Source organism: Rhodococcus sp. Ni2 (assembly GCF_021352185.1).
GTDB lineage: Bacteria > Actinomycetota > Actinomycetes > Mycobacteriales > Mycobacteriaceae > Rhodococcus_F > Rhodococcus_F qingshengii.
Map to the genome: position 1 here is coordinate 1,142,490 of NZ_WOXZ01000001.1, position 56,587 is coordinate 1,199,076.

Here is a 56,587-nt window from a genome sequence, read left to right on the forward strand (position 1 = left end):
GAGCAGACGAGCGGCTCGATCCAGACCTCGTCGAGGCCGTCTGGTCCGACCTCGACGGGCAGCGCGACATGCTCGCCGAGAGCGGTCTGTTCTCCGCTCCCGTCGATCTTCCTGACGATGCGTCGTTGCAGGACAAGCTGATTGCCCTGACCGGTCGCGATCCTCGTTAGACGTTCAGCGACACACCCGTCGTGCGAGCGACGCCGTCCCAGCCGCCGGCAGGTGCACCGAGGCCGAGCAGAGCCGCAACCGTCGGCGCGACGTCGATCGTGCGAGCCTGCGTGTCGATCTTCCGTCCACCGTCCAGAGCGGGATGTCCGCCGCTGAGGAAGAACGGAATGGGCAGTGTCACGAAGTGGCCGTGGTTGCCGGGAATCGGGTTGGACAGTGGAGTCGGATCACTGAACCGCCAGCCCTGAGCGCAAAACGCAACGACGTCACCGGCATTGGTGCCGAGATCGAATTCGGCGGGGAGGTGGCTGGATTCGACGCCGTCCACACCATCCACGATCTGCTGAATCCGGCTGACGGCTTCCGCCCGTTCGCCATCGGGTCCGACGAAGTAGATCAGGTCTGCGCCACCGTTCTGGGCGATTCGAATCTTGCCTGCCAGCAATGGGTCCGCGTTCAGCGGTCGATCCAAGCCGATGAGCCGCGCGGGCTCCGACCAGTCCATCGAGTGGTCGGCCAACACGATCAGAATGCTCCGATTCCAGCGACCCGTGTCATGAAGGAAGTCGACGAAGCGGCGAACCTGGTTGTCGGTGTTCTGAAGTGCAGCCGTGCGAGCGATCCGGATGGACGGACCGGACAGATCCAGGTGCCCGACCCGATCGACGTCACCGAGGTTGGTGAATGACAGCCGCGGCGAGTTCCCGCCGACGATACGGATCAAGGCGTCGATCGTGAAGTTGTCCGGCGCATGCTCGGTACCGGGAACGAGCGGCTGCGGATCCCACACCAGTGAGGCGCGGTCACCGAACAGCCCGTGAAGGTAGCGCTTCGACAGCACACTCGCAGTGGTCAATCCGAGTTCGGTGCGTACCCGATCCAGAACCGTCGATGCCTGCAGGTCGGAAGGCCGATCGAGGTCCCGCTTCTTGTCGATGGACGGATCGTAGACGGAGTTGGCGGGTACACCCGAACGCGCCGGCAGCACTCCCGTCATCATCGCCGTGTGGTTCGGCAGCGTCTCTGCGATCGTGATGGCACTGGCGTCCGGGTAGTGGATACCGCCGGCCGCAAGCCCGGTCAGCGTCGGGGTGAGCTCCGATCGCAGCTCGTCCGGCCGCATGCCGTCTACGACTATGACATGCACGTCCAGGTCTGGGATTCCGGCGCTGGTGGGAACACTCGCGCGAGCGGGCGTTCCGAGCAATGCCGTTCCGGCGACAACACTTCCACCGATCAGAACGCTACGACGCGAAACTTCGATACTCACTGGTCGACTCCTGGTCGGTACGAGGCCTGATCGAGGGCGGCCGAGGTGGGTGAGACTCTACTGCCCGCGCCTGCCGGCAGACGGTAGCTCACGGCGTAGTGCGCATTGCTCTGCGGATTGGTGAGATCGTCGACGTAGTACCAGTCCATCTGAGTACCTTCGCGGGCAATTTCGAATACGCCGTAGCCGTGCGAATCCAGTTCGACGTACCGCACGTGGCGGTTCACGGCCTTGAATGCTTCTTCTGCCGCAACGGTTACCGTGCGCGGTGGCACTTTCAGCATGTCGTCGATATTGGGCGACGTCACCGACGGGACGACGAACTCGGCGCCGACGGTCGGCCCACCCGGATAGTTGGCGGCGTTGGTCGGTAGGTCGCAGGCCCATGACGTGTGGATGTCACCGGTGATGAAGACGGTGTTGTCCACACCGTTCGAGGTGATCGCGTCGAAAAGCCTGGTGCGGTCGGCGGTGTACCCGTCCCACTGATCCGTGTTGTACGGGACACCGGCCTGCGGCACACCCACCAGTTCGGTCAACGCCGCGGTGGTCGCCGGTTCCAGCGGCGGGAACACGCAGGGCGTGATCATGACCGGATTGCCGACGACCTTCCACTGCGTCGGGGAGGTGACGATTCCGTTGGTCAACCAATCCATCTGTGCGCGTCCGGTAATGGTGCGCGACGGATCGTCGACCTGCTTCATGGTCGGTTGCTCGTCGCGGTAAGTACGCAGATCGAGCATCGAGATCTCGGCCAGATTCCCGAAGCGGAACCGACGATACAGCTGAACGCTCGAACCACTACCCGACGGCCGGACGGGCATCCACTCGAAATATGCCTTGGCCGAGTTGGCCTTTCGATCTGCCCAGTCACCTTCGACACCGGGAGTGTGGTTTTCGGCGCCGTCCCGGTACGCGTTGTCGGCCGATTCGTGATCGTCCCACGTGGTGATGAACGGGAGCTTCAGGTGCAGAGCTGCCAGATCCGGGTCTGTCTTGTACTGCGCGTGCCGAATTCGGTAGTCGGCCAGCGAAATGATCTCGTGGGCCGGCTCGTGAAGGCGAACGGATCCGTTTCTCGCGCCGTACTCCCCCTGCCCGTACTCGTAGATGTAGTCACCGAGGTGGATGATCGCGTCGAGGTCTTCGCGGAATGCGAGGTGACGATAGGCACCGAAATACCCCGCCTCCCAATTGGAGCAGGACGCCACGCCGAAGCGGAGACGATCGAGATCTGCCGAGTTCGACGGAGCCGTACGGGTGCGGCCCACCGGAGAAACAGCCGAACCCGCAGTGAATCGGTACCAGTACGCCGTCGACGAATCGAGTCCGGTGACGTCGACCTTCGCGGTGTGATCGGAATCCGCCGAAGCAGCAACACTTCCGGACGCAACGACGCTCGCGAACCCCTCATCGGTCGCGACCTGCCAGTTGAGAGTCACCGCCGGCCCGACGCCGGAACCGGGCGTCGCGTCTGCCGTCGGGGTGATGCGGGTCCAGATGATCACCGCATCCGGCAACGGGTCACCGGATGCCACGCCGTGCGCGAAGCCCGGGCTGCCACCCGGAACCTCGGCACCGGCGTGGCTCGCCGAAGCGACACCAAGACCTACTGCGCCGGCGAGGGCCGCCGATCCCTGCAGCAGGCCACGTCTGGATATTCGATCGAAGGCATTCGTGTGCACGCTAGGAGTGAACCCGCACCTGAACGGGCGTTCAAGAGAGCTTCGGGATGTTCACCCAGGCTTCGCCTGCGCTTCTCTGGAAGTTTGATCGAGTCGATCCCGATTACAACCGGTAATCGAGGGCCGAGCCTCGAACCACACCGACCTTGACTCCGATGTAACCGCCGAGTGCACCCCCGGCCGCGATCAGGATCCAGAACGCCGGCGGAAGCAGAGCCTCGGACCCGTCGACCTCGGAGAACGCGGAATAACCTGCGATCAACGCGCCGAACAGGATGGGCAGTATCAGCAGAGCGGCAAAGAAAGTCACCCACACCCGATGCGACGAGTCTATTCACGACGGACGGCGTTTGTCGGCAAGTCGAGTCGCTCGTCTGCCGGAAACACACCCCGCTGACGCCTATGCTTGGAAAATGACCGAACCCGACATCAAGCCCAGAAGTCGTGACGTCACCGACGGACTCGAAAAGACCGCAGCGCGCGGCATGTTGCGTGCAGTAGGAATGGGCGACGACGACTGGGTCAAGTCGCAGATCGGCGTCGCCTCGTCCTGGAACGAAATCACGCCATGCAACCTGTCCCTCGATCGCCTGGCCAAGGCCGTCAAGGAGGGCGTACGGGAAGCCGGCGGGTTCCCTCTCGAATTCGGCACTATCTCCGTCTCCGACGGCATTTCGATGGGGCACGAGGGCATGCACTTCTCCCTCGTTTCCCGTGAAGTGATCGCGGACAGCGTCGAGACCGTCATGCAGGCCGAGCGTCTCGACGGATCGGTCCTTCTCGCCGGCTGCGACAAGTCGTTGCCCGGCATGATGATGGCGGCGGCCCGCCTCGACCTCGCCAGCGTGTTCCTCTACGCCGGCTCCACCCTCCCCGGCGTCGCCAAACTTTCCGACGGCAGTGAGCGGGAAGTCACCGTCATCGACGCGTTCGAGGCGGTTGGCGCCTGCTCGCGTGGGCTGATGGGCCGCGCCGACGTCGACACCATCGAACGGGCGATCTGCCCGGGCGAAGGCGCGTGCGGCGGCATGTACACGGCAAACACGATGGCCAGCGCCGCCGAGGCCATGGGAATGTCGCTGCCCGGCAGCGCTTCACCGCCCGCACCGGATCGTCGCCGCGACGGCTTCGCCCGCGAGAGCGGCAAAGCCGTTGTCGAACTCCTGCGTCGAGGTATCACCGCGAGGGACATCCTCACCAAGGAAGCGTTCGAGAACGCCATTGCAGTAGTCATGGCATTCGGCGGATCCACCAATGCGGTGCTCCATCTCCTCGCGATCGCGCACGAAGCGTACGTCCCCCTGACGCTCGACGACTTCGCTCGCGTCGGCGCGAAGGTCCCGCACCTCGCCGACGTCAAGCCTTTCGGAAAGCACGTCATGACGGACGTCGACCGTATCGGCGGCGTCCCCGTGATCATGAAGGCATTGCTCGACGCGGGACTCATGCACGGAGATTGCCTGACCGTCACCGGTAAGACCGTGGCGGAGAATCTCGCGCACATCACCCCGCCCGATCCGGACGGCAAGGTCCTGCGGGCGATGAACAAGCCCATTCACCCCACCGGAGGCATCACGATCTTGAAGGGGTCACTCGCGCCCGGCGGCGCGGTGGTCAAGTCGGCAGGATTCGAGTCTGATGTATTCGTCGGCACTGCACGGGTTTTCGAACGCGAGCGCGCCGCGATGGATGCTCTCGAGGACGGCACCATCACCGGCGGTGACGTTGTCGTCATCCGCTACGAAGGCCCGAAGGGTGGTCCCGGCATGCGCGAGATGCTGGCCATCACGGGCGCGATCAAGGGCGCGGGTCTCGGCAAGGACGTCCTGCTGCTGACGGACGGACGATTCTCTGGTGGCACTACTGGCTTGTGCGTCGGACACGTTGCGCCCGAGGCGGTTGACGGCGGTCCCATCGCGTTCGTTCGCGACGGCGATCAGATCCGACTCGACGTGGGTACCGGACAACTCGAATTGTTGGTCGACGACTCCGAATTGGAAGCCCGCAAGAAGGGCTGGGAGCCGTTGCCGCCTCGCTACACACGTGGTGTGTTGGCCAAGTACTCCAAGCTCGTGGGATCAGCCTCGGGTGGAGCAGTGTGCGGCTGATCCCAGCCCGCCGCTAGATCGGCCGGTACCCGGCGCCGACACCTCCGTGGGCATTGATCGTGTCCACGATGGAGGTCATGTTGGTGCCGAGTTCCGGCCCCAGGCACGGCACCCAGAGGTAGGCGTTGACCATCGCGACCAGCGTCGTCCCGACCGTGACCGGGGCTCCCGAATCACCGTGGTCGACGCAGATCTGAGTCCAGGTGGATGCGTCGGCGCTCAGGTCTCCCCAGACGACGCCGCAGGTCGTGCCCGTCGTACGGCCTTCCTTGCAGGCTGTAGCCGGGAAGCTGGCCGGAGCGCCGATCGAGGTGATGGTTGCCGCGCCCACCGTTCGAACTGGTGTGACCTTGCCCGGATCGAACTGGATGACCCCGTAGTCCAGGTCCGGGTTCGACTCGACGAACGTGCCGACCACGCCTGCGTCCTCGTTGCTTTCCGGGATCACGAACGATCCAGGACCACCGCAGTGACCTGCGGTGATACCCACGAGTCTGCCGCCGTTGTCGTGACCGATAGTGGTCAACGTACAGACCAGCTGATTGTCGATGATGATGCCCGAACCACCACCCATGGGCGTGGGTGCAGCAACAGCGTTGCTGCTGACGATGAACCCGAGTCCGAGTGCCAAGACCAACGCTGCCAGAGCCGAAACAATTCGCTGCAACATCACAATCTCTCCGCCGGTAATCTCCCCGCTGCAAAAAACGCATACCCCGGAAAGTGCGGACCTACGCAGCGTTTCTAGTCGGTAGCTCCGAGCGCTTCGAGCATCTTGCGTGCCTCCTCGAGCTGACGACTCAACTCGTCGACTCGCGCTGCAGCCATGTCCCGTGCAGCGACGATGATGGACTCGACAGCCTCGATTGCGGTGGGCTCACCCAACTCGCGGACAGCTCGCTCGACCGCATCGGGTGCGACCGGAACTGCTTTGCCCGGACGCTTGGCGCCCTGTGTGACCGTCACGCTCCAGTCGTTGTCCGCGCCCGCATGGATCGTGACGCTGATGCCGGCCGGCAGTTTCTTCGCACGCTTGACGGCCGGACGAGGTGTCGCGGCAGGGGCAGCAGTGGTAGTCGGTACCGGAGCGGGTGCAGGCTGCGCACGCGGCTTCGGTCGAACAGGCTCTACGAGTGGCTCCATCAGGGGCTCGGACTCCACAACTGGTTTGGGCCGTGGCGCCGGTTTGGCCGGTGCCGCGGAGACGCGGTTGATGCGCAATTCCTCTGCCTCGAAAGGCAATTCGTCGTTGACGCCTTTGGGGCGGATCATCACGGTGTTGCCGTCCACCGACACGACTTTCGCCGAGGTACCGGCTTCGATCCCCAGGCTGGGAGTCGCCTCGCGCAGATAGACGGTGGCGCGCTTGCCTTCGGCGACAGCCGTGGCGAGCGCTGCCAGATTGTCCGCAGTGAGGTGATCCGGCGTTGATGCGGCAGCGCCGGAACGTCTACGGGGTGGCATGCGCAGGTCCTTTCAGAAGTATCTCGTGCATTTCGGTATCGACAGTGCTTTTCTCGGGGCAACTCTTGCACAAGCCACCGACGTGTTGACTCTCACCGCCCGCCTGAGCCCGAGGATCCGTAGACGGTTCGGCCAATTCAGTACTGTTCTCGGGGCACCGCGTGGAAGATGGTGGACAGAAATTCGTTGCGGCAATAAGGAGCACGGTGAGCAGTTCGGAGTCAGAGTGGATCGACGAGGTCACCGAACCCGCCCCTGCTGAATCTCACGTTGCCGAACCTCACACCGCTGATCCGATCGACGTCGATGCTCATCTGCTCAGCCGGATTCAAGCCGACATCGAGGAGTCCCTCCTCGGCGGACCGCGCTGCTTCACGCAATCGCAGATCGCGGAATTCGCCGGTGTGACACGCGAGCGTGCCGATCGTTTGTGGGTCGCGATGGGCTTTGCCGTCGACGAGGATCCCGACGCCGTCATGTTCACCCAGCAAGACGCCAACGCCCTCAAGACGATCATCGACATGGTCAATCGAGGAGTCATCTCGCAGAGCAGTGAGGTGGCTGCCGCCCGTTCACTGGGGCAGTCGATGTCGAGGTTGGCTGAGTGGCAGGTCTCGCTGATCAGCACACACATCATCGACCAGCTCGCCGACTCGGCAGATCACGAGCCCGAAGCGATCCGGAAGATCGTTCTGCGCCTCGGCGCCGAGATCATTCCCGCTGTCGAATCTCTGCAGACGTACGTGTGGAAGCGCCACGTCGCGTCGTCGACGGGCCGCAACGTCGGAAACCCGGGCGAAGAAGTAGCGAGTCGTGTTCTGGTCGTGGGTTTCGCCGACATCGTCGGGTACACCTCGCTGACCCGCGGCCTCGACTCCGCCGAACTCAACGATCTGCTCGAGCGGTTCGAGTCCGCGTCCACCGAAATCATCGGTCGCAACTACGGCTGGGTGGTCAAGACCGTCGGTGACGAGGTCATGTTTGCCGCCGAGAGTCCTCATCACGCCGCCGAGATCGCTTTGCAGATCCAGCAGGCGGTCCTCGCCGATCACGACGATCCGCAGCTTCGGGTGGGTCTGGCCATGGGGCCGACGTTGGTTCGCTTCGGAGATCTCTACGGTTCGGTGGTCAACAAGGCCGCGCGTCTCACCAGCTCTGCTCGTCCCGGCACTGTGCTGATCGACTCCGAGCTGGCCACCCAGCTCGGCTCGGACGCCAATTTCAAACTGCGACACCTTCGTCCGCGACGAGTGCGCGGCATCGACAGGCTCGAGCAGTACGTGCTACGCCGCAATCTGGAGCCGTGAGCTCTCAGCTCGACACTCCGCGTGCAGCCAGAAAGTCGTCCACGATCTGCTCACACGCAGCCTCCCCGAGAGGCGTCAGCGTGGCCAGCTTGGTGAGCACCAAAGGTCCGACCAACTGAGCAAGTGCGACGTCGTAGTCGTACTCCCCCAACGCGTCGATCGCGTCCGGCGAGCGCAGGATCCGATCGAACGCGTGTCGGTACTGCTCGAAAACCGTCTGGCGCAGCGATCGCAATTCGGGCTTGTCCGTGGACAGGGCATCGACGCTCGAATAACCCTTCAGTTCCGGCCCCAAGCCGAGCCAGCACATCGCCGTCACCTGGATCGGTGCGCTTTCGATGGCCTTGGCCTGACTGGTCAACAACTCGAGCAACTGCGCGCGGAGATCGCCTTCACCGGACATCTCCGGCACCGGCGGCAGTAGACGTGCAAATGCCGCGGCGAGTAACTCCGTGCCGCTGTCGAAATGGCGGTACAGCGTCGCACGCGCGACGTTGGCCAACTTGGTGACGGCATCGATCGTCACGGCGTCGACGCCGCCTTCTGCCAGCAGCGTGGTCGCTGCGTCGAGCAACCTGGACCTGGAACGCTGTTTGCGCGGGTCCTCGTCGTTTCCCTGCTGTTCGATTCCCTGCTTGTCGATTCCCACCGTCACAACTTCAGTTATACCCACTTGGGGGTTGTGGAACTGCTGTTCTTGTAACGATACTGATGGTCTTGTTTCTATCGGGAGGTTTCGTGAGTAGCGATACGACGCTCGAACAGTCCACGTGGACCATCCGACAGATCTGGATGCTGACGGTCGCGTGCTGCGCCGTCGCGCTGGTCGTCGCAGCGATGGCCGCTCTCAACACGGCCCTTCCCGACTTGGCCCGCGATACCGGTGCAACACAGAGCCAGCTCACGTGGATCGTGGACGGGTACACGCTCACGCTGGCTTGTCTCTTGTTGCCGGCGGGCGCACTCGGCGATCGATACGGTCGACGAGAACTGCTCATGTTCGGACTACTCGTTTTTGCTGCTGGCTCGTCGATTCCGGTCTTCGCGGACGAACCGTCGTGGGTCATCGTCTCCCGCGTGATATCCGGCGTCGGCGCCGCATTTGTCATGCCGGCGACGCTGTCTCTACTCACTGCAGGTTTCCCGCCGGCGCAGCGTGCCCGCGCCGTCGGAGTCTGGTCCGGCGTCGCAGGGTCCGGTGCAATCGCCGGACTCGTCGTCTCCGGGCTACTCCTCGAAAAATGGTCCTGGCATTCGATTTTCGTCAGCCTGGCCGTCGTCTCGGTCCTCATCCTCGTGGTGTCGTTCACGATCGTGACGTCGAAGGACACGGAGGCAACTCCACTCGATCTACCTGGTACAGCGCTGATCGCCGGCTCGATCGGACTGTTCGTCCTGGGGATGATCGAGGCGCCGGCCCGTGGTTGGCTCGATCCGGTAGTTCTCGCGTTGCTGGTCGGCGGAATTGCCATGACAGCAATCTTCAGCTGGGTCGAATTACGCACTCGCCAGCCACTTCTGGACGTCAGACTGTTTGCCAATCGTGCATTCGGCAGCGGCGCAGCGTCACTGACCCTGCAATTCCTGGCGACTTTCGGCTTGTTCTTCCTGATCGTGCAGTATCTCCAACTGGTGCTCGACTACTCCCCCCTGCAATCGGCGCTCGCCCTCATGCCGATCGCCGTGCCGGTGATGGCGCTGTCCGTGGTTGCTCCCCTGCTGATTCCGCGTATCGGCCTTCGCGCCCTCACCGCCACCGGGGTTGCCTTCCTCGGAACCGGAATTGCGCTCTTGACGCGCTTGGACGCCAGTTCGACCTATGCCGAAGTCTGTGTTCCCATGGTAGTGGCCGCTATTGGATTGGGTTTGTCGACAACCCCCGCCACTGCTGCCATCGTCTCCAACGCACCGGACTCCAAACAGGGTGTTGCATCAGCAGTCAACGACGCAACCCGTGAGATCGGCTCCGCCATCGGCGTTGCACTGGCGGGAAGTATCCTCGCCGCCGGCTACGGAAATCACGTCCAGCCCGCGGTCGACTTGCTACCCGAACCGGCCAAGGAGCCGGTATCCGGTTCTCTGGCCGCCGCTCTCCACGTCGCCGAAGCAGCCGGGCCGCAGGGTGCCCAGTTGGCCGAATTCGCCCGTGAAGCCTTCATCAAAGGCATGGATCAAGGAGCACTCACGCTCGCTGCGATCATGTGGGTATCCGCGATCGTTCTGGGATTCTGGGCTCCGGGTCGTCAGCGAGACTGACCGCCTCGTCGGTACGCCGGGGCCTTGGTTGTCTGCTCCGACTGCAGAGTCTGCAGGAGGGGCATCGACCGGAGCGGCACCACAACCGAGAGAACCATGACGCTGGTCGACCGGGTGGCTATCCCCGACCGATTCAGTTCGAGCAGCGTCGCTTGCAAATCCTCGTGCGACGCAGCGGCAATCCGGCACAGCACGTCGCCGGAGCCGGTGGTGGCAAAGGCTTCGAGCACACCGGGGATCGCCTCGAGTTCCGCGGTGACGGTGTCGAGCGCCCCCTGGGCGATCTGCAAAGTCACGAATGCCTGTACTCCGAAACCCGCTGCAGCCAAATTGACGTGCGGCGCGTATCCGGCGATGACGCCCGCATCTTCCATCCTTTTCAATCTCGCCTGCACTGTCGCCCGCGCAACCTTGACCTGACGCGAAAGCTCCAACGCACCGGCTCTCGGGTGCTTGTTCATCGCGTCCAACAGAGCCAGATCCACTGCGTCGAGATTCACGTCCGCTCCACTCGTCGTTCAACTATGCAAATTGCCTACAAAACAGTGCCACCATCTTCGCATTCCGGCGCTGTGTCTACTTTCAACTACCTCCGTTGACTACCCAACCTCTGAAGGACTTATCTGTTTGTACCGGCAGTGCCGAACATAACTCGAGCACCGCGCTGTGTACATCGCACTCAGAGGGGACTCACCATGACCGTCGAACAGACTCTCACCGACGACGAACAGTTGGCCGGCCTGGATCTGGAGCAATTACGCCAGCTGGTCGGACTGGTCGAGTACGACAGCGATCACGATCCCTTCCCGGTGAGTGGTTGGGACGGCCTCGAATGGATCGTCGGAAACGCCACGCAGACTTCACATTTCTTCCAGTCCGCATTCGGCATGGAATTGGTGGCCTATTCAGGCCCGTCGACGGGAAACCGCGACCACCACGCGTTTGTACTCAAGAGCGGTGCCGTGCGCTTTGTCGTCAAAGGTGCTGTGGATCCGACAAGCGAGTTGATCGCGCATCACAGCCGTCATGGCGACGGCATCCGCGACATCGCGCTCAGCGTCCCTGACGTGGACAAGTGCATCGCGCACGCCATCACCCAAGGTGCGACGGTGTTGAGCGAACCGCACGACGTCACCGACGAGCACGGCACCGTTCGCCTGGCCAGCATCGCGACGTACGGCGAGACTCGGCACACCCTCGTCGACCGTTCCCGCTACACCGGCCCTTACCTTCCCGGATACGTCGAACGGACGTCGTCGTACCGCAAGCGTGACGGCGCGCCCGAGCGCATCTTCCAGGCCCTCGACCACGTCGTCGGCAACGTCGAACTCGGCAAGATGGACCAGTGGGTCGACTTCTACAACCGGGTCATGGGATTCACCAACATGGCCGAGTTCGTGGGCGGCGACATAGCCACCGACTACTCCGCGCTGATGAGCAAGGTCGTCTCGAGCGGCAATCACCGAGTCAAGTTCCCACTCAACGAACCTGCCATCGCGAAGAAGCGGTCACAGATCGACGAGTACCTCGAGTTCTATCAAGGTCCCGGCGCTCAGCATCTCGCGCTTGCGACCAACGACATCCTCGGAGCAGTCGATGCTCTGGTCGACGAAGGAATCGAGTTTCTCTCTACTCCGGCTTCGTATTACGAGGATCCCGAATTGCGCGCGCGTATCGGAGAGGTTCGAGTTCCGATCGAGGAATTGCAGAAGCGAGGCATCCTCGTCGACCGCGACGAGGACGGCTATCTTCTTCAGATCTTCACCAAGCCGATCGGAGATCGTCCCACCGTGTTCTTCGAGATCATCGAACGCCACGGCTCACTGGGATTCGGACTGGGAAACTTCAAAGCCCTGTTCGAAGCGATCGAGCGTGAGCAGGCCGCGCGGGGCAACTTCTGAGGTAGGTCAGCTGTTTTCGGTCCACGCCCAGACCACCGCGGGTCGCCCGGTGGCACTGACCCGGACTCGTTCGTCCGTACGTTCCAGCCCTGGCAACGCTTTGAGCGTCCGGTTCAAATTGCCCGGGTCCGGACGCACACCGGAAAGCTCCTCCGCCACGGCCAGCGCGTACGACGCCGGAAACGACGGACCCAGTAGTGCCCGCGTGAATGCCTGATCTCGCCACAACAGGGTGTCAGCAAGGATCGGGCGGGTATCGGCGACTATCCGATTGTGGTCGAACGCAAGGTCCCCCGGGTTGTCCCAGCTCACCCATTCGGCCGAACCCGGCACCTCGTCCGACGAGATCACTGCCCACATGGTCACCGAGAGCGTCGGACCGCGGGGGTCTCGATTGGGTTCGTCGAACACGGTCAATTGACCGCTGACGAGGATCTTCTCGTCGGGAATTCCGAGCTTGGTGGTCACGGCTCGCCTGGCGGCGTCCTGCAACCGCTCACCGGCGCCCAGCAGTACACCGGGCAGCGCCAACTGCCCGGTGTACGGCTCCGCTTGCCGCGGAGTGACGGCAAATCGCAACATCCCGGGTTCCGGATTGCCGAACCGGAGCGCGATGACATCGATCGAGACAAGTGACTGGTCCACACCGTCCATCATGCAGGCACTGGGCAGCGCACCTGACGATCGACCCGGTCGGCACCGTTCGCGGTCAGCACTACCGGCGCACCCATTTCCTCGCTCAGATACCGGGCGAAATCCTCCGGGTCGGCCGGAAGTTCCTTCGGCACGACCCCTACGGCTTTCAGGGAATCTGTCAGCGCCTGCTGGTGATCGAGATCCTTCCACTCTCCGACGGGAACGAACGGCAATCCTTCGTACGCGTGCACCCCGTGGATCGGGATGCCTGCAGCCCGCGCGCGATCCATCGCATCGAGATGAGTAAGCGCTAAGCCATCGACGCCACCGCTCACCTCGATTGCGTAGTGCAACAACAACTCGTCGAAGTGGCCCGTCCGGAATCCGCCTTGATACTCACCCGTCCCGTTGTGCAGCTCGGGCAACACCTTCGCCAACTCCGGATCCTCCGTCGGGAAGGGCCCAGCTCCGTGTCGTGTCATGTAGGTGCGGGTGACGCCGAGTACGTAACTGTCCCGGCCCAACTCGTCGATCATTGCTCGCGCGTTGGACGGCTCGACCGTCGACCACGTGGTGTGTGGGTGAAACCCCCGCCACTCGTCGAGAAGGACACCTTGTGCCCCCTCGAATACCAGACGACCACCGGCACCCAACGCGCCCAGCGCATCCGGGTCGGCGATGTCCACGACGGCACCGAATTCCGCGTACATGTCGACCATGTCGTCGATCGGCGGAAAACCGTGGCGACTCTCCGCGATCAACGGTCCGTAGAATGTGACCAACGCCGACAACTTACGACGCAAGGAGTCAGGTCGCCGGCAGTCTCCCACCGTAGGCGCATTCGCAACTTCGAGCGCGTACGCCGCGGTCTCACCGATCCCCTTGCCACACGAGCCGTGTCGGTTACCGCCGCGAGCATCCTCACGGGCCCTGTTGGCGGCCACGTGAATCGGCGTCGTCAACAATGCGCGCGCGTCGATCCGTATCAAATCGAACGGATTTCGAACTCCGAGCGCTTCCAGAGCACGCGCCTCCCGGGCGAGCGCGATGGGCTCGACCAACACGAATCTCGAGAGAAACGTCGGGACGCCGGACAGCGTTCCCGAACCGAACTGCGAAAACGTGTGGTGGCGCTCGCCGACCGTCACGTTGTGCGCTGCCTGTGCCCCACCGTTGAAGCGGACCACTGCGGCCACACCCAAATCGGCTTGGTCGGAGCAAAGCCAATCGACGGTTGCTCCCTTCCCCGCATCTCCGAACCCGAGGTCTACGACGACGATATCGCGGTCTTCGAACGGCTCCATCATGCTCTCCTTCTATGCGAAATCGACATCGTCCGTATCGGTTCCGAGATCGTGGGGCAACCCGGCCACCGTCGCGGTGCTGCGCCCTGGAATTAGAGCGAGAGCCTTGCCGACGGTCTCGGCTTCAGCTCTTGAACCGATGTCGCGGAGATCCGCCAGTCCGTCACGCAGGTCGATGCGGTCCTCGCCGATTCCGACCGTCAGCGCGATCAGTTCGCACACCGCAGCGGGGTCGTCGAGTTTGACGAAGCGTTCACCGAGCAACTTCTTCCAGTGATCCGCGATTTCCGGATCGTTGAAGTACGACGACTGATCTGGCAGAACGAAGTAGACATTCCATCTTTCTTCGAGTTCACGGTAGATCGACGAGACCGATACGTCCTGACGTACCTTGTCCCCGATCACCGAACGGATGTGACGAGCCGAGAGCCGCGGCTTGTTCAGCTCGTCGCCGATGATGAAGAGGTAGCCTTTCCTTCCGCGCTTCTCCCAGGCATCCGTACTGGTGTGGCGCGCCATGAAATATGCTGCCAATTCATAGCTTTCCGACTTCTGTCCGCCACCGTTGCCCTCGAGGAAGATCGTCCGAAGCTGCTCGTCCATCGCGTTACCCGACTCGAACTGACCGACTTGTAGTGGCACCTGATCGGAATCGGCGTCGCCGATACCACCGAACAGAATCTGCGGATCATCCGCGTATCCCTTGCGTTGCAGCAGCCCGTGCAGCTTTCCGAGCTTGTCCTGCATGATTCGCGGAACAGCGCCCATCGAGCCGGTGACATCGAAAAGCACTGCTATCGGGAGAGAATCGGGGTGCCCGGCCGAGTCTCGGCATTCACGCTTGTCGACGCCGAAGGGGTCGAGGGTCGGGTCCGCTTTCCAACTGCTTCGCGGACGCGACCGAAGCGAATCGGTGTAACCGAAATCGTCGACACCGCGTGCGGCACGAAAAGTCTTGCCCGCCAAATAGGTGTTGTCGTCCCAGTATCCGTAGCCCATGACAATCACTGTCCTTTCGTGGATGGAACGGCGAACGGACGAAATGTCCGCTGGCCATAGAGAAGATCGAGGAGTTCGTCGAACTTACCCAGTAGGTCGACCGCGTCGGGACGCAATCTCGGGTTGTCCTGCATGCAGCCGTCGGCAAACACCTTCATCCGTTCGTGGGTCTGCTCGCCCAGCATTCGGAGCATCAAATGATGAGCCATGTAGACGTCCCAGGCCGGAGACGCTCCTTCGCCGAGTTCCGGTGGGTACGAATCACGATCGGAACCGATCGTCGCCACCGGGCGGCTGCCCGTACGGGTGGCAAAGGACCAGCCGACCAGCACCACCCCGTGCCGATCAGGCTCGATCAGCACGTTCTCCGCGGTAATCGCCGTGTGCACCCAACCAGTCGCATGCGCTGCTGCCAGAGCCCGAAGTAGCCGTCGGTGCATCCACGCCCAGTCCCGTGGATCGAGGCCACCTGGATACGCCTCACGGACGTCGGCGAGACTCACAAAACCTTCGGTCAGATCGTCCAACACATCGATCTGACGTCTCGTGCCGCTGCCCACATGGGTGATTTGATCGATCAATCGCGGGAAGTACGAGACTGCCCAACCGGCTTCGCACGAATTCTCGATGTCCGTCAACACATTCCGTTCGGCCTCGATCATCGAGTTCGCCCGAGGGTCTCGCGGAATCTTCAGTACGACACCGGCATCGGACCGGTACAGGTTAGCGACCGAGCCGCGCGCTACCAGTCCACCCAACGTGTACTCGCCCCGCTCGCCGACATAAACGGGCCGAGAATCTGCCGGCTCGAACTCCGCTGGCCAACTGCGGTAAAGCTCGTTCAACCGAGATGTTGCGGCCGAGTATCGCACCCGATCTTCGGGCTTCGCCCGGTCCGGATGAATGGCTGAGGCGAGCCGATGAAAACGACGCTTCGCAGCGCGACGGGTGTCGAGATCGCTGGAGTCCCCCCCGAACACATCGGCCGAAACTCGTGCTGCCTCGACGATTTCAAGTGCCGTGCTGATCGTTTTCATGGTTTTAGTCTAACCGACTAAAACCAAGACGGCAAGAATGCGTATTTCATCCGAGTACATGCGCATCACATCAGGACACGGCAATCACCTGTCGGCACCGAGGGCTGAAACAGCTTTGCGTAGCTCGATCACTGCCGGACTGCTGTCGCCCTCGCGGGTACACAGATCGATCGAACACTGCTCGATATCGGAAATGCGCACGAAACTGATATCCGAGCGGGTGTAGTACTCGGCAATGGTTGCTGCCGTTATCACCACCGCCCGACCGTTGGCGACAACCTCGAGCGCTTCGTCCATCGTGCGGACAGAGGGACCGTACCGGACGGGTACACCACTGGGGCGCGGGTCCACCGACCACCATTTCACCCATTCGGGTGGCGCACCGTCACTCGAAACCTGCACAGTCCCATCTATTTCAGAAATCTCGATGCTCGTACGGCCCGCCAGTTGGTGTCCTCGAGGCAGGGCCACCACCCGCGGTTCGACGCCGATCCGTTCGAGCACCACACCGTCGAGCACCGGCAGTGGAGGGCGCACGAAGGCGGCATCGACGGTCGCGCTCGCCACCGCGGAAACCTGTTGGGACCAGTCCAATTGGACCAGCTCCACCTCCGCATGCAACGAATCGATCACCGCACGTCCCAAACTTCCGGCCGCCCCGTTGATGAATCCGATCCGCAACCGCCTGGCCCGCCGACGCTCGAGTGCGTCGAGCCCGTTCATCGCGCGAACGGCGAACTCGAGAGCGGGCCGCGCATCCGCGACGAACACCTCACCCGCGGCGGTGAGCACCACCGGGTGCGAACTGCGATCAACCAACTCGACACCCACCTGTTCCTCGAGTCGACGAATCTGCTGACTGAGAGCAGGCGCCGTGACGAACAACCGGTCTGCCGCTCGGCCGAAGTGCCCTTCCGCCACGACGACGAGCAACGAGGACACCAACCGCAGATTCAGATCTTCACCTCTTCTCGCCTTTTTCATTACCGTCCATTCGGTTGTCTTAGGCCGCTGTTCGCCAGCAAAGTGATGACCATCACGGTATCTGAACAGCGGAGTTAAGCAAACCGGCAATTGTCGAACGAAGTTCTACATGTACAGCGAATGCCACGTCAGGTCACAGTTGTCGCAGATCCGGACAGCCCGCCGAATCCGCGAAACCAGGAGATGTGATGAGCAAGTACGAGCACGAATTCGTCCACATGATGGATGGCGTCGAAAAGCAATTGGAAACCATCGACAATCCGCGGCACCAGAAGATCCTCCGAAACTACCGGCGCCACGCATTGCTCGAGGTCTCCGGTCGTTACAAGGAAATCCTCTCGCCCGACATGACCGTCGAAGAACCCGTCTACCGGTTGTTCGAAGACGGGCAGTCGATTGTTCTGGACGGCATGGACGCCGTCACCAACTTCTACCAGTCACTCGCCGAGACGGACACCCTTGTCATGTGGACCGGACAGTCCGACTTCGCGGTCTCCGACAGCGGATTCTCGGGTGAGACTCTCTTCAGTCAATTCGTCCCAGGATCGATTCTGGGAGACGGGGTGTTCGGCGCGGTGCACGAATCGGGTGGATCCACCCCCGCAGCCCCCGAACAGTCGTCGGACATCGACCCCGACGGTTGGTATCTCGTGCGTCGGACCTTGGCATTTGTCTGGCCGTACGACGAGCAGGGGCGACTCATCGGTGAGCATGTCTACGAAGATTCTGCTTCGAAAGTCGTGACCAAGGTGGACCCGAGCGAAGTCATCACGGCGGCGCGCGCAGCCGAACTGCTTGCCCCACTGCTCGAAACGCACCTGCCGTGAGCGCGCCCGTAGCCATTGTCACCGGCGCAGCTGCCGGGTTGGGCGCCGCTATTGCCGAGCGCCTTGCGGAGGACTTCGGCACCCTGCTTCTCCTCGACATCGAAGAGGCCGCACTCGCCGACACCGCAGCACGCCTGGAAAGCCTTGGCGTAGCAGTCCACACGGCACGATGCGATGTTCGACGTGAAGGTGACGTCAAGAACGCCTTCGACGTGGCTGCATCGGCCGGAAGCCCGACTGCACTCGTCAACGGCGCCGGAATCGGCGTCTTCACTCCGTTCCTCGAGATCACCGAAGACCAGTGGGACAACACCTTTGCGGTGAACACCAAGGGCAGCTTCCTGATGTGCCGCGAATTCGTGAGCAGAACCGAGGGTCCGGCAGCGATCGTCAACATCGCGTCGATCGGTGCCCGCTTGGGCGGTGACATGCTCGCGCACTACGGACCGTCGAAGGCCGCCGTGATCGAGATGAGTCACAGCGTCGCCCGGATCGGTGCGACTCGAGGACTTCGCTCGAATACGGTCATGCCCGGCCTGATCCTCACCGACATGTGGCTTCGAACCATCAAGGAACTGCGTCGACGCGATCCCTCGCTCACAGATGTTTCCGATGCTGACGTCTTCGATTCTTTTGTCGCACAGATGGTTCCGATGGGTCGAGCTCAGACGCCCGGAGACATCGCCGAGATGGTCGCCTTCTTGCTCAGTGACAAGGCTCGCAACGTCACCGGCCAGACGATTGCCGTCGACGGCGGCGCCGTGATGACCTGATCGGGTCGATGGCGGTCAGCCCCAGCGCGACTGGCCGCCGTCGAGCGGGATCGTGGCACCCGTGAGGTACCCGGCGTCTTCGCTGACGAGGAAGACGACGGCACGACCGATGTCGGTCTCGGGGTCTCCGACGCGTCCCAGCGGAATACCTGCGACAAATGCCGCTGCCTCTTCGGGATTCTTGTCCATCCACCACTGCAACGCGGGAGTCTTGGCGTGCGGGGCAACATTGAGAACGCGAATGTTGTCCTTGCCCCATTCACAGGCCGCAGCGCGGGTCAACGAGCGCATGCCTTCTTTGATGGAACCGTAAGCGCCGTAGTTACTGGCATCCCAGCGCACCGCCGCCGAGGTGACCATGTTGATGATGACGCCACCGCCACGACTGTTCATGTGGGGGTACGACGCCTGCATCATGCGCAGGGTGGCGAGCGGCCCCGTCGCGAAGGAACGCTCGAAGTCTTCGTCGAGCACGCTCGAGAGTGGGCCGGGCTTGCAGTCGTTGGCGTTGTTGACCAGGATGTCGATTCCGCCGAACAGTTCGACGGTACGGTCCACGGCGTCGGTGATGTCGTCCTTCTTGCTGACGTCGCAGACCACCGCCTCACCGCGCGCACCGATGTCAGCCAGTAGTCCGCACGTGGTGTGCAACTTGGATTCGGTGCGGCCGGCAACGGCGATCACGGCGCCCTCTTTGGCCAAGGCCAGGGCAATCCCCTGCCCGATTCCCTGACCCGCACCCGTGATGAGTGCAACTTTGCCTTCGAGCTTGCCCATGTGACTACTCCAATGTCTGTCGACGCAGAGGTCCCTTTGCGGGAGGGACCGGTCGATTCTGGTGACTGCCGCCGTTTGTCGTCTACACTCGACCTACAAAACAACCAAGCACTTGCTTGACCCTACGGTGCGCGACCACGTCGCGTCAATCACATTGGGCGGCAATTCAGCTCGGCACCGCACCAGGAAGGCTCCACCGTGACACTGCCCAACCCCGTCGATTTCAGCGGACGCTCGGTGATCGTCACCGGCGGCACCAAAGGCATCGGCTACGTCATCGCCGAAACCTTCCTCGCCGCGGGTGCGAACGTGCTGGTCTGTGGCCGTAACGAGCCCGAAAACCTACCCACCGCCGACGGCCGTAGCGCAGCCTTTCGCGCCACTGACGTCCGCGATCCCGCCGACGCCGCAGCCCTCGTCCAGGATGCCGTCGAGCGCTTCGGCCGTCTGGACGTCCTGGTCAACAACGCCGGCGGCTCCCCCGATGCCGATGCTGCGACGGTGTCACCCCGCTTCGTCGAGAAGATCGTGGCCCTGAACCTGTTGGCACCCTTCAACGTTGCCCAGGCCGCAAATGCAGTGATGCAGACTCAGGACGACGGCGGTGCCATCATCAACATCGGCAGTGTCTCGGCGATCGACCCGCAGCCCGGAACCGCGGCGTACAGCGCAGCCAAGGCAGGCCTCCTCGTTCTGACCAAGGCATTGGCCCTCGAATGGGCGCCGAAGGTCCGGATCAACCACATCACCACCGGCCTGATCCGTACCGAGGCTGCCGCCGAGGTCTACGGCGCCGACGGCGGCGTTGCGGTCACCAGGACCATTCCGATGGAGCGCATGGCCGTGCCGGCCGATATCGCCAACTCCTGCCTGTTCCTGGCGAGCCCGCTCTCCTCGTACGTGAACGGCGCCGACATCGCCGTTCACGGCGGCGGTGAGTACCCGGCTCGCTACATGGCGACCCACCAGGATTGAAACAAATACGAAGCAGCCCCTGAGCGGATTCGCTCGGGGGCTGCTTCTTCGTGTGAACAACTGCGGGGCGCGACGAGGGGTCAAGCACCCCGCAGTTGAGTCTGGAGGGACTAGCGAGCGGAGAAGCTCACTCGTGCACCGGAAATCGCTACCTGATCACCCTTGGTGACCTGGAAGGCCAGGTCGTCGGGAGTTCCCCACGCAACGATGGACGGCGCCTCACCCGGATGGATCGCCGCAGCGAATCGACCTTCGAGACTGACAAGATCAGCCGGATGCACTCCGGCGACCCGAGCAAGCTCGAGTGTGCTGGCGGCCAACGTGCACAGGCCGTGCATGATCGGACGCGGCTGGTTGATCCGCGCCGCAGCCTGGGGATCGATGTGGATGTGGTGCTTGTCGCCCAGGAGCCGGTACATCGCCGTCTGGTTCTCCGCTGTGGTCAGCACACCGGTCAACGAAGGCTCGCCGGTCGGCTCCGCCGGACGTGAGGGTCCACGTTCTCCGCCGAATCCACCGGCACCGGGGGCAAAAAGTGACCAGGTCGCGACGAAGTATTCGCACTCCACCTTCACTTCGAACACGGCCGCTGCGCCCTTGTCCCACACCTCGCCGACCGAAGCCTTCAAGGTCACGTCACCGCTACGCGGAAGCGGAGCAAGCACTTTCAGCTCTTGCGAGCCGTGCAGTGCCGTCGAGGTGTCGAAGGCGCCCGCCGAACCCAGAGCGTCGGGAGCCCACTGCGCCAGCGTCAGAGCAAAGGTCGGCAGTACCCGAAGCTGATCCTCGAAGACGAGGTCCAGCTCGGTCGCCTTGGCGCCCACGGCAAGTGCGTACAGGATCGCGTCGCGCTCGGTGTACGACACGGTGCGGGTCCCGAGATCGGCTCCACGCCAATCGCCGGCGGTCTTCGCAGCTTCCGAAGTTGTCACTGTCTTTTCCTCTCTCAAACAGCGCCGAGAACGAGACCGCTGGTGGGTACTGCTGTTCCGGCTGTGACCAATACGTTTTCGACGCCCTCGGGCTGGTTGGTCGACGTGCCTCGCACCAGTCGCACACCTTCGGCAATTCCGTTGACACCGTGCAGGTACGCCTCGCCGACCTGACCACCGTGAGTGTTGGACGGCAGGCGTCCACCGATCTCGAGGTTGCCTTCGCGGATGAAGTCCTTTGCTTCGCCTGGCTTGCAGAAGCCCAGTTCTTCGAGCTGGGGAAGCACCAACGGAGTGAAGTGGTCGTACAGGATCGCGGCGTTGATGTCGTCCGGTGTCAGGCCGCTCTGGCCGTACAGCTGACGAGCAACCAGGCCCATCTCCGGGATACCGGAGATGTCGGGCCGGTAGTAGCTGGTCATCATGTGCTGATCCTTGCTACTGCCCTGAGCGGCGCCCTTGATGACGACGGGCTTGTTGGCCAGATCCTTTGCGCGCTCGGCAGAGACGATGACCAATGCCTGGCCGCCGTCGGTTTCCTGGCAGCAGTCGAGCAGGTGCAGCGGCTCGGCGATCCAGCGCGAGTTCTGATGGTCCTCGAGCGTGATCGGACGCTCGTAGAACCAAGCAGCCGGGTTGTTGGCGGCATGCTTGCGCGCCACCACTGCAACTCGTCCGAAGTCCTCACTCGTCGCACCGTACTGGTGCATGTAGCGGCGGGCGAACATGGCGACCCACTGAGCGGGAGTCGACAATCCCTGCGGAGTCATCCACGCATATGCCGCGCGATCCGCGGTGCTGTCCATGGGGCGATCGTGCTGCCCTAGGCCGTAGCGCACACCGGAGCGCTCGTTGAAGGCGCGGTAACAAACCACGACGTCGGCAACACCCGTCGCAACTGCCATGGCCGCCTGCTGCACGGTGGCACACGCGGCGCCGCCACCGTAGTGAATGCGCGAGAAGAACTTCAGCTCGCCGAGACCACAGTTGCGAGCCACGATCGCTTCGCCGTTCGTCTCCGACGTGTAGGTGGACAGACCGTCGACCTCGGACGGATCGATACCGGCGTCAGCGAGTGCCGCGACGATGGCCTCACACGCCAACTGCAGTTCGGTGCGGCCGGAGTTCTTGGAGAACTCGGTGGATCCGATGCCGACGATGGCGGCGGCTCCCGAGAGTGGGCTGATCGCCATCAGGGCCTCTCCTCTTCCTTGAAAGCGACTGCGACGGTGCCGGATGCATGGTTGCCGAGGCTGTTTGCACCCTGCACCTTGACCACGACCACTCCGTCTTCCTTGGACACGACCTCACCGGTCATCGTCATGGTGTCACCCGGGTAGTTGGGCGCCCCGAGACGAATGGCGATGCGGCGCAGGGTCGATGCAGATCCGGCCCAGTCCGTGACGTATCGACCGACAAGACCGTTGCTCGTGAGGATGTTCATGAAGACATCCTTCGAGCCACGCTCCTGCGCCAGGCTCGGATCGTGGTGCACGTCCTGAAAATCGCGAGTGGCGATTGCCGTGGCGACGATCAACGTGCGGGTCAGCGGGATCGCCAACTCGGGCAATGCCTCTCCGACAACGACGTCTGCGTAACTGCGACCGGCAAGTACGGTCATGCGAGCACCTCCACACCGGATGCGAGCTGCGCACCCAGACGCGCCAGATCGGAGCTGGAACCACCGAGGGTGGCAGCAATCTGCTTGCCCCACAACAGGTGACGGTGAACCGGGTAGTCGGTGTCGACGCCCATGCCACCGTGAACATGCGTGGTGCGATGCACGACGCGCTGTCCGCCGTCGGTAGCCCACCACTTGGCGACCAGTACCGAGGTGCCGAGATCCAGTCCCTCGGAGATGCGCCAGGCGGCCTGCCACAGTGTCACGCGCATCGCTTCGAGATCGATGTAGCAGTCAGCGAGTTGATGATTGACGGCCTGGAAGGTCGCCAGCGGACGGCCGAACTGCTTGCGGCCGTTCAGGTACGTGACGGCCTGCGCGACTGCACCCGACCCGACGCCCCATTGGATTGCGGCCAATGCCAGCTGAACGCGGTCGATCAGCCACGGAACCGTGGTGCCGTCAGCCGCACCGATCAGCTGCGCGGGGGCACCGGCAAAGGTGACGTTGGCACAGATCTCCCAACTGGTGGACTGCGTCTGTTCGAGCGTCACTCCCTCGGCACTCAGGTCGACCAGCAGCAGTGCCGTACCAGTGGAAGCGGTTGCCGAAACGAGAGCAAGGTTCGCGACGTGAGTCATCGGCACTACTGCCTTCTCACCCGTCAGAGTCCAGTTGCCGTCGGCGTCCTGCTCAGCCGTGGTCAGTGGGTCGCCGCCAGTGTACGGACCGAACTCTTCGAGACCGACGGTCAGGAATCGACTGCCGTCGGCAACTCCCGGAAGGAGTTCGGCGCGAAGGGAATCAGAGCCGAATTCGTTGACAGCCAATGCTGCAAGGGTCGTTTCCCAGATCGGCACGGCCGCAACGTGACGTCCCTGCTGTTCGAGCAGTGCGTACAGCTCGGACAAGCCGAGGCCACCGCCGCCGAACTCCTCCGGCAGGGCGATACCGAGCAGGCCGGTGCTCGCGAGTTCGCGCCACAGTTCACGGTCGACGCGCTCAGCGGAGAGTTCGATCTCCTTGGTGCGCTCGATCGTTGCCTTGCTGGTGAAGACCTCGTCGGCCAGTGCGCGAATTGCTTCCTGCTCTTCGCTGAAATTGAAGTCCATCAGTGCTCCTCGCGTACGGCCGGCCGGAACGCGGGAAGCGTCAGATCCGGGTCGGCGTCGATCCAGTCAAGTTCCACGGGCATGTCGACCACGACATCTTCGGGCGCGATACCCACCATGTTGGCGATCAATCGGGTTCCCTCTTCGAGTTCGATTACCGCAACGATGAGCGGGTAGTCGAACGCGTCGATCTTGGGGTGGTGATTGACCACGAAGCTGTACACCGTGCCACGACCCGACGCGTTGATCGTGTCCCACTCGAGTGACCGGCACTCCCCGCACATCGGGCCGGTGGGATGACGCAGCGTCTTGCAGGACGTGCAGCGCTGGATCACCAGACGGTGCTCCTTGGCTGCTTCGAACCAGAAAGCGTTGTCCGCGTTGAGAGCCGGACGCGGACGCAGTGCACGAGGAGCTTCGGGCGCAGCAGATTCCTGAGGTTTGAACCGCAGCGTCCGCCACCGCTGGGTGCCGACAACCTGATCGTCACCGTTGCGGTAGGTCTTGAGCGTCGTGACGAAGTGTCCGACACCGAGGCCGGTCTTCTTCTCCGGCGAAATCGACTCGATGACCTCGGTGTAGTTAACGCGATCGCCTGGGCGCAGTTCGGCGAAGAACTCCTGATCGGAATCGGTGGCCACGACAGAGCTGTAGCCGGCTGCGTCGAGGGTGGCGATCAGATCGGTCCACACCTGCGACGGGTCGTTGCCCGCCATCTTGTCGGTAAAGGTCCGCATGATCCAGACCTGGAGCATCTGAGCGGGAGCGACGACGCCGTCGCGTCCGGTGGCGCGGGCGGCGTCGTCGTCGAGGTAGACGGGGTTGGTATCGCCCATGGTCTCGGCCCAATGCCGGATCATGGGGATGTTGACCTCGTCGGGTCCCCAGGTGGTGGGAACAAGCGTCTGGCCGACAAAAGCGTCGAGTTGCGCCGAAATGTCGCTCACTTGACCCTCTTTTCGCGAACGAGTCCCAAGCCGATGGTGCCGACCATGTCCCGCAGAACTTCGTTGACGCCGCCGCCGAAGGTGTTCACGACACCCTGACGCGAGATCTGCTCGATCTGACCGGCAAGCAGAGCGCCCGGAGACTCGGGGCGGATGCGACCGGCGGAGCCGAGAATTCCGAGCAGGGTGCGGTAGACGTCGACGTGAGTCTCGGTCCCGTACGTCTTGGTGGCACCGGCGTCGGCTCCGGAGAGCGTGTCCTGTGCGACGGCTGCCGTCATCTTCCAATTCAGCAGTCGCATGGCCTCGAGCTTGGCGTGTGTGCGAGCGAAGTCCTGTTGCACCCACGGGATGTCGATGGCGCCGTTTTCCTTGGCCCAGTCCAGGACCAGGTTCCACAGACCGTACGTGCGACCACCGATGGCCGCCAGGCCGATTCGCTCGTGGTTGAGCTGAGCCGTGATGAGCTGCCAGCCGCCGTTGACCTCGCCCACAACGTCCTTCGACGGAACTCGAATGCCGGAGTAGTACGTGGACGTCACCATCAAACCGCCGACGGTGTTGATCGGTGACCACTCGAAGCCTGCATCCTCGGTGGGGACGATCAGGATCGAGATTCCCTTGTGCTTGGGGGCATCCGCGTCGGTGCGGCAGGCCAGCCACACGTAGTCGGCAGTGTTGGCGCCACTGGTGAAGATCTTGTTGCCGTCGACGATCCACTCGTCACCGTCGAGAACCGCACGAGTCTTGAGTGACGCAAGGTCGGTGCCGGCCTCGGGCTCGGTGTACCCGATTGCGAAGACGATGTCGCCGGCCAGGATGCCGGGCAGGAAACGTTCCTTCTGTTCTTCGGTGCCGTACTTCATCAACGTCGGTCCGACGGTATTGACCGTCACGAAGGGAAACGGCAGACCTGCGCGCTGAACCTCGTCGAAGAACACGAACTGCTCTTCGATGGAGCGTCCCTGTCCACCGAATTCCTTGGGCCAGCCGATACCGAGCCAACCGTCCTTGCCCAGCAACTTCACGATCTCGCGGAAGTACTCGCCACCCACACCTTGCTCGCCGGCCGCGCGACGCTTCTCTTCCGGCAGCAGCGCCGCGAAGTACGCGCGCAACTCCTTGCGGAGCTCCTGCTGCTCGGGCGATTCCCTCAGATCCATCGCTGTTTCTCCTATGGCATTCATGGCTGGCAACTCTTGGCCTGGACGCTAACCAGATGCCCAGGTGGGCGCTGTGAGTGTCTCGATGAGCGGGAAGCCGAAACATGAGCGGCGTCACATAGGGTGAGATATGCGCATGGACTCCTCGGATCGCGTCGCTCTCACCGACTTGGCCGCCAGGTATGCACAGGCCGTCGACCGTCGAAACACCACCGCACTTGCGGCTCTCTTCACTGACGACGTGGCATTCGTCTTGCCGCCGGCATTGAACGGAACGGATGCGCCGACGGAGATACGTGGGAACACCGTCGTCAGTAGTTCGGTGGTCGATGCCGTCTCACATCTGCACTCGACCCGGCACATCGTCGAGCAGCAGATCCTCGACCTCGACGGCCCCACCACCGCACACGGTGAGGCTTACTGCTCCGCTCACCACATCTATCCGCGGGGCGAGGGCCACCGGGACAACCGGATCGAGATCCGTTACCAGGACAGCTTCCAAAAGGTCGACGGCACCTGGCTGTTCTCGCGTCGCGAACTGGTAGTCGATTTTGCCGAGGACGTTCCGGTCATCCTGCTCGGACAATAGGTACATGAAAAAATCGCGGTGATTCTGTATCTCCTCACGGGAGGTTTACCGGGCTAGCGTTCAGCAACTGTCACGCCATCTCGGCGTGCGTTCGGCTATGTCTTGGAGATTCACATGTCACGCTCGCGCACCAGAAGATTCCTCGCTGCCTTCGCAGTGGCCGCCGTCGCAGTCGGAACCGTAGCCGCGTGCTCGAGCGACAACTCCTCCGACGAGAACGCACCTCTTCGCATCGTCGCTTCTTCGGTTCCGCACGCCGAGATCCTGAAGTTCGTCGAAGAAAAGGGCCTGCTCGGTGACACCAAGATCGAGGTCAGCGAGATCACCGGCGATCTCGACGCCAACGAGGTGCTCGAAGCCGGAGACACCGACGCCAACTTCTTCCAGCACGTGCCGTACCAGGAATCGTGGTCGAAGGAAAAGGGTGTCGACGACCTGGTCGCCGTGGCGAAGGTCCACGTCGAGCCCCTCGGTGCATATTCCAAGAAGGTCACCAACGTGGCCGACCTGCGCCAGGGCGCAACGGTCGCTTTGTCCAACAACGTGACGAACTTCGCCCGTGGGCTGTACCTGCTGCAGCAGGCCGGATTGATCAAGCTCGATCAGCAGTTGGGCGCCCCCGGCACCGACATCACGCAGATCAGCGAGAAGAACATCATCGACAACCCCAAGGGACTCACGTTCACCCAGGTCGATCCCCCGCAGCTGCCGCGCACGCTCGACGACGGAAATGTCGATCTCGCAATCATCAACGGCAACTACGCAATCGAAGGTGGCCTCAACCCGGCCAAGGACGCCCTGGTGCTCGAGAAGGCCGAGGGCAACCCGTACGCCAATGTCCTGACCGTACGCACCTCGCTCGAAAACGATGCGCGAGTACAGAAGTTGGCCGAGGCATTGACGTCCGCCGACGTCGCGACGTTCATCGAGCAGACCTACCAGGGCTCGGTCATTCCGGCCAGCGCTACCTGATCGAGACCCGTCATGGTCTTCTCGATCGAATCGGTCTCCAAGGAATACCGCAGCGGCACACAAGTTCTGCATGCACTCGATTCCGTATCCCTGAAAATCGAAGACGGCGAAATCTTCGGCATCATCGGCAAAAGCGGCGCCGGCAAGTCGACTTTGCTGCGCTGCCTCAACCTGCTCGAACGCCCGACCAGTGGCCGGATTCTGTTGGGCGACACCGATCTGACCGCGTTGAGCCCAGCGCAACTGCGCGACACACGCAAGCGGATCGGTGTCGTGTTCCAGCATTTCAACCTGCTGCATTCCCGTTCGGTCGCCGCCAACATCGCCTTCCCTCTCGAAGTGGCGGGATACTCGCGGGCAGATCGACGTGCCCGCGTCGACGAGCTGATCGAGTTGGTGGGCTTGGAAGACCGACGTGACGCCTTCCCCTCGCAACTGTCCGGCGGCCAGAAACAACGCGTCGGCATCGCGAGAGCCTTGGCGGCTTCACCCGACGTCCTCCTGTGCGACGAGGCCACGAGCGCCCTCGACTCGGACACAACCGATTCGATCCTCGACCTGCTCGCCGATCTCAATCGACGACTCGGTGTGACCATTGTTCTGATCACCCACGAGCTCAACGTGGTTCGACGGATCTGCCATCGCGCTGCGCTGATCGATCAGGGCCGCATCGTCGACGAGGGAACGCTCACCGAACTGGTCGCAGACCCGGACTCACCCCTCGGAGAGGCGCTACTGCCGACCGGAACGGTACGAACGTCCACGACCGGAATTCCGGCGCTCCTCACCTTTGTCGATTCACTGTCCACCTCACCCGTGATTTCCCAACTCTCACGAGATCTCGACGTCGACGTCACCGTGATCTCCGGCGGTATCGAGGACATCGGATCCCATCAGGTCGGTCGCCTTCGCGTGGAGTTCGCCTCGCACACGGGACTCGTCAGCAACGAAGAGACAAGAAAGTCTGTCGAAGAACATCTTTCGCAGCGCGGAGTGAAGGTGACGTTCTCATGAACAAGACGTCCTGGCAGGATTCCCTGGGCGAAGCATGGGAAGCCCTACTCGACACGCTCTACATGGTCGGTGTCTCGTTCGTGCTCACCGTGATCATCGGTATCGCTCTCGGTGTTCTGTTGCACGCGAGCGCGCCCGACGGAATCCGTCCCAACCGCGTCCTCAATTCGGTTCTGGGCACCGTGGTGAACATCGGCCGTTCGCTGCCGTTCGTCATCTTGTTGGTGCTCCTCATCCCGGCAACGAGGGCGATCGTCGGAACAGCGCTCGGGGCGACGGCAGCGATCGTCCCGCTGACCATCGGTTCGGTGCCCTTCTTCGCTCGCGTCGTCGAGAACGCGCTACGTGAGGTCGATTCCGGACGCGTCGAAGCAGCACGATCGATGGGCGCCACCGACAAAGACATCATCACCAAGGTGCTGCTGCCCGAATCCGTACCGGGATTGGTAGCAGGAGCAACCCTGACGGCGGTGATGCTGATCGGCTTCTCGGCCATGGCAGGTGCCATCGGCGCCGGTGGACTCGGCGACTTCGCAATCAAGTACGGCTACCAACGATTCAACACACCGGTGCTGTTCGTCGCAGTCGTGATCTTGATCGTGCTGGTGCAGGCAATCCAGTCGACCGGCGATCTCGTGGTTCGTTCAATGGCGCACAAGCGGTAACTGATCAGCTCGAGACCATCGCGATCGCTGTTCGCAGTCCGCGCCGCTTACCCGTCTGCGGATCGACGCCGAACACTTCCTTGATTCCGCCTCGGATGCGGAACTTCAACTCCGAGTGCGTCTCCGGAGCGTCGTCCTGGGAAGCCGAGAGAAACCTGTTGGGCAGCGACAACTTCCAGATGGTGCGCAGAGTCAATCCGTACTGCTTCCACAGCGGCCCGGTCGTGTACGGGAGGTCGTACTTGTCACACAGGTCGCGCAACGGCACCGCGATTTCCGAGTACCGATTGCTCGGCAGATCCGGGAAGCAGTGATGCTCGATCTGGTAGCAGAGGTTGCCGCTCATGAAGGCCATGACGGGACCGGCATGAAAGTTGGCAGAGCCCAGCATCTGTCGTAGGTACCACTGAGCGCGCGATTCGTTCTCGAATTCCTCGAGCGTGAACTTCTCGGCACCGTCGGGAAAGTGCCCGCAGAAGATGACGGCGTAACTCCAGTAGTTTCGGATGAGGTTCGCAACGACGTTCGCCGTCAACGTGGTCTTCCACGCGGGGCCGGTCAGGGCGGGGAACAGGATGTAATCCTTCGCCACCTGACGCGCGATCTTCTTACCGACGTCCTTGGCCATCTCCGATTTCTCGGACCACTTCACCTCACCCTTGCGGAGTTTGTCCGTTTCGAGGTGATGCAGTGCCACTCCCCACTCGAAGAGGGTCGCGAGCACAAAATTCGTGATCGGTTGAAAGAGATAGTCGGCGTGCCACTTTTGATCGCGCGTGACGCGCATGATTCCGTAGCCCACGTCGTTGTCCAGTCCGACGATGTTGGTGAACTTGTGATGGGTGAAGTTGTGCGAGTGCTTCCATCCCGAGGACGGGCAGGTGTTGTCCCACTCCCAGTTGCTCGAGTGAATCTCGGGATCGTTCATCCAGTCCCACTGGCCGTGGATGATGTTGTGGCCGAGTTCCATGTTCTCGATGATCTTGCCGACCCCCAGCAGCGCAGTCCCCAGAATCCAGGCAGGCTTCTTCTTGCTGGCGAACAAGACGATGCGGCCGGCCACCATCAGAGAGCGTTGAAACGCGATCGTCCGCTGGATGTATCGAGCGTCGTGCGCGCCGCGCTTCTCCTCGATGTCGAGCCGAATGGCGTCCAACTCGCGCCCGAGCGCTTCGACGTCTTCCTCGGTGAGATGGGCATATTCCTTGATGTCGGTGATCGCCACAGTGTTTCTCCGTATCGGTTTTCTCCGTGCCGCAGGACTGGTCCGTCGGGCGGTACCCCTGGGAGCCGGTGCGGAAACGTCAGCCCCGATATTCATGTGCGTCTTCACGCAATCTATGCCAAAGTCGATATACGTGAGCCCCGAAAACAAGATCACCATCCGCACCGCTACCGAGAGCGACTGGCCGGCTCTCCAACTACTCGACTCGGTGGGGTTCGGTTTTCACCCGTCTCCCGCGGTCAGCGAACTGACGAAGGCGCTCTACAAGCCCGAGGACATCATCCTCGCCGTCGACGGTGACCTACCCGTCGGCGTGGCCATCGAAATCGACATGGAATTCACCGTGCCCGGCGGACGCCAACTCCCCACGCGCGGAATCACCTGGGTATCCGTCGCCCCGACTCACCGTCGACGTGGTGTCCTACGCTCGATGTTCACTGCACTTCACGCCCACATCGAGTCGACCGGAGCACCACTTGCGGCCCTGACGGCCAGCGAGGCCGGCATCTACAACCGCTTCGGATACGGCCCGGCCACCTTCAGCGAAGGCATCACCCTCGATCGCCGCTTCGCACGATTCCGCCCCGAGGTGCCCGACAATGGTGGCGTGTCCATCGTCGACATCAAAGCTGCCTCGACGCTTCTTCCCGAGATCTACGACCGCTGGCGGCTGCAGACACCCGGCGCTCAGGTCCGTCCGCAACCGCTCTGGGACCATATGTTCGCCGACCCGTCCGAGGATCGTGACGGCGCCTCCGGACTGTTCTTTCTGACACACGCGGACGGATACATCGCTTACCGGCACACGAGCGAGGGCCGCGACAGCATCGCCCGGATCGACGAGTTCGTGACGATCACCGAAGATGCGCACGCGGCGCTGTGGCGCACGATCTGCGGCCTCGACCTCGTCACCCGGATCGAGACACGCCAGCATCCTGCCGATCCACTCCGGCTGATGCTCACGGACTACCGCCTTGCCCGGACGACGACGCGCTCCGATCGACTGTGGCTGCGCATCATGGACGTTCCCGCGGCTCTCGAGGCTCGTGAATATGCTGCTGACCTGGACACAGTCATCAAGGTCGAAGATCCGTTCCTGAAGGCCGGCGGAACCTTCGCACTTCAGGTCAAGGACGGCAAGGCCACCTGTACGGCCACTGACGCGGTGCCTGCGATCACGATGCCCTCTGATGTCCTGAGCAGCTTGTACCTGGGCGAGCACCAGGCCAAGACCTTCGCGGCGGCGCACCGACTCCACGCGTCCGATCCGCAGGAGATCCTGAATTTCGACTTCGCTTTCAACGCGCAGAAGCCCGCAATTCTCGGGTACGGATTCTGATGATCTTGCCGACACGGGCATCGACGATTTGTGCCCTCGGTCGTATTCAGGGTTAGCCTCGAACAATGGCGTTTGTCGAAAAGATGGTCAATAGGCTTCCTGAGCGGGTTCTCGTGCGCGTCCTGCCGCACGCAGAAATGCTCAAGTTCCTGGTGGTCGGCGGCATCGCCTTCATCGTCACCACGGTGCTGTTCTTCGGCATCAAGTGGACGGTTCTGCCTCAGCACCCGGTGACGGCCAACATCCTTGCGGTCCTGATCGCGACGGTTCTGTCCTACGTCCTCAACCGCGAATGGTCGTTTGCGCAGCGCGGTGGTCGACAGCGCCATCACGAGGCCGCTCTGTTCTTCATCGTCGCGGGTATCGGTTTGGCCATCAACCAGGTACCACTCTGGACCTCCCGGTACGTGTTCCATCTGCGTCAACCCGAGGTGTCGGTGTTGATGGAAAACTTCGCGGACTTCATCAGCGGATCGATCATCGGGACCCTGCTGGCGACGGCCTTCCGCTGGTGGGCCATGCGTCGGTACGTCTTCCCCGAAGAAGCCACCGACAGCCAGGTCGTTCTCGACATCGAAGCGACTCCCGGCACCAAGACGCCGACAACCGACGCCACCGCCCTCGACTGACTCCCGGATCGACGCACCCGATCGCTCGCGCTTCGATCAGAGTTCGTCGATTGCGATCAACCCGTCCTGCAGCGCCCGCGCAAGCAGTGCCATCTTTGTCGGCGCGATGCTCCTGAACGGGCTGGCCCATCCCTGATCATCATCGGCGACAAGCACTCCAGCCTGCAGTTTTCCCGCTCTGCACGACACGGTCACGACACAGTGATCACTGGTGCGTAGCCTCCGATTTCCAATTGGATTCGGAGGACCCATGGCTACTTGCAAAACTCGAGTTCTTGCGCTGTCGGCGGCAGGACTCATGCTCGTACTCGGCGCATGCAGCAAGGCCGAGTCGGCGAAAACGCCGACCGACCTCGACGTGACATCAGCGTCCGCCGGACACTACTCACTGGTCTGGGAACACGGCGGCTCGGAAAAGGTGCGTGTATTCGCCGCCACCGACCCGAAAAACCCAGCCGCAGAAGGAAAGGAAATTGGCACGGTCGACGGCTTCTCCACTGAGGTCGACGGCCTCGACCCACTGTCACGCTGGTACTTCGAGGTCATAGACGAGGACGGCACTTCCACCATCGCGTCAACCCGCCACGTGACGCTGCAGGGCGCAGCCAACGTGCGTGATGTCGGCGGATACGAGACAGCCGACGGCCGATCAGTCAAGTGGGGCCTGGTTTTTCGTGGCGACCGCTTGAGCGATCTGACTGCTGACGATCAACAAACGATCGAGAACGCAGGCATCCGGACCGTTGTCGATTTCCGAGGTGACAGCGAGATCGCAAAGGACGGAGCAGACAAGGTTCCCGCGAACGTGAAAGTGGTCAACACGGCAGTCCTGGATGCCGGCACTCAGGCTCTTGCCACAGCGATTACGAGTGCCCTGAAATCTGGTGACCCTGCAATCGTGGAGCAGGTGCTCGGGGGCGGTGAAGCCGTCCGGATCAGCGACACCGGCGCCGTCGACCAACTGTCCAAGCCTGACGGAATGACTGGGTATTCCCAAGCCCTACGGACCATCGCCGATTCCGAGTCCGCAGTCGCTTACCACTGCACGGCAGGCAAAGACCGCACTGGACTGATGACAGCTCTACTTCTCGGCATTCTGGGTGTTCCTGACAAGACCATCGTCGACGACTTCGTCCTGTCGAACACCTACAACAAAGCCAAGAACGAACAGACCTACACGTTTCTGTCTTCGAAAGGAATCGATGTCGATCTGTTGAAACCGTTGATGGAGCAGCGTCCCAGCCAGATTCAGCCAGTACTCGACAAGATTCGCGACCAGTTCGGTGGGTGGGAGAAGTTTTCGCAGGATGTGCTGAAACTTGACGCCGACACGATCGCAAAGCTCCGGAGCAAATTGCTGACCAAGCAATAACTGATCGACGTTCCGACAGCAATGACCGGCAGCCGCTCCGATGGCTGCCGGTCACGCCCGCACTCCTAGTTACTCAGCCCCAGCCGCTTCGAGCATTCGGCCATTTCGTCGATGATCAGTTCCAGCGACGTGCCACGACGACTGGCGGACAGCACGATTCGATCGGCTCCCAACCCGCGTGCCCAGTCGAGTTTCGCTTCGTCGAGCCTGGGCAGTGTCGCACCGAGTACCAGCGAGACGTCGGCAGGATCTCGATCTGCCTTCACCGCAGCAGCTTTCATCGCTGCTACGGCCTTGTCGAGATCTTCACCGGCCAGTCCCAGCGGCTGGAAACCGTCACCCAATCGGCCTGCTCGCCGAGCAGCAGCGAGACTGTGTCCACCGATGTAGAGCGGAACTCCGGATTCGCGGTGCGGCTTCGGCCAGCTGTACGCACCCTTGAACGAGAAGTAATCGCCGTCGAAATCGACTGCTTCCTTGCCCGCCCAGAGTGAACGCATCACCGCGATGGCCTCATCGGCTACCTTGCCGCGGCGCTCGAAGTCACCGCCGCACGCCTCGATCTCTTCCTTCATCCATCCCAGGCCGAGGCAGATGCGCAATCGCCCACCGGAAAGGCGATCGAGCGTCGCCAATCGTTTGGCGAGCACTACCGGATTGTGATTGGGCAGTACCAGAACTCCAGTGGACAAGCCCAAAGTGGTTGTGGCACCCGCCACGAACGAAAGCAGTTCGAGCGGATCCGGGATGTCGCAGTCATCGGGAAGATGCGATTTGCCGGTCGGAGAATAGGGGTACTCGCTCTCGGTGTCGGCGATGACCACCGAGTGCTCCACTGCCGAGATCTCGTCGAAACCCAGCGACTCGGCCGCACGGGCGAATTGCAGAATCCAATCAGGGTCTCCGCTTCGACCCAGTTCGACCGGAACGACCACGCCGAGCTTCATACCGTTTCCTCCAGTGTCGCCATCAATTTCGGACCATCCACGACTCGACCGAGGTACCGGTCCGCATCGGGATCTGTTGCAAGCCACACCGCCGCTGCAGCGGGTACGGATGCCGGTGTGGCCGCAAATCCGGCGTCCACGATTGCGTCCGCGCCACCACGGGCTTTCCCTGATTCCGTGATGACAAATCCCGGACTCAGGTTGAACGCTTTGATTCCGGCGTCTCGGTACTCGGAGTTGATCGCTCCGGCGATACGTCCGAACGACGCCTTTGACGCGGCGTACGACAGACCCCAACCACCCTCGCCGGGAGGCGCAGGCGGATCCATGGTCGCCGAGCCCGATGCCAGATTGACCACTACGCCGTTGCCGCTCTTGATCATCGACGGGAGTATCACCTGGACCAGAGCGAGTTGGTGCAGATAATTCCCGATCGCCATCGCCTGAGCGTCGTCGATCTCGATGTCGAGCACCCGGTCCATGTTTCCGACAGTCTGCGCATAGGCGTTGTTCACCAGCACGTCGACACGTCCCCACTCGGCCAGCACCCGTTCACCGGCGCCGCGGACGGATGCCAGATCGAGCAGGTTCATCGGAACGGCCAATGCGCGCACACCGAAGGACTCGATCTCGGCAACCGTCGTCTCCAGGCTGCCGGGCACCGGAATCACTTGCTCGCCTTGCCTCGTTCGCGGGGCTGCCCGCCCCTCTCCTTCACGAACGGTGCGAGCAGTGATTGCAACGTCGAATCCGGCGCGCGCGAATGCCAGCGCGCACTCTCGGCCGATCCCCCGGGAAGCGCCGGTCACCAGCGCAACTTCACTCACAGGAACCGCGTGCGGCCGTGCGTCTCGAACTCCTTCTCCAGGTTCACCACGTCAGCTTCGGTCATCAACGTGTATTCGGGAGTGCCTCGGCCCACCCAGTGGAACACTGGTTCGTCGGTCCGCCAGCGATCGGCTTGAAGTTCACGTTTGAGTACCTTGTTGGAGCCCGTGACGGGCAGGTCGGTCGAAACGCGAACAAATCGTGGCGCTGCCTTGGTACCCAGATCCGCCTGCGCGGCAAGGTAGTCGGCGAACTCGACCGGATCGAAATCGGCGAGATCGGCGACCTCGATCGCAGCCATGACCTGATCACCCGAACGCGGATCCGGTACCGCGAAGACACCCGTGGCAATCACTTTGGGGTGTCGACGCAGGATGTGCTCGATCATCAAAGCCGAGGTGTTCTCACCGTCGACGCGGATCCAGTCGCCCTTGCGTCCCGCGAAATAGATGAAGCCGGCCTCGTCGACGTAGCCGAGATCGCCTGTCCAGTACCAACCGTGGCGAATCTTCTCGGCGATCGCGTCTTCGTTCTTGTAGTACCCCTCGAACTTCTTCGATCCGGCCTTGTCGACCATCTCGCCGATGGATTCGTCGGGGTTCAGCACGTGACCGTGCTCGTCGAGAATTGCGCGGGGTCGCTCTTCGCGCGTATCGGGATCGACGATGACGATGTTCTCGCTCGCGGGACGGCCCAGCGCTCCGGCAGGTTGGTTCGGATCGAGCACTACTGAACCGGCACCTTCACTCGAACCGTATCCCTCGAAAAGTTGTGCACCGAAACGACGGATGAACTCTGCCTTGTCCCCCGGCGACGCCTCGGTCCCGAAGCCGTGGGTGAGGGTGTTCTCGATGTCGCCGGGCAGTTCCGGCGTCGCCATGAGATACCCCAAGGCCTTACCGACGTAGGTGAAATATGTTGCGCCGTAGAACCGAACGTCCGGCATGAATCCCGAGGCCGTGAACTTACGAACGAGGCAGACCGTAGCTCCCTGCGAAAGGGCCGGCGCCCACAGAGCCATCAACGCGTTGCCGTGGAAGAGCGGCATGCAGCAGTAGCAGACGTCGTCGCGGTCGATGTCGTACTTGGCGCAGTTCGCGTAGGCCAACCGCGTCAGACGCCCCTGGCTGCACCGCACTGCCTTGGACATTCCGGTGGTGCCCGAGGTGAAGAGAAGCAAGAACAGCGTCGACGCGTCGACACCGAGGTCGATCTGAGGCGACTCGACGTGATGTGCTGCAATCTTGTCCGGGTACGACGCGTCGTCGACGAGGACGAAACGATCTTCGGTCAGCCCGAGGTCCAGGCCGGCAAGCTTCTCGTAGCCTGCTTTGTCGGTGACGATCAGCTGGCAGTCGACGTACCGGACCTCAGCCTCGAGTTCAGCTCCACGCCTGGTCGGATTGATGCCGACGATCGTGGCCCCGGTCAGGGCCGCGCCGCCGAGCCAGAACAGGAACTCCGGATCGTTCTCGAGAAGTACGCCGATGTGAAACGGTCCGGGCGCGCGAAGCGACTTCGCCAGCGAGCCGCGCGCTGCGCTCTCGCGCACCACCTCGTCCCAGCTCCAGTCCTGCGTCCGCGTCCGCAGACCCAGGTGCTGATCACCGAGACGGTCGATCAACATCTGCGCGACGTCCTCGCGCTGAGGAGCTGCAAGAGCTGCATTCGAAGATGCTTCGGTGGCGGTGTTCGTCATCGTGTCCTGTGTCCTAGTCGATATCGGAATGTCGATTACTCCAACTGCGATACGACTCGAACGTATCGACGCCTCAGAGCCGGAACCGTCCCAGTCTCGCTCAGTGGTAACCGCCGCCACAGATATGATTTTCTCGTGAGATTTTGTGACGTGAAAAGCGCCACAATACGAAAGGCCATTCCATGACTGCCCCCGCAGATCCGCAGTTGCTTCTGGACCAGGCGGTCTCACGCCTCACCGGTCCAGGTGGGCCATTCGAGATCGTCGAAGAAGAGGTTCTCGGCACCGTCATGCCTGTGATGAAGAACCGCGGTCACGCCATCGGTGAACTGATCTCGGCATCTCGCGCCTGGGGCGACGGCGACTATCTCGTCACCAGCGATCGTCGAATCTCGTTCACCGAGCATGCCGATTCCGTTGCCGCGCTGGCAACTGCTCTGCGGGACAAGTACGGAGTCCGCAAGGGCGACCGTGTGGGCATCCTCGCTGCCAACACTCCCGAATGGGTCATGACGTTCTTCGCGACGCAGGCGCTCGGCGCGATCGCTGTCGGTCTCAACGGTTGGTGGGTTCCGCGCGAGGTCACCCACGGGATCGAGCTCTCACGTCCGAAGGTTCTGGTCGTGGATGCCAAGCGCGGCGCCGCCCTCCCCGAACTGCCGGCAGACATCACGGTCCTCACCATGGAAGAGGATCTGCCCGCGCTCATCGCGGAGTATGCAGGCTCCGACGTGCCGAGCACCGACATCGACGAGGACGACCCCGCCGTCATCCTGTTCACCAGTGGTACCAGCGGCCGCCCCAAGGGCGCACTCCATTCGCACCGCAACGTGATGGCCGTCGTCGACTACCACAAGTACAGCGACGCGATCGGCGCCGCATTCACCGGCCGTGAGTACGACGCTTCCAAGCCGAGCCCACTGCGTTATCTACTCACCTCCCCGCTCTTCCACATCGCCAGCCTTCACAATCTGGTGGTTCCCCGTCTCGCGACGGGCAGTGCCGTCATCCTGACCGAGGGCGGATTCGACGTCGACAAGGTGCTCGGGTTGGTCGAACGCGAGCGTGTCACCAACTGGGGTGCTGTCCCCACGATGGCATCGCGGCTACTCGAGCACGGCAACATCGCCAAGTACGACGTCTCTTCGCTGACTGCATTCTCGCTGGCATCCGCGCCGTCGTCGCCCGCGTTCAAAGAACGCCTCAAGGAGCAGGTGCCGTTCGCACGCAATGCTCTGGTCGACAGCTACGGCCTCACCGAATGCAGCACCGCCATTGCGGTCGCCGTCGGCGCCGAACTCGAAGAGTTCCCAGGCACTCTCGGGCGTCCGATCATCACCGTCTCGATGGAGATTCGCGATCCCTTCGGCGAATGGCTGCCGGACGGCATCGAAGGTGAAGTGTGCGTACGCAGCCCCTTCGTCATGCTCGGATACTGGGAGAACGACGAGGCGACCGAGTCGGCAATTGCCCCCGGACGCTGGCTCCGCACCGGCGATTTCGGCGTCATCGAGAACGGGCGTCTCCGTCTCACCGGTCGCCGTTCCGACCTGATCCTGCGCGGCGGCGAGAACGTCTACCCCACCGAGATCGAGCAGACGCTCGACGAACACCCCGACGTGATCGAGTGCGCTGTCATCGGCATGCCGCACCCCGACCTCGGCCAGGAAGTGTCCGCCGTGGTCGTCCTGCGTCCCGGAGCCGCCACAACGGAGGCGGAGCTGCGTGATTACGCCGCCGAGCGACTGTCCTACTTCAAGGTGCCGTCGAAGTGGCGCATCACCAGCGATCTGTTGCCTCGCAATGCAACCGGCAAGATGGTTCGGCGCGAGATCACCGTATGACCACGGAGCTGTCACGGATCGTCGCCGAGTCGGCGATCCGTGACCTGCTCTGCGAGTACACGCATCTGATCGATCAGGGCCGATTGCGTGAAGTCGCTGCATTGTTCGCCTCGTCCGACTACGGGCAGTGCGGGCCGGACGGGGTTGCCACCACGCTCATTTCGTCCGACGCCGACGCAGTGTTCGCAGCCTGCAGCGGCTTCATTCGAATGTACGGTGATCCGCCGGTTCCACGAACCAAACATCTGCTGACCAACACGCGAATCGCAGTCGACGGTGAATCAGCGACGGCACTCTCGTACGTCACGGTCATCCAAGGTACCGAAGATCTTGCCCTGCAACCCATTCTGGCGGGGCGCTACTTCGATCGCTTCACCTGCGTCGACGGGTCGTGGCAGTTCAGCTCGAGACTCTTCTGTCTGGACAACATGGGCGAGATGTCCGCGCATGCCAAGCGGGCACTGTAGAGGAACGACGACTGTGGAAATCGGCGTCAACATCTTGGGCCTCGAGGCCCTGTTCGACGGCAAGATTCGCCCGGTTCTGGACTTCGCCGCGCGTGCTGACCGTGCCGGGATCGATCTGATCTGCACCGGCGATCATCTCGGGTTCAATGCCGAAGCACACGCTCATCGGGTAGCCGAACACAACTTCTTGTTCCCGTTGGATCACCCTTGGTACGAACCGATTTCACTTCTTTCCTCGATCGCCGCAGTGACCGAACGCGCTCGCCTCGGAGTATCGGTTCTGATCGCCACTGTTCGCCCAGCCGCTCTGCTCGCCAAACAGGTTGCCACTCTCGACTCATTGTCCGAAGGTCGAACCGTCATGGGTTTCGGCGTTGGATGGCAAGAAGCCGAATACACCGCCACCAACATGCCTTTCGACGCGCGATTCGGGCGCATGGAAGAGACCGTCGCAGCCTGCCGCGAACTGTGGACCAATGCACCGGCCACCTTCAAGGGACGCGACTTCGCTTTCGAGAATTACCACAGCCTCCCGCTGCCGATCCAAAATCGCGTACCGGTGCTCTTCGGTTTCGGACCAAGCCAGCGGAACTTCGACCGCATAGCACGCGTCGCCGACGGTTGGACCGTGAACCCGACCGACCTGGGAACGTTCACCGACAGTGTCACATTGCTGCGCAACACGTTCGAAGCCCACGACCGCGAGCCGGATACCGCACGTGTGCAAGTGTCTGCGGCGCCGGTTCGGCGCGACAATCGGTCCGTCGACCTCTCGGCAACCGCTGACAAGGTCCTGGACTGGTCCGACCGCGGCGCGTCTGCCGTGGTGCTTCGGCCTGCCGTATTCGATTGCGCTGCCGAAGAACTACCGGAATTACTCGACTGGATGACCAGCATCAAGGAGGCGTGACATGGACCAGGCACTGCAGGATCTCATCGACAAGCAGGCAATTCGTGAGGTGGTTCTGACGTACTGCCGCGGCATCGATCGCCTCGACTTCGATCTCGTCCGCAGCGCCTACCACCCGGACGCGATCGACCATCACACCGGATTCGACGGCACCATCGACGAGTACATCGCCTGGGCCACAACAAAACTCTCCGCGATCGGCGGCACGATGCACCACATCGGCAACCACCTGGTCGAACTGCACGGCGACCACGCGATCAGCGAGGCGTATTCGATGTCCACACACTGGGGCGGGCCCGAAGACATCAGAATGATCAACTTCACCAGTGGTGCGCGGTTCATCGACCACATGGAGCGGCGCGACGGCCGTTGGGCGATCAAGGAGAGATGGGCCGTACGCGAGTGGACTCGCTCGGACGAGGGCCGCTTCGTCAACCCCGAAGGGCCTGGTCCGCGTGGGCGTCGAGATGCCTCGGATCCGCTGACAGCATTACGACTAACCCTTGAGATGCACTGAAATTCAGGAAACCGACTATTCCGACTGATTTAAGAATTAGACGCCATTCGAACGCATATTCGAATAAGATCGATGCATGGTCAACCCCACGACAGAGCTCTTCGGTATCTCAGCACAGCTGACCGGTACCGAAACTGATTGTGCGCTGGTTGATCTCATGACCGATCTGCATGCATGCGAGGCGATGCTGGTCGAACGCAAGCTCGCTGTGATTGCCGAGTTCTTTTCGCGGCGAAGCTCGGAGCATGTCGCCAGTGGTGCGTGGTCGTCGACCGCACACGAGTTGGCGGAGTCGGAAGTCGGTGCGTCACTGACGATGGGTCGCGCGGCTGCCGGCAAGCTGATCGGGTTGGGGTTCTCGTTAAGGACTCGTCTGCATCGCACTCGAGCGGCGATGGCGCGTGGCGAGTTGGATCTGTACCGAGTTGGTTTGATCGATTCCGCGACCGCGAACGTGAAAGACGAATTGATCGACGAGGTGGAACGACTACTGCTCGAGCAGGTTCTCGCCCCACCAGTAGCAGGCGGAACGGGCTTGACGGGAAGACGACTGACAGCGGCGATCGATCGGATCGTGGCGATGGTGGACCCGGAAGGTATGCGAGAACGCCGACGCCGTGCTCTCACCGATCGGTTCGTCGGAGTCAGCGCTGCCGAGGACGGGATGGCAAAGATCTTGGGAAGCGTTCCGGCAGAGCAGGCTCGGGCATTCGACGGCCGACTACGCGAGTTGGCAGTGTCGGTATGCCGAAACGACTCACGAACGTACGAGCAGCGACGAGCCGACGCGCTCTTCGAGTTGACCAACGGATCACAATTCTTGCCGTGCAACTGTGGCCGAGATGATTGCCCGCAGGATCGTAGCGGTGGTGTTGTCGTTCGTCGGCCCGTGGTTCACGTCGTGATGACTGATTCCACTCTGCACGGTGGCGGCGAGCCCGCCCACCTCGACGGGTACGGGGTGATCAGCGCTGAGCATGCTCGCGATATCGCCCGTGACGCCGTAATTCGAAACGTCCGAGCACCTGCTGATGACGTCGCAGAGCCGGTGCCTGCTTCGGCGCGCGTCTACCGACCGGGCGCCGTTCTCGATACCTGGTTACGGATCATCGCGGGCAGCTGCCAATGGCTGCATTGTGATGTCCCGGCCTGGAATTCCGATCTGGACCACAATGAACCGTTCCATCACGGCGACCCCGAATGCGGCGGTAAAACGGTCGCGTCGAATATGAGTGCGTTCTGCCGCAACCATCATCGCCTCAAGCATTCCGACCGGTGGCGGTTCACGTCGAACGTGGATCGGACCATGTCGCTGACGTCGCCGACCGGGCATTGTTACCGAACGCGACCCGCAGGATTGATGGCTGGATCGCACGAACCGACACCGCCCCAGGGCGGTCGAAATCGGCGGACCCAGGCGGAGAACAAAGCTGCCCGTATCCAGAGTGAACGCAATCGCCAGCGCCGACGGATACAGAAACGAGCAGAGGAGCACGTTCAATATAAGCGGCGGAAATCACCGCGAGCCCGCCGAGAACCCATCGACTACGGGGACGACCCGCCACCGTTCTGAGATACCGAGCGGTGTCGAGGCGCGCCGACGGGTCGCAGGGTCAGTCTGACGTCGGCTTGGTGCCGTCTTCTGGTGCCGGATCGTCGTCGGCAAGCGGATCTATGGTGTCGACACCTTCGAGGACGGTCAGCTCTTCTTCCGCCTCGGCGAGGAGCCCTTTGGCTTCAGCTTCGACCTTCTTCACCCAATCGGACATCCCGAGCCTCTTCTCTTCCGAAGCGAGTTCCCGCTGTAACTGAACTCAGACTACGTCGCCGGCGACGAATTTCGCCGTCCCCTCGGGTCAGTACTCATGACCGAGTAATCATGATTCACGACGGACGGAGCACGCATGCCCGGACAGTTGGAAGGCAAAACCGCACTGATCACCGGGGCCGCCCGAGGTCAGGGCAGGAGCCACGCCGTGCGATTGGCGCAGGAGGGCGCGAACATCATTGCGCTCGACATCTGCCGTCAGATCGAATCGGTGGCCTACCCGATGGGAACCGCCGACGATTTGCGGCAGACAACAGCAGCGGTCGAGAACCTGGGACGAAGTATCGTCGCGCGAGAAGTGGATGTTCGCGATCTGTCCGCACTGCGAACTGCGGTATCCGAAGGAATTGCGGAGCTGGGCAGCGTCGACATCGTCCTGGCTAACGCCGGTATCGGCATGATGTCCCCGGATATCGACGATGCTCGCGCCTTCCGCGACCAGATGGAGGTCAACCTATTCGGCGTCTGGAATACCGTCCAGGCCGCAGCGCCCGCGATGATCGAACAAGGTACAGGTGGCGCAATAGTCCTTACCGGATCAACTCTGGGACTTGTCGGTCGTGGAGGTGACGGCACCGGCGGATCCGACGGCTACTGCGCGAGTAAACACGCCATCGTGGGGCTTGGGCGCACGTGGTCGCACTGGCTTGCTCCCCACAATATTCGTGTCAACTCCGTGCACCCGACTGGCGCGAATACACCGATGGTCGTCAACGACGCGGTCGCGAAGCTGTTTGCGGACTCCCCGACATCGAGCGGAGCCGACGTGGGCAACCTCTTGAATGTCGAGTTGATCGAAGCTGCCGACGTCAGCAACGCGATAGCCTGGCTGGTTTCGGATCAGGCTCGATACGTCACAGGTATCGCGTTGCCGGTCGACGCCGGGTTCACGGCCAAATAGACGCCGGATACACCGGCCGAGTCGCCGTCGATCAGTCGACGGTCGGCGCCCACTGCACGCCGTTGATGTGCCCACCACCGTCGACGAAGAGGGTGTTGCCGGTGACGTAACGGCTGTCGTCACTTGCCAGGAAGGCCGCAACGGGGCCGATGTCGTCGAGGGGATCGCCGATCCGCCCCATCGGGTTCTGTGCGGCCATCACTGCCACGTTCTCCGGATTGGCTTCGGCGACACGCTTGTACGCCGCACTCTGCGCACCGGGACAGATGACGTTGCAGTTCACCTGCTTGGGAGCCCACTCGCGGGCAGCAGTGCGAGTCAGGGTTCGCAATGCTTCCTTCGCCGCGTTGTACTGCACCGAGTACATGTGAGCATTCACGCCGTTGAGGCTGCACATGTTGATCACGCGGCCCGTGCCGTGACGCTCCAGTTCCGGCAGGGCAGCCTGCATCGCCCAGAATGCCGCCATCACTGCCATGTCGAAACCGCCGCGCAATTGCTCGTCGGTCATCTTCTCGAGCCGAGCGAAACCGAAAGTCCGCCAAGCATTGTTGACCAGGATGTCGAGGCGTCCGAACCGCTCGACGGACTTGTCGACCATGGCAACAACTCGAGCTTTGTCAGTGACGTCGGTCCGGACGAATTCCGCCTCCGCGCCCCATTCGTCCCGCAACCACTGGGTGGTTTCGAGGCCCGCTGCCTCGTCGATCTCGGCAACCAACACCGACGCGCCTTCACGCGCGAACGCGCCCGCCACTCCGCGCCCGATGCCCATACCGGCACCGGTGACCACTGCTACACGTCCGTCGAGCTTGCCCACTGGGCCCTCCTTCGTCAGAACCCCTGTGCGCCTTTTTGGTAGTTCCCACTACCAAAAAGGCGCACGGGGGCGAAGCCCCTACCTGGGGCGCGGCACGGTCTTGTCGATGAACAGTCCCTCTACCGACACACACAATTCGCCGTCCGCAGTTTTGATCTCACCGACGGTGTGAATCTTGCGGCCGTCCTTGGACAGGAATTTGCCGCTGATCGTGAGGGGCTCGAACAGCGGAGTCGGGCGATGGTACCGAGTGCTCAATTGTGCTGTCATGCCGGAAGTTCCACCCCAGGCGTTCGCGACGCCGAGAACGTGATCGAGCAGCAGCGCCGAAACACCGCCGTGCACATGGCCGGGAGGGCCCTGGTACGGCAGCGTCAACGTGACCACTCCCTGCACCGACCCGTCAGCGAGCCCTTCCAGAACGAGCGGCGGCGCAATGGCGTTCTCGGGGCCGGTCACGGGGTCGTGACGAGTCACGCCCTCACCGTTCCACATGTCGATCAAGCGCTCGGCCACCTCGGGTGAGTGCTGCTCGAGGTGCTCGGCAATGCTGTTGAGCTCCTCCGCAACCCGGTCCAGATTGGCGTTTCCGCGGTCGGTGCGCAGCATCGCGTCGACAACGCGACGCGCTGCTGCCGTGGCCCGGTCGACCGGGGCGTCCTGCGGCGGCGACGTCAGAATCGTGCCGCCCGGATGTGTCGCTGCTGTGGGGTGCGAACCGAGGTCCATCAGTTGATCTCCATTGTTGCGTGCGTGAGAACCGGGAAGTTCTCGCGTTCGGGGCACGTCGCCGCCAACGTCAGTGTGTTGCCGTCCTGCCATACCGAGGTGGTGATGGATTCGCCGGGGAAGAGCGAACCGGCAAACCGCACCGAGTAGTTCTTCACCCGCGTCGGATCTCCGTCAAGAATCCCGTCTACCACGGCCTTGCAGACGATGCCGTACGACGCGAGGCCGTGCAGAATCGGTGCATCGAAGCCCGCCATCTTCGCGAAGGAGGGATCAGCGTGCAGCGGGTTCATGTCTCCACTGAGTCGGTACACCAGCGCCTGTGAGGGACTCGTGCTCGACGTCAGTACCTTGTCGGGCGCTCGATCAGGCACCCCGGCAACAACTTCGGGTCCGGCGTTGCCGCCGAATCCACCTTCGCCGCGCGCCCAGATCTGCATTCCGGTGGTCCATAACGGATTCCCGTCCAGGTCCTCGGCCGCCGTCTCGAGAACGATCACAGCTGCCTTACCCTTGTCCCAGACATCGGCGACCCGAGAGGAAATACGGGCAGCACCCGTCGACGGGATGGGCGCGTGAAGTGCCAGCGACTGCCCACCGTGCAGGATCTTTCGCAGATCGATGTCGATTCCCGGCATACTCATCGACGGTGCGGGCAGTACACCCGCCGAAACTCCCTGGCCTGCAACCATTGCAAACGTCGGGAGTACCTTCAGCCCCTTTTCGTACACCCAGGTCAGTTCGGCGGGATCGAGAGCATTCACCCCTGCCCCGAGTCCCAATTGGTAGAGCATGACGTCGCGATCGGTCCACGACGCCTCGCGCACAGTCGGTTCGGCGGCCAACGCCACCTCGAGATCGATAGCCATCAGTTCTCCAAAGTTCCGGCTCGGTAGACCGTCACGACACACGCGCCGCCCAATCCGAGGTTGTGTTGCAAGCCAATACGAGCGCCTTCGACCTGCCGCGCATCCGCGGTCCCGCGGAGCTGCCACGTGAGTTCGGCGCACTGCGCCAAGCCCGTCGCGCCCAGCGGGTGTCCCTTCGAGATCAAACCACCCGACGGGTTGACGACCCACTGGCCGCCGTACGTGGTCGCGCCGGATTCGACGAGCTTTCCGCCTTCTCCGACCGCGCACATCCCCAGGCCCTCGTAGGTGATGATCTCGTTGATCGCGAAGCAGTCGTGCAGTTCGATGACGTCGACGTCATCGATGGTGATCCCGGCCTGCGCAAAGACCTGCTCTGCCGCAGCTGCCGTCATCGGCGCGCCGACCACGTCGATCATCGACTTCTCGGCGAACGCTGCCTCGGTGTCAGTGGTCAACGCCTGTGCGACGATTTCGATCGCCCGGTCTTCGAGGCCGTGCTCACGCACGAACTTCTCGCTCACGACGATCGCGGCTCCGGCGCCGTCCGAGGTCGGCGAGCACTGCGAACGTGTCAGCGGCTCGTGAATCATCTTGTCGCCGAGTACCTGTTCGAGGGTGTACTCGTCACGGAACTGTGCGTACGGATTGTTCACCGAATGCTTGTGATTCTTGACCGCCACCGCTGCGATCTGCTCGACCGTGGTGCCGTACGTCTTCATGTGCTCGACGGCAGCGTTACCGAACAGCTGAGCTGTCATCGGCGATCGGGCGAACCCGTAATCCTCGACCATGATCTTCAGCTGAGAGTCCAAGGTCGTGACCTTGGGCATCTCACCGTTACCGGTCAACGCCGTTTTGGTCATCTTCTCGAAGCCGACGGCCAAGGCGCACTCGGCTTGTCCGGCCTGGACCCACTCGCGCGCCATCATCAGCGCCGTCGAGCCGGTCGCGCAGTTGTTGTTGACGTTGAAGATCGGAATGCCGGTCAGACCGGTCTCGTAGAGAGCTCGCTGTCCTGCTGTCGACGCGTTGAACACGTAACCGACCGCAGCACGCTGAATCTGGCCGTAGCCGATCCCGGCATCGGTCAGGGCATTCGAGACGGCTTCGGTCACCATGTCCGGGTATTCCCAGTCGCGGGTCTCGATCTTCTCGAACTTGGTCATGCCGACGCCGATGACGAAGGTGCGATTGCTCATGTGCAGGTCACTTTCCCGGTTCAGGGTCGCGAGGCAGACCCAGGATTCGCTCACCGATGATGTTGAGCTGAACATTGGTTGTACCACCCGCGATGGACATGCACTGCGAGTTCAAGAACATCTGGGTTGCAGACATCCGATGCTGTTCGCCCAGAAGTGAACTCGGTCCGGCCCACTCCATTGCCACGTCCCAGACCTGCTGGATGTGCTCGACACCGATCAGCTTCGCCACCGAGGATTCGGCACCCGGCTGCGCGCCGGTGAGCGAGCGCAGCGTGGTGCGCAGACCGAGCAGACCACCGGATTGCGCGTCGCACAGCACCTTTCCGAGCACGGTCAGCTGCTCGTCGTCGATGCCACCGGGCAGTCCGTCGACCAGGCTCAGAAGAGCCTCGCCACCCGATCCGAGCGACGAGTCGTTGGACAGCGAGACACGCTCGTTGGCCAGCGTGGTGCGAGCGAGCTTCCAGCCGTCGCCTGGCTCGCCGACCAGGCACTCGTCGGGAACGAAGACGTCGTCGAAGAAGACTTCGTTGAACAGTGCTTCACCGGTGATCTCGCGAAGCGGGCGAATGTCGAGGCCGCTGTTCTTGATGTCGATCAGGAAGTAGGACAGACCCTTGTGCTTGGGGGCGTCGGCGTCGGTGCGCGCGAGGCAGATTCCCCAGTGCGCGTCGCGTGCCATCGACGTCCACACCTTCTGGCCCTGCAACTTCCAGCCACCGTCGACCTTGGTGGCCTTTGTACTCAGCGCGGCGAGGTCGGAACCTGCGCCGGGCTCGGAGAAGAGCTGACACCAGACGATGTCCCCGCGCAGTGACGGCGGGACGAACTTGGCGAGCTGCTCTTCGTTGCCGTGCGCGATGAGCGTCGGGATGACCCAGTTGCCGATGATCATGTCGTGCGGCTTGATCTTCGCAGCGCGCAGTTCTTCGGCGATGACCAGCTGGCTGACGGCATCGGCGGATTTGCCCCACGGAGCCGTGAAGTGCGGTGCGGTGTAGCCCTTTTCCGCGAGATACGTTTTCTGGGCGGCGCCTTCGAGTTCGAGTGCAGGAGCGAGCTCGGCTCGGACGTCGGCTCGGATCGCCTCGGCCTCGGGCGGCAGCTCGACGCTGAGCACGCGACGGGTTCCGGCAATGGTCAGCTCGGCAACGCGACGACGCCAGGATGCCGTGGAACCCAGCAGAATTCGCAGGGACTGCGCGCGGCGCAGGTACAGGTGCGCGTCGTGCTCCCACGTGTAGCCGATTCCGCCGAGCACCTGGATGCAGTCACGCGTGACGGAGAAGCCAGCCTCGAGGGCCGTGGCTCCGGCGACGGCTGCTGCGAGAGAAGCCTCTTCGGCACCGACGCCGTTGGCGGGAGTCAGCGCACGCGCAGCGTCCCAAGCGCAGACGCGTGCCTGCTCGGCAAGCGCGAGCATACGTGCAGCCTTGTGCTTGACACCCTGGAACTGGCCGATCGGGCGACCGAACTGCTGACGCACCTTCGCGTAGTCGGCCGACGTCGTGACTGCCCAGTCGGCCAAGCCTGATGCCTCGGCCGCGAACAGTGTTGCGGCAATGTCCAGTACACGCTGGGTATCGATGGTGAGGATCTCGGAATCGGTGAGCACCAAACCGTCGACGGTGACCTCGGAGTTACGACGCACGACGTCGTAGCTGGCCAAGTCCGTGACCTCGAGGCGGTCACGTCCGAGCAGAACGAATCCGCTGTCCGTCGCGAGGAGGAACAGGTCAGCGACATGGCCGCCGAGAATAAGGCTGGACGTTCCGCTGAGGGTGGTGTTGTCGCCGTCGCGGGTGATCTTCAGCGAACCCGGCTGTAGTGCAACAGCTCCGAGCGTGCTGCCATCCACGAGCGTCGGCAGTCTGTCCGTTTCTCCGGCATCACTGAGAACAGCGCTGACCACTACCGTCGGCAGGAACGGTCCGGGAACCATCGAGCGTCCAAGTTCCTCGACGACGATGGCGAGTTCGACCAATCCGTATCCTGCGCCGCCGAATTCCTCGGCTACGTGTAGTCCGAGAAGCCCCTGCTCGGCAAGCCCGTTCCAGAGTTGGGGGCGAGTTTCGACCTTCGCCTCGACGGCTTCACGGACGACGGTGGGTGTTGCGTGACGCGCCGCCCAGCCCCGTACGGAGTCGCGGAGGTCACGATCTTCTTCACTCAATCCAATAGTCATGTCTACCTCGTCAATTCGACAGTGTCAGTACGGGTCAGATGCGTTCGATAATGGTGGCGGTCGAGAGAGCGCCACCGGCGCACATCGTGACCAGAGCCGTCGACTTGTTCGAGCGCTCGAGTTCGTGCAGCGCAGTGGTGATCAGACGCGCGCCCGTGGAACCGACGGGATGTCCGAGCGCGATCGCACCACCGTTGACGTTGACCTTGGACAGGTCTGCGCCGTGAACCTGCGCCCAGGAGAGCACGACCGAGGCAAAGGCTTCGTTGATTTCGACGAGATCGATGTCGTCCAAGGTCATTTTGGCCTTGTCGAGCACCATCTGGGTGGACTCGATCGGCCCGTCCAGGTGATAGAAGGGATCGGATCCGACCATGCCGGACGCGACGATCCGCGCGCGGGGCTTCAATCCCAGTTCCTGTGCGCGCTCTTCGCTCATCAGCAGTACCGCAGCCGCGCCATCACTGATCTGCGACGAGTTGCCGGCGGTGTGGATATGGCCTTCGATGACCGGCTTGAGCCCAGCCAGCGCTTCTGCCGTCGTCTCACGCAGTCCCCCGTCGCGAGTGACAGTGGCGATCTCACCGGTAGGCACGCCTTCCTTGTCCACCACGGGAGCCTTGACGGGCACGATCTCGCGGTCGAAGCGTCCTTCTGCCCAAGCCTGAGCTGCGCGGCGCTGCGATTCCAGACCGAACGCGTCGACGTCGGCGCGCGTGATCCCACGCTTCTCGGCAATTCGCTGCGCGGAGGTGAACTGGTCACCCATGTCGATGGTCCAGTCGTCCGGGTACGGGTTTCCCGTTCCGGGTGCGTTTGCCTGACCCAGGAACACACGGCTCATAGCCTCGACGCCGCAGCCGATACCGGCCGAGATCTGACCAGACGAAATCAGGCCGGAAATCAAATGCACTGCCTGCTGGGCCGATCCACAGGCGCAGTCGATAGTGGTTGCCGCGGTGCTGTACGGCAATCCGGCGTGCAGCCACGCCTGCCGCGTGACGTTGTTGGACTGCTCACCTGCCTGGGTGACACAGCCGCCGATGATCTGTCCGATGTCTTCCGGTGCGACGCCTGCCCGTTCGAGAACGCCGAGCTGCGCTGCTCCCAGAATCTCGGCGGGGTGCAGTCCCGCCAGGGCGCCGCGACGACGGCCGATCGGTGTCCGAGCGGCCTCGACGATGACTGCATGACCCATGATGTTCGCTCCTTCGTGGAGTTTTCGGTCGGTGAGCTGGCTCACCGTCTAATTTTCTGTAATTTATTCTATTAATGATGTCAGGGCAATGTCCGGATTGACATCAACTCTCAACTGATGCGGATTCAAAAATAGAATTGATTTCAATTTTGTGAACATGACGAACCCACCCCAGAGAGGGGCGAAGTCACGTCAGTGCCGTGAGAGATTCACCAGAAGCAGGTCGCATCCCTTGCGGATGTCGTACTCCGCATCGGGGATGGAGATTCGACCGTTGAGGCACGATTGGATGACCCCGAACCACAACTGCATCAGCAGACGCAACCCGGTGTTGTCTTCCTCGGTGGGGTTCTCGATCCCGGCCGCATCGAGAATGATCTGCCGGAAGCCGCGATCGATCTTTCCCACGTCCGGCACCGTCGCGACGTTGGCGGTACTGGACGACTGCAGCATCGCAGTCGAGAGAGCCGGCCGACGCAGTAACCCGCGAGTCGCGCGAACCAATACCTCGTACACCGCATCCTGCGGATTGTCCGACTGAACCTGATGCCTGACAAAGCTGGCACCGATCTGGTCGATCTGCTCGACCATCACAGCGACGAAGAGGTGCGTCTTCGAGGGGAAATAGCGATAAAGAGTGCCGATGGCCACGCCCGCCCGCTTGGCGACCTCGTGCATCTGTACCCGTGAGAGTTCCTTCTCGGTCCCCAATTCGGCTGCCGCTTCCAGCATCCGCACATGGCGCGCCCGCTGCTCGTCCGAACTGGGCTCTGCAGCGTCCCTGACCTCGGCAATTCTCGGCAACGTCGCCCCCATCATCGATTCTGTGTCCCGGTCGCGAACGACCTCGCCAATTCTCTCATCTCGACCACCCATCTCGGCATATTGCCCGCTCAGTGGGACCTGGCATGGCCTTCTCTCCCCGTGCGGTATTCCGTGGACACCCCACCCTCTTGGAGTAAGGACGCAATGATGCAGGACTGGACCACCGAGTGCGACGTGTTGGTAGTCGGCTCCGGCGGCGGCGCGCTGACCGGCGCATACACCGCGGCAGCTCGAGGATTGACGACGATCGTCCTCGAGAAAACCGATCGCTTCGGCGGAACTTCCGCGTACTCGGGCGCATCCATCTGGCTGCCGGGAACCCAAGTACAGGAACGTGCGGGACTCCCCGACTCGACGGAGAACGCACGCACCTATCTGCGCGCATTGCTCGGCGACGCCGAGTCCGAGCGCCAGGATGCCTATGTCGAGACCGCTCCCGATGTCGTCGCACTACTCGAGCAGAACCCGCACATCGAATTCGAGTTCCGTGCGTTCCCCGACTACTACAAGGCCGAAGGCCGGATGGACACGGGACGCTCCATCAACCCTCTCGATCTCGATCCCGCCGACATCGGTGACCTCGCCGGCAAGGTGCGTCCGGAACTCGACCAAGACCGCACCGGTCAGGATCATGCTCCCGGCCCGATGATCGGTGGGCGCGCACTGATCGGCCGACTGCTGGCCGCAGTCCAGAGCACCGGTAACGCAGAACTTCGTACCGAATCCATCCTCACCTCCCTGATAGTGGAAGACGGTCGGGTTGTCGGCGCCGAGGTCGAATCCGGCGGCGAAACCCAGCGAATCAAGGCGAACCGCGGTGTGCTGATGGCAGCGGGCGGCATCGAAGGCAACGCCGAGATGCGTGAGCAGGCCGGCACCCCCGGCAAAGCGATCTGGAGTATGGGTCCCTTCGGCGCCAACACCGGTGACGCGATCTCCGCCGGAATTGCTGTCGGTGGCGCAACCGCTTTGCTCGATCAGGCGTGGTTCTGCCCCGGCGTCGAGCAGCCGGACGGCAGCGCCGCATTCATGGTCGGCGTTCGCGGCGGACTCGTCGTCGACAACGCGGGCGAGCGTTACCTCAACGAGTCTCTCCCGTACGACCAGTTCGGCCGGGCCATGGATGCGCACGACGACAACGGTTCTGCAGTGCCGTCGTTCATGATCTTCGACTCGCGCGAGGGTGGCGGACTACCTGCCATCTGCATCCCGAACACGGCGCCCGCCAAGCACCTCGAGGCCGGAACCTGGGTCGCCGCCGACACTCTCGAAGAACTCGCCGCCAAGACCGGACTGCCGGCCGACGCATTGCGCAGCACTGTCGAAAAGTTCAACGATGCCGCAAAGCTGGGAGTCGACGAAGAGTTCCATCGCGGCGAAGACCCGTACGACGCATTCTTCTGCCCACCCAACGGCGGCGCGAATGCGGCACTGACGGCGATCGAGAACGGTCCGTTCTACGCGGCCCGCATCGTCCTCAGTGACCTCGGCACCAAGGGCGGATTGGTCACCGACGTCAACGGTCGAGTCCTGCGTGCCGACGGCAGCGCCATCGACGGCCTGTACGCCGCCGGCAACACGAGCGCGTCACTGAGCGGCCGCTTCTACCCCGGTCCTGGCGTTCCGCTCGGCACGGCCATGGTCTTCTCGTACCGAGCAGCCCAGGACATGGCGAAGTAACCAGCACAACGAGGACGTGGGGCAGGCAATGTCAGAATCACCTGCCCCACACTCTTTCGCACGGCGACGCGATTTTGTATCACTCCAGGTCGATACCGGGCAACCCGTCCACACTCTTCGCGTTCTTCTCGGCGCGATAGGCGATGAGCCGCTCCGGCCCCCTCTTCTCCGCTACGCGGTCGAGCACGTCACGATCGGATTGGTAGTCCATCAGCGGTACTGCGTATCCGCACGAATCCGAAATGCGCGTCAGATCGACCACGACGATCGACCGCAGCCCCGGGTGCTCAGGGAACCTACCGACAAGCTCGTTGAACGGTTCCGACCCTGCAAGCAGAACGTGTCCGTGACCGTGCAGTCGTACGATCTTCGGTGGTCCGTCAAACGCCATGAACATCAGTGTTATTCGGGAGTTCTCGCGCACGTGCGCGATGGTTTCCACACCGCTGCCGGTGAGGTCGAGGTACGCCACCCGGTTGGATGTCAGCACCACAAACGATCCGACTCCCCCTTTGGGTGAGCAATTGACCAACCCGTCAGCAGACAACGGTGCGGTGGCAACGACGAACAGCGGTTGAGCCTGCAACCACGTGGTGAGCTTTTCATCGATGCCTTCGTAGACGCGCCCCATGTCGAGAGTGTAGTTCGCGCCGACTGGACGTCACGGGGCAGACGCTGCGGCGGCTCGAATCTCCTCACACATCGCTGCGAAGACGCGGTCGTCGGCGGGATTCGCCGGCACCGCCAGTGCAATGCCGTCGCAGAGACTCGCGTATTTCGAACTCAGCACCTCGGGGAGTTCGGCGTAGGTGCATTGCGTGACCAGCCTGTCGAGAACATCGTCGGTGAGGACGTCAGGTAGTCGAGCCCAATCACCTGCCCGCGCCATCACTGTCAGTTCTTCCCCGACCTCGGATAATCCGAGGACCTCCAGCGCGACTCGGTACGCCGGAGTGGAGTAGAGAAAGGCAAGTTCACTGCGCACCGCTTCTCGTTGAGCAAGTATCGCGGCAGGATCTTTGCCGGTGATCATCTTCGGAACGGCAATCAGTCGCGGCTTCCTTCCTCCTGCCGTCAACGATGGAATGATCCTCTCCGCGAGCACCTTCGGATGGGAGCTGGTGGGGTGAGAAACAAAACCGTCGGCGACGGCTCCCGCCAGTGAGCACATGCGAGAGTTCACTCCCCCGGTCCAGATCTCCGGAGCCGGAACATCGAGCGGCCCCGGATTGAAGTAGGGCTGCAGCCGGTCGAAGGTATAGTGCGTTCCCGCATGGTCGAGTTCACCGCCCTCCTGAAACACTCGGAAGATCTCGCGTACAGCGCTGACGTAATCACGCAGTTGCGCAACAGGATCCGTCCACGGCATCGAGTACCGCCCGACGATGTTCCCACGCACCTGCGTCGCAAGCCCCAGTTGAAATCGCCCACCCGAGAAACCCGCAAGATCCCAGGCAGCCAAAGCCGTCACCATGGGACTGCGCGCAAACGCGACAACCATCGACGTCCGGACAGTGAGAGTACTGCTGTGCTCGACGGCCAGGGCCGCCACCGCAAACGGATCACGAATGGTTTCGGAGATGTGCACCGTGTCGAAACCAAGGTTCTCGATGCGTCGGACGTGCTGAGCTACCTGCCGCAGCGGAGTGTCGGCAGGTAGCGAGGTCACCAATTCCATATCAGCTCAAAGGCTCCAGGCGAATCGACAGCAGCTTTCCTTCGGTAGCCACCTTGCGAGCGTGTTCATTGAAATCCGGGGCGGCACAAACGAACAGGGTACGACCGTCGGAACCGCCGAGTCCGCAAGCGAAGACACCGCTGTCGAAGGCAATTTCGTCGACTATCTCCCCGCTGGCGCCCACATGAAGAACACGGCTTCCGAGGGCATCGGCCACCCACATCGAATCGTCTCCGTCGATACAACACCCGTCCGCCGCAACGAAGATCTGAGCGAGGGTGGTCTCCATCTCGGGTCCACCAGGCACCGGCCCGAACGACGCCCAGTCGCGGCGTTCACCCAGAGAGCCGTCGGCCTGGACGGCAAACGCACTGATTCGATTTCCCAGCGTTTCGTCCACGAGCAGATCTCCGGTCGACGTCAGAGCCATTCCGTTGGGGAAGTGGAGATCTCGCGCGACGACGTGCACCGATCCGTCCGGGTCGACGCGGAGTAGATCTGCCGTCTCGACGGGGGCCAGGTTCATCAGATCGAACCCGAAGTTGCCCACGTACGCTCGTCCCTGTGCGTCGACCAGCATGTCGTTGACGTTGGCACTGACGTACCCGGACAAGTCTGCGTGCACCACCAACTCGCCATCGGATTCTCGCCGCAGAATCTTCTGGTCCCGCATGGAGACGACCAGTAATCTGCCGTCCGGAAGCCACCCCAGCCCGGACGGCTGCCCTGGAACCTCCGCCTCGACGCGTATGTCTGTCCCGTCCTCGCAGGCCGAAATCACCTGGTAGGTGTAGAAGTCCGATACCCAGATCCGGTTCTCGTGCCAGCGCGGGCATTCGAAGTAGGTGTATCCCTCGAGAACTACCGCAACTTCTGGTGCCATCAGGCTCTCCTGCGTCGGTGACGAATGGACTATCAGCCCCATTCAATCACCGGCACCGCTGTCGCGGTGTCCGATTCCCGACTAGTCGCCGGCGCGAACTTCGTCCAACACGTCGAAAGCGGATTCCCATCCGTCGTACACATTCCCGTCACCCTTGAATCCCGGAATTCCTACCAGGTGGAAGGTCATTTCGGTTTTGTCACCCCGTTCTGCGAGCGTGACCGTTATCCGAGGTGCGGCATCCACCGGATCACTCGGATTTCCCCAGGTGAAGACCAGCCTCTTCGGCTCGTCGACCTCGAGATAGGTTCCGCCGGTGGGGTACTCGGCTCCGTTCTCGTCGTTGATCATCAGGTAGCGGTACGTTCCGCCAACTCTGGGATCGATCGTGACATGCTCACGGGGACTGCTGACACCCTTCGGATGCCACCAGCGCGCCGCCTCGTCGGGGTCGGTCCACGCCTGCCAGACAAGGTCGCGCGGCGCGTCGAAGATCCGGGTGATGGTGAATTCTGCAGTG

At 62.5% G+C, this 56,587-nt stretch carries 58 protein-coding genes (2 of these 58 only partly in view); 22 read left to right on the forward strand and 36 right to left on the reverse strand.

The window, feature by feature from the left end; genetic code table 11:
* On the forward strand, window positions 1-170 hold the end of the coding sequence (locus GN300_RS05425) for a TIGR03086 family metal-binding protein (RefSeq protein ID WP_063315788.1). The gene continues 388 nt to the left of window position 1, outside the view; the window shows 170 of its 558 coding nt (coding positions 389-558); its start codon lies beyond the left edge, outside the window; the stop codon is at window positions 168-170.
* On the opposite strand, the gene GN300_RS05430 is transcribed toward GN300_RS05425, so the two are convergent.
* The 3 genes from GN300_RS05430 to GN300_RS05440 form a co-directional block, all read right to left on the reverse strand.
* Window positions 167-1,441, reverse strand: a complete 1,275-nt coding sequence (locus GN300_RS05430) for an alkaline phosphatase family protein (RefSeq protein WP_047270749.1) — start codon at window positions 1,439-1,441, stop codon at window positions 167-169. The two genes, GN300_RS05425 and GN300_RS05430, sit on opposite strands and share 4 nt — an antisense overlap.
* Window positions 1,438-3,126, reverse strand: coding sequence for an alkaline phosphatase (locus GN300_RS05435; protein ID WP_063315787.1), 1,689 nt, complete (start codon window positions 3,124-3,126; stop codon window positions 1,438-1,440). Before GN300_RS05435 ends, GN300_RS05430 begins: the two co-directional genes overlap by 4 nt.
* 103 nt (window positions 3,127-3,229) lie before the next feature.
* Window positions 3,230-3,436, reverse strand: coding sequence for a hypothetical protein (locus GN300_RS05440; protein WP_223304509.1), 207 nt, complete (start codon window positions 3,434-3,436; stop codon window positions 3,230-3,232).
* 103 nt (window positions 3,437-3,539) lie between these two features.
* Between GN300_RS05440 and ilvD the strand changes: the two genes are divergently transcribed.
* Window positions 3,540-5,234: a dihydroxy-acid dehydratase gene (gene ilvD / locus GN300_RS05445; protein WP_063315786.1), complete on the forward strand. Its 1,695-nt coding sequence runs from the start codon at window positions 3,540-3,542 to the stop codon at window positions 5,232-5,234.
* A gap of 13 nt (window positions 5,235-5,247) precedes the next feature.
* Here ilvD and GN300_RS05450 read toward each other — a convergent pair whose 3' ends face one another.
* A complete protein-coding gene (locus GN300_RS05450) occupies window positions 5,248-5,904 on the reverse strand; it encodes a S1 family peptidase (RefSeq protein WP_007732621.1) in 657 nt (218 codons plus the stop codon).
* Window positions 5,905-5,978: 74 nt separating this feature from the next.
* Window positions 5,979-6,698, reverse strand: a complete 720-nt coding sequence (locus GN300_RS05455) for a DUF6319 family protein (protein ID WP_003940205.1) — start codon at window positions 6,696-6,698, stop codon at window positions 5,979-5,981.
* Window positions 6,699-6,904: 206 nt separating this feature from the next.
* Between GN300_RS05455 and GN300_RS05460 the strand changes: the two genes are divergently transcribed.
* On the forward strand, window positions 6,905-8,005 hold the full coding sequence (locus GN300_RS05460; RefSeq protein ID WP_372510028.1) for an adenylate/guanylate cyclase domain-containing protein: 1,101 nt from the start codon (window positions 6,905-6,907) through the stop codon (window positions 8,003-8,005).
* Window positions 8,006-8,009: 4 nt separating this feature from the next.
* Here GN300_RS05460 and GN300_RS05465 read toward each other — a convergent pair whose 3' ends face one another.
* Window positions 8,010-8,660: a TetR/AcrR family transcriptional regulator gene (locus GN300_RS05465; protein WP_030537009.1), complete on the reverse strand. Its 651-nt coding sequence runs from the start codon at window positions 8,658-8,660 to the stop codon at window positions 8,010-8,012.
* A gap of 56 nt (window positions 8,661-8,716) precedes the next feature.
* Between GN300_RS05465 and GN300_RS05470 the strand changes: the two genes are divergently transcribed.
* Entirely contained in the window at window positions 8,717-10,261 is a 1,545-nt protein-coding gene (locus tag GN300_RS05470) for an MFS transporter (protein ID WP_063315785.1), read from the forward strand.
* On the opposite strand, the gene GN300_RS05475 is transcribed toward GN300_RS05470, so the two are convergent.
* Entirely contained in the window at window positions 10,249-10,761 is a 513-nt protein-coding gene (locus GN300_RS05475) for an Lrp/AsnC family transcriptional regulator (RefSeq protein WP_051649709.1), read from the reverse strand. The two genes, GN300_RS05470 and GN300_RS05475, sit on opposite strands and share 13 nt — an antisense overlap.
* 195 nt (window positions 10,762-10,956) lie before the next feature.
* Here GN300_RS05475 and hppD point away from each other — a divergent pair, with 195 nt between their 5' ends.
* Window positions 10,957-12,162: a 4-hydroxyphenylpyruvate dioxygenase gene (gene hppD / locus GN300_RS05480; protein WP_058037677.1), complete on the forward strand. Its 1,206-nt coding sequence runs from the start codon at window positions 10,957-10,959 to the stop codon at window positions 12,160-12,162.
* A 6-nt stretch (window positions 12,163-12,168) separates the two neighbouring features.
* Here hppD and GN300_RS05485 read toward each other — a convergent pair whose 3' ends face one another.
* From GN300_RS05485 to GN300_RS05505, 5 genes are all read right to left on the reverse strand, one after another.
* Window positions 12,169-12,819: an NUDIX domain-containing protein gene (locus tag GN300_RS05485; protein ID WP_020909123.1), complete on the reverse strand. Its 651-nt coding sequence runs from the start codon at window positions 12,817-12,819 to the stop codon at window positions 12,169-12,171.
* Window positions 12,816-14,105 carry an adenylosuccinate synthetase gene (locus GN300_RS05490; RefSeq protein ID WP_058037676.1) on the reverse strand — a complete coding sequence of 430 codons (1,290 nt, stop codon included), beginning with the start codon at window positions 14,103-14,105 and terminating at the stop codon, window positions 12,816-12,818. The genes GN300_RS05485 and GN300_RS05490 overlap by 4 nt, the downstream gene beginning before the upstream one ends.
* Before the next feature lie 9 nt (window positions 14,106-14,114).
* Entirely contained in the window at window positions 14,115-15,101 is a 987-nt protein-coding gene (locus tag GN300_RS05495; protein WP_030537005.1) for a hypothetical protein, read from the reverse strand.
* Window positions 15,102-15,106: 5 nt separating this feature from the next.
* Window positions 15,107-16,138, reverse strand: coding sequence for a hypothetical protein (locus tag GN300_RS05500; protein ID WP_063315784.1), 1,032 nt, complete (start codon window positions 16,136-16,138; stop codon window positions 15,107-15,109).
* 84 nt (window positions 16,139-16,222) lie between these two features.
* Window positions 16,223-17,122, reverse strand: a complete 900-nt coding sequence (locus tag GN300_RS05505; protein WP_063315783.1) for a LysR family transcriptional regulator — start codon at window positions 17,120-17,122, stop codon at window positions 16,223-16,225.
* Between the two features lie 188 nt (window positions 17,123-17,310).
* Between GN300_RS05505 and GN300_RS05510 the strand changes: the two genes are divergently transcribed.
* Together GN300_RS05510 and GN300_RS05515 are read left to right on the forward strand one after the other, a co-directional pair.
* Window positions 17,311-17,949: a hypothetical protein gene (locus GN300_RS05510; protein ID WP_007732640.1), complete on the forward strand. Its 639-nt coding sequence runs from the start codon at window positions 17,311-17,313 to the stop codon at window positions 17,947-17,949.
* The gene (locus GN300_RS05515) at window positions 17,946-18,722 is read left to right on the forward strand and encodes an SDR family NAD(P)-dependent oxidoreductase (RefSeq protein ID WP_007732641.1); all 777 of its coding nucleotides are present in this window, start codon (window positions 17,946-17,948) and stop codon (window positions 18,720-18,722) included. Before GN300_RS05510 ends, GN300_RS05515 begins: the two co-directional genes overlap by 4 nt.
* A gap of 15 nt (window positions 18,723-18,737) precedes the next feature.
* On the opposite strand, the gene GN300_RS05520 is transcribed toward GN300_RS05515, so the two are convergent.
* The gene (locus tag GN300_RS05520) at window positions 18,738-19,499 is read right to left on the reverse strand and encodes an SDR family NAD(P)-dependent oxidoreductase (protein WP_058226566.1); all 762 of its coding nucleotides are present in this window, start codon (window positions 19,497-19,499) and stop codon (window positions 18,738-18,740) included.
* A 198-nt stretch (window positions 19,500-19,697) separates the two neighbouring features.
* On the opposite strand from GN300_RS05520, the gene GN300_RS05525 reads away from it, so the two are divergent.
* Complete coding sequence (locus tag GN300_RS05525) at window positions 19,698-20,474, forward strand: SDR family oxidoreductase (protein WP_054187449.1); 777 nt, start codon at window positions 19,698-19,700, stop codon at window positions 20,472-20,474.
* Between the two features lie 110 nt (window positions 20,475-20,584).
* Here GN300_RS05525 and GN300_RS05530 read toward each other — a convergent pair whose 3' ends face one another.
* The 6 genes from GN300_RS05530 to GN300_RS05555 are packed head-to-tail and all read right to left on the reverse strand — an operon-like array spanning window position 20,585 to window position 26,249.
* On the reverse strand, window positions 20,585-21,406 hold the full coding sequence (locus tag GN300_RS05530) for a MaoC/PaaZ C-terminal domain-containing protein (protein ID WP_007732645.1): 822 nt from the start codon (window positions 21,404-21,406) through the stop codon (window positions 20,585-20,587).
* 14 nt (window positions 21,407-21,420) lie between these two features.
* Window positions 21,421-22,599, reverse strand: a complete 1,179-nt coding sequence (locus GN300_RS05535; protein WP_003940050.1) for a lipid-transfer protein — start codon at window positions 22,597-22,599, stop codon at window positions 21,421-21,423.
* Window positions 22,599-23,027 carry a MaoC family dehydratase gene (locus GN300_RS05540; RefSeq protein ID WP_003940399.1) on the reverse strand — a complete coding sequence of 143 codons (429 nt, stop codon included), beginning with the start codon at window positions 23,025-23,027 and terminating at the stop codon, window positions 22,599-22,601. The genes GN300_RS05535 and GN300_RS05540 overlap by 1 nt, the downstream gene beginning before the upstream one ends.
* Entirely contained in the window at window positions 23,024-24,139 is a 1,116-nt protein-coding gene (locus GN300_RS05545) for an acyl-CoA dehydrogenase family protein (RefSeq protein ID WP_030537002.1), read from the reverse strand. Before GN300_RS05545 ends, GN300_RS05540 begins: the two co-directional genes overlap by 4 nt.
* Complete coding sequence (locus tag GN300_RS05550; RefSeq protein WP_054827060.1) at window positions 24,139-25,086, reverse strand: bifunctional MaoC family dehydratase N-terminal/OB-fold nucleic acid binding domain-containing protein; 948 nt, start codon at window positions 25,084-25,086, stop codon at window positions 24,139-24,141. The genes GN300_RS05545 and GN300_RS05550 overlap by 1 nt, the downstream gene beginning before the upstream one ends.
* The gene (locus tag GN300_RS05555; protein WP_003940442.1) at window positions 25,083-26,249 is read right to left on the reverse strand and encodes an acyl-CoA dehydrogenase family protein; all 1,167 of its coding nucleotides are present in this window, start codon (window positions 26,247-26,249) and stop codon (window positions 25,083-25,085) included. Before GN300_RS05555 ends, GN300_RS05550 begins: the two co-directional genes overlap by 4 nt.
* Before the next feature lie 130 nt (window positions 26,250-26,379).
* Here GN300_RS05555 and GN300_RS05560 point away from each other — a divergent pair, with 130 nt between their 5' ends.
* The 4 genes from GN300_RS05560 (at window position 26,380) to GN300_RS05575 (ending at window position 29,489) form a co-directional block, all read left to right on the forward strand.
* Complete coding sequence (locus tag GN300_RS05560) at window positions 26,380-26,838, forward strand: nuclear transport factor 2 family protein (protein WP_063315782.1); 459 nt, start codon at window positions 26,380-26,382, stop codon at window positions 26,836-26,838.
* Window positions 26,839-26,952: 114 nt separating this feature from the next.
* The gene (locus tag GN300_RS05565) at window positions 26,953-27,810 is read left to right on the forward strand and encodes a MetQ/NlpA family ABC transporter substrate-binding protein (RefSeq protein ID WP_003940478.1); all 858 of its coding nucleotides are present in this window, start codon (window positions 26,953-26,955) and stop codon (window positions 27,808-27,810) included.
* A gap of 12 nt (window positions 27,811-27,822) precedes the next feature.
* Entirely contained in the window at window positions 27,823-28,824 is a 1,002-nt protein-coding gene (locus GN300_RS05570) for a methionine ABC transporter ATP-binding protein (RefSeq protein ID WP_007732648.1), read from the forward strand.
* Window positions 28,821-29,489 carry a methionine ABC transporter permease gene (locus tag GN300_RS05575; RefSeq protein ID WP_007732650.1) on the forward strand — a complete coding sequence of 223 codons (669 nt, stop codon included), beginning with the start codon at window positions 28,821-28,823 and terminating at the stop codon, window positions 29,487-29,489. The genes GN300_RS05570 and GN300_RS05575 overlap by 4 nt, the downstream gene beginning before the upstream one ends.
* Before the next feature lie 4 nt (window positions 29,490-29,493).
* Here GN300_RS05575 and GN300_RS05580 read toward each other — a convergent pair whose 3' ends face one another.
* The gene (locus GN300_RS05580) at window positions 29,494-30,714 is read right to left on the reverse strand and encodes a fatty acid desaturase (RefSeq protein WP_007732653.1); all 1,221 of its coding nucleotides are present in this window, start codon (window positions 30,712-30,714) and stop codon (window positions 29,494-29,496) included.
* Between the two features lie 133 nt (window positions 30,715-30,847).
* On the opposite strand from GN300_RS05580, the gene GN300_RS05585 reads away from it, so the two are divergent.
* On the forward strand, window positions 30,848-32,053 hold the full coding sequence (locus GN300_RS05585; RefSeq protein ID WP_042924862.1) for an enhanced intracellular survival protein Eis: 1,206 nt from the start codon (window positions 30,848-30,850) through the stop codon (window positions 32,051-32,053).
* Window positions 32,054-32,118: 65 nt separating this feature from the next.
* The gene (locus GN300_RS05590) at window positions 32,119-32,682 is read left to right on the forward strand and encodes a GtrA family protein (protein ID WP_003939753.1); all 564 of its coding nucleotides are present in this window, start codon (window positions 32,119-32,121) and stop codon (window positions 32,680-32,682) included.
* A 36-nt stretch (window positions 32,683-32,718) separates the two neighbouring features.
* Here GN300_RS05590 and GN300_RS05595 read toward each other — a convergent pair whose 3' ends face one another.
* Window positions 32,719-32,877 carry a hypothetical protein gene (locus tag GN300_RS05595; RefSeq protein WP_233405574.1) on the reverse strand — a complete coding sequence of 53 codons (159 nt, stop codon included), beginning with the start codon at window positions 32,875-32,877 and terminating at the stop codon, window positions 32,719-32,721.
* Between the two features lie 55 nt (window positions 32,878-32,932).
* Here GN300_RS05595 and GN300_RS05600 point away from each other — a divergent pair, with 55 nt between their 5' ends.
* The gene (locus GN300_RS05600) at window positions 32,933-34,054 is read left to right on the forward strand and encodes a tyrosine-protein phosphatase (RefSeq protein WP_082845730.1); all 1,122 of its coding nucleotides are present in this window, start codon (window positions 32,933-32,935) and stop codon (window positions 34,052-34,054) included.
* A gap of 65 nt (window positions 34,055-34,119) precedes the next feature.
* On the opposite strand, the gene GN300_RS05605 is transcribed toward GN300_RS05600, so the two are convergent.
* The 3 genes from GN300_RS05605 to GN300_RS05615 are packed head-to-tail and all read right to left on the reverse strand — an operon-like array spanning window position 34,120 to window position 37,456.
* Window positions 34,120-35,001, reverse strand: coding sequence for an LLM class F420-dependent oxidoreductase (locus GN300_RS05605; protein WP_058037669.1), 882 nt, complete (start codon window positions 34,999-35,001; stop codon window positions 34,120-34,122).
* Complete coding sequence (locus GN300_RS05610; protein ID WP_030536994.1) at window positions 34,998-35,828, reverse strand: SDR family NAD(P)-dependent oxidoreductase; 831 nt, start codon at window positions 35,826-35,828, stop codon at window positions 34,998-35,000. Before GN300_RS05610 ends, GN300_RS05605 begins: the two co-directional genes overlap by 4 nt.
* A complete protein-coding gene (locus GN300_RS05615; protein ID WP_374229160.1) occupies window positions 35,825-37,456 on the reverse strand; it encodes an AMP-binding protein in 1,632 nt (543 codons plus the stop codon). The genes GN300_RS05610 and GN300_RS05615 overlap by 4 nt, the downstream gene beginning before the upstream one ends.
* Window positions 37,457-37,710: 254 nt before the next feature.
* On the opposite strand from GN300_RS05615, the gene GN300_RS05620 reads away from it, so the two are divergent.
* The 5 genes from GN300_RS05620 to GN300_RS05640 all read left to right on the forward strand — a co-directional run bounded on the left by GN300_RS05620 (window position 37,711) and on the right by GN300_RS05640 (window position 42,839).
* Window positions 37,711-39,372: a class I adenylate-forming enzyme family protein gene (locus GN300_RS05620; RefSeq protein WP_007732670.1), complete on the forward strand. Its 1,662-nt coding sequence runs from the start codon at window positions 37,711-37,713 to the stop codon at window positions 39,370-39,372.
* Entirely contained in the window at window positions 39,369-39,839 is a 471-nt protein-coding gene (locus tag GN300_RS05625) for a nuclear transport factor 2 family protein (protein WP_063315780.1), read from the forward strand. The genes GN300_RS05620 and GN300_RS05625 overlap by 4 nt, the downstream gene beginning before the upstream one ends.
* Window positions 39,840-39,852: 13 nt before the next feature.
* Window positions 39,853-40,749: a TIGR03619 family F420-dependent LLM class oxidoreductase gene (locus tag GN300_RS05630; protein WP_063315779.1), complete on the forward strand. Its 897-nt coding sequence runs from the start codon at window positions 39,853-39,855 to the stop codon at window positions 40,747-40,749.
* A 1-nt stretch (window position 40,750) separates the two neighbouring features.
* Window positions 40,751-41,266, forward strand: a complete 516-nt coding sequence (locus GN300_RS05635) for a nuclear transport factor 2 family protein (protein ID WP_063315778.1) — start codon at window positions 40,751-40,753, stop codon at window positions 41,264-41,266.
* 76 nt (window positions 41,267-41,342) lie between these two features.
* Entirely contained in the window at window positions 41,343-42,839 is a 1,497-nt protein-coding gene (locus GN300_RS05640; RefSeq protein WP_063315777.1) for a DUF222 domain-containing protein, read from the forward strand.
* Window positions 42,840-42,879: 40 nt separating this feature from the next.
* Here GN300_RS05640 and GN300_RS05645 read toward each other — a convergent pair whose 3' ends face one another.
* Window positions 42,880-43,035 (reverse strand): hypothetical protein, encoded by a 156-nt coding sequence (locus tag GN300_RS05645; RefSeq protein WP_003940615.1) that lies wholly within the window; start codon window positions 43,033-43,035, stop codon window positions 42,880-42,882.
* Between the two features lie 135 nt (window positions 43,036-43,170).
* Here GN300_RS05645 and GN300_RS05650 point away from each other — a divergent pair, with 135 nt between their 5' ends.
* Entirely contained in the window at window positions 43,171-43,995 is an 825-nt protein-coding gene (locus GN300_RS05650) for a mycofactocin-coupled SDR family oxidoreductase (RefSeq protein ID WP_003940537.1), read from the forward strand.
* Between the two features lie 31 nt (window positions 43,996-44,026).
* On the opposite strand, the gene GN300_RS05655 is transcribed toward GN300_RS05650, so the two are convergent.
* The 7 genes from GN300_RS05655 to GN300_RS05685 form a co-directional block, all read right to left on the reverse strand.
* Entirely contained in the window at window positions 44,027-44,815 is a 789-nt protein-coding gene (locus GN300_RS05655; RefSeq protein ID WP_063315776.1) for an SDR family NAD(P)-dependent oxidoreductase, read from the reverse strand.
* Window positions 44,816-44,893: 78 nt separating this feature from the next.
* A complete protein-coding gene (locus GN300_RS05660; protein WP_003940283.1) occupies window positions 44,894-45,544 on the reverse strand; it encodes a PaaI family thioesterase in 651 nt (216 codons plus the stop codon).
* Window positions 45,544-46,413, reverse strand: a complete 870-nt coding sequence (locus tag GN300_RS05665; protein WP_063315775.1) for a MaoC/PaaZ C-terminal domain-containing protein — start codon at window positions 46,411-46,413, stop codon at window positions 45,544-45,546. The genes GN300_RS05660 and GN300_RS05665 overlap by 1 nt, the downstream gene beginning before the upstream one ends.
* Window positions 46,413-47,615: a lipid-transfer protein gene (locus tag GN300_RS05670; RefSeq protein WP_063315774.1), complete on the reverse strand. Its 1,203-nt coding sequence runs from the start codon at window positions 47,613-47,615 to the stop codon at window positions 46,413-46,415. The genes GN300_RS05665 and GN300_RS05670 overlap by 1 nt, the downstream gene beginning before the upstream one ends.
* A gap of 7 nt (window positions 47,616-47,622) precedes the next feature.
* Window positions 47,623-49,803, reverse strand: a complete 2,181-nt coding sequence (locus GN300_RS05675) for an acyl-CoA dehydrogenase (RefSeq protein WP_007732680.1) — start codon at window positions 49,801-49,803, stop codon at window positions 47,623-47,625.
* Between the two features lie 34 nt (window positions 49,804-49,837).
* The gene (locus tag GN300_RS05680; protein ID WP_007732681.1) at window positions 49,838-51,001 is read right to left on the reverse strand and encodes a steroid 3-ketoacyl-CoA thiolase; all 1,164 of its coding nucleotides are present in this window, start codon (window positions 50,999-51,001) and stop codon (window positions 49,838-49,840) included.
* Window positions 51,002-51,193: 192 nt separating this feature from the next.
* A complete protein-coding gene (locus GN300_RS05685; protein WP_030536987.1) occupies window positions 51,194-51,820 on the reverse strand; it encodes a TetR family transcriptional regulator in 627 nt (208 codons plus the stop codon).
* Window positions 51,821-51,973: 153 nt separating this feature from the next.
* Between GN300_RS05685 and GN300_RS05690 the strand changes: the two genes are divergently transcribed.
* Complete coding sequence (locus tag GN300_RS05690) at window positions 51,974-53,506, forward strand: FAD-dependent oxidoreductase (protein WP_037128865.1); 1,533 nt, start codon at window positions 51,974-51,976, stop codon at window positions 53,504-53,506.
* 79 nt (window positions 53,507-53,585) lie between these two features.
* On the opposite strand, the gene GN300_RS05695 is transcribed toward GN300_RS05690, so the two are convergent.
* The 4 genes from GN300_RS05695 to GN300_RS05710 form a co-directional block, all read right to left on the reverse strand.
* Window positions 53,586-54,137: a pyridoxamine 5'-phosphate oxidase family protein gene (locus GN300_RS05695; protein ID WP_007732686.1), complete on the reverse strand. Its 552-nt coding sequence runs from the start codon at window positions 54,135-54,137 to the stop codon at window positions 53,586-53,588.
* 30 nt (window positions 54,138-54,167) lie between these two features.
* Window positions 54,168-55,184, reverse strand: coding sequence for a TIGR03617 family F420-dependent LLM class oxidoreductase (locus GN300_RS05700; protein WP_042924836.1), 1,017 nt, complete (start codon window positions 55,182-55,184; stop codon window positions 54,168-54,170).
* A gap of 1 nt (window position 55,185) precedes the next feature.
* On the reverse strand, window positions 55,186-56,067 hold the full coding sequence (locus GN300_RS05705) for an SMP-30/gluconolactonase/LRE family protein (protein ID WP_063315773.1): 882 nt from the start codon (window positions 56,065-56,067) through the stop codon (window positions 55,186-55,188).
* An 81-nt stretch (window positions 56,068-56,148) separates the two neighbouring features.
* On the reverse strand, window positions 56,149-56,587 hold the 3' portion of the coding sequence (locus tag GN300_RS05710; protein ID WP_063315772.1) for an SRPBCC domain-containing protein. Its footprint extends 23 nt past the window's final position; only the last 439 of its 462 coding nucleotides appear in the window; its start codon lies off the right edge, out of view; its stop codon occupies window positions 56,149-56,151.

Bases quoted from the DNA above. Each gene is read 5' to 3' on its own strand.
- GN300_RS05615 (WP_374229160.1), bottom strand. From the start codon at position 37,456: ATGTTGATCGACCGTCTCGGTGATCAGCACCTGGGTCTGCGGACGCGG.
- GN300_RS05645 (WP_003940615.1), bottom strand. From the start codon at position 43,035: ATGTCCGATTGGGTGAAGAAGGTCGAAGCTGAAGCCAAAGGGCTCCTC.
- GN300_RS05600 (WP_082845730.1), top strand. From the start codon at position 32,933: ATGGCTACTTGCAAAACTCGAGTTCTTGCGCTGTCGGCGGCAGGACTC.
- GN300_RS05625 (WP_063315780.1), top strand. From the start codon at position 39,369: ATGACCACGGAGCTGTCACGGATCGTCGCCGAGTCGGCGATCCGTGAC.
- GN300_RS05560 (WP_063315782.1), top strand. From the start codon at position 26,380: ATGCGCATGGACTCCTCGGATCGCGTCGCTCTCACCGACTTGGCCGCC.
- GN300_RS05590 (WP_003939753.1), top strand. From the start codon at position 32,119: ATGGCGTTTGTCGAAAAGATGGTCAATAGGCTTCCTGAGCGGGTTCTC.
- GN300_RS05685 (WP_030536987.1), bottom strand. From the start codon at position 51,820: ATGATGGGGGCGACGTTGCCGAGAATTGCCGAGGTCAGGGACGCTGCA.
- GN300_RS05605 (WP_058037669.1), bottom strand. From the start codon at position 35,001: ATGAAGCTCGGCGTGGTCGTTCCGGTCGAACTGGGTCGAAGCGGAGAC.
- GN300_RS05690 (WP_037128865.1), top strand. From the start codon at position 51,974: ATGCAGGACTGGACCACCGAGTGCGACGTGTTGGTAGTCGGCTCCGGC.
- GN300_RS05500 (WP_063315784.1), bottom strand. From the start codon at position 16,138: ATGAAAACGATCAGCACGGCACTTGAAATCGTCGAGGCAGCACGAGTT.
- GN300_RS05705 (WP_063315773.1), bottom strand. From the start codon at position 56,067: ATGGCACCAGAAGTTGCGGTAGTTCTCGAGGGATACACCTACTTCGAA.
- GN300_RS05555 (WP_003940442.1), bottom strand. From the start codon at position 26,249: ATGGATCTGAGGGAATCGCCCGAGCAGCAGGAGCTCCGCAAGGAGTTG.
- GN300_RS05650 (WP_003940537.1), top strand. From the start codon at position 43,171: ATGCCCGGACAGTTGGAAGGCAAAACCGCACTGATCACCGGGGCCGCC.
- GN300_RS05670 (WP_063315774.1), bottom strand. From the start codon at position 47,615: ATGAGCAATCGCACCTTCGTCATCGGCGTCGGCATGACCAAGTTCGAG.
- GN300_RS05535 (WP_003940050.1), bottom strand. From the start codon at position 22,599: ATGGCGATCAGCCCACTCTCGGGAGCCGCCGCCATCGTCGGCATCGGA.
- GN300_RS05520 (WP_058226566.1), bottom strand. From the start codon at position 19,499: ATGGGCAAGCTCGAAGGCAAAGTTGCACTCATCACGGGTGCGGGTCAG.
- GN300_RS05635 (WP_063315778.1), top strand. From the start codon at position 40,751: ATGGACCAGGCACTGCAGGATCTCATCGACAAGCAGGCAATTCGTGAG.
- GN300_RS05680 (WP_007732681.1), bottom strand. From the start codon at position 51,001: ATGGGTCATGCAGTCATCGTCGAGGCCGCTCGGACACCGATCGGCCGT.
- GN300_RS05565 (WP_003940478.1), top strand. From the start codon at position 26,953: ATGTCACGCTCGCGCACCAGAAGATTCCTCGCTGCCTTCGCAGTGGCC.
- GN300_RS05575 (WP_007732650.1), top strand. From the start codon at position 28,821: ATGAACAAGACGTCCTGGCAGGATTCCCTGGGCGAAGCATGGGAAGCC.
- GN300_RS05495 (WP_030537005.1), bottom strand. From the start codon at position 15,101: ATGGGCTACGGATACTGGGACGACAACACCTATTTGGCGGGCAAGACT.
- GN300_RS05490 (WP_058037676.1), bottom strand. From the start codon at position 14,105: ATGATGGAGCCGTTCGAAGACCGCGATATCGTCGTCGTAGACCTCGGG.
- ilvD (WP_063315786.1), top strand. From the start codon at position 3,540: ATGACCGAACCCGACATCAAGCCCAGAAGTCGTGACGTCACCGACGGA.
- GN300_RS05545 (WP_030537002.1), bottom strand. From the start codon at position 24,139: ATGGACTTCAATTTCAGCGAAGAGCAGGAAGCAATTCGCGCACTGGCC.
- GN300_RS05485 (WP_020909123.1), bottom strand. From the start codon at position 12,819: ATGATGGACGGTGTGGACCAGTCACTTGTCTCGATCGATGTCATCGCG.
- GN300_RS05640 (WP_063315777.1), top strand. From the start codon at position 41,343: ATGGTCAACCCCACGACAGAGCTCTTCGGTATCTCAGCACAGCTGACC.
- GN300_RS05665 (WP_063315775.1), bottom strand. From the start codon at position 46,413: ATGGCTATCGATCTCGAGGTGGCGTTGGCCGCCGAACCGACTGTGCGC.
- GN300_RS05660 (WP_003940283.1), bottom strand. From the start codon at position 45,544: ATGGACCTCGGTTCGCACCCCACAGCAGCGACACATCCGGGCGGCACG.
- GN300_RS05510 (WP_007732640.1), top strand. From the start codon at position 17,311: ATGAGCAAGTACGAGCACGAATTCGTCCACATGATGGATGGCGTCGAA.
- GN300_RS05675 (WP_007732680.1), bottom strand. From the start codon at position 49,803: ATGACTATTGGATTGAGTGAAGAAGATCGTGACCTCCGCGACTCCGTA.
- GN300_RS05570 (WP_007732648.1), top strand. From the start codon at position 27,823: ATGGTCTTCTCGATCGAATCGGTCTCCAAGGAATACCGCAGCGGCACA.
- GN300_RS05620 (WP_007732670.1), top strand. From the start codon at position 37,711: ATGACTGCCCCCGCAGATCCGCAGTTGCTTCTGGACCAGGCGGTCTCA.
- GN300_RS05450 (WP_007732621.1), bottom strand. From the start codon at position 5,904: ATGTTGCAGCGAATTGTTTCGGCTCTGGCAGCGTTGGTCTTGGCACTC.
- GN300_RS05470 (WP_063315785.1), top strand. From the start codon at position 8,717: ATGGTCTTGTTTCTATCGGGAGGTTTCGTGAGTAGCGATACGACGCTC.
- GN300_RS05455 (WP_003940205.1), bottom strand. From the start codon at position 6,698: ATGCCACCCCGTAGACGTTCCGGCGCTGCCGCATCAACGCCGGATCAC.
- hppD (WP_058037677.1), top strand. From the start codon at position 10,957: ATGACCGTCGAACAGACTCTCACCGACGACGAACAGTTGGCCGGCCTG.
- GN300_RS05700 (WP_042924836.1), bottom strand. From the start codon at position 55,184: ATGGAATTGGTGACCTCGCTACCTGCCGACACTCCGCTGCGGCAGGTA.
- GN300_RS05540 (WP_003940399.1), bottom strand. From the start codon at position 23,027: ATGACCGTACTTGCCGGTCGCAGTTACGCAGACGTCGTTGTCGGAGAG.
- GN300_RS05695 (WP_007732686.1), bottom strand. From the start codon at position 54,137: ATGGGGCGCGTCTACGAAGGCATCGATGAAAAGCTCACCACGTGGTTG.
- GN300_RS05505 (WP_063315783.1), bottom strand. From the start codon at position 17,122: ATGAAAAAGGCGAGAAGAGGTGAAGATCTGAATCTGCGGTTGGTGTCC.